Genomic DNA, 45,635 nt, shown 5'->3' with positions numbered 1-45,635 from the left:
AGAAAGAAAAATATTATCTGAGTAAATTGGATAATTTATTTTCTGGAAGTCCCTAGAAAGAGACAAGGAAGACAAGGGAGAGGGGGGAGACAAGGAAGAAACTTGTTAAAGAATTCCCCCTTGTCCTCGTTGTCCCCCTCATCTCCCCTTGCCTCCCCTGCTCCTCTGCTCCCTTTAAGGTTCTACCCAGCGTTCATCTGCCTTAATGAGGTTAATTAATTCCTCTACACCTTTATCTTCTGGGACTTTTTTAATTTCTTCTCGACCACGATACAAAGAAATGTAACCGGGTGTTTTGCCGACATAACCATAGTCGGCATCGGCCATTTCTCCGGGGCCATTGACAATACAACCCATAACTGCAATGTCTAGTCCAGTTAAGTGTTTAGTAGCTTCCCGGACTTTGTGCAGTACTTCCTCTAGATTAAACAAAGTGCGTCCACAAGAAGGACAAGCGACGTATTCCACCATCGTTTTTCGCAATCCCAAAGCTTGGAGAATGCTGTAGCAGACGGGGATTTCTTTTTCTGGTGCTTCTGTCAGTGAAACGCGGATTGTATCGCCAATGCCATCGGCAAGTAACGTGGCAATACCAGCCGTAGATTTAATTCGCCCGTATTCGCCATCACCAGCTTCCGTAACGCCTAAATGTAGCGGGTAATCCATACCCAGTTCATCCATGCGCTTGGCGATGAGGCGATAGGCGGCTACCATCACCGGGACTCGTGAGGCTTTCATGGAAACTACCAAGTTGCGGAAATCCAAAGATTCACAAATGCGGATGAATTCTATAGCAGATTCCACCATTCCTTCGGGGGTGTCACCATAAGTAAATAGCATTCTCTCTGCGAGAGAACCATGATTTACCCCAATTCGCATCGATTTTCCTTGGTCGCGCAAAGAAACTACTAGAGGTTCTAAGGTTTCCCGGATTTTATCGCCAATTTCGTCAAATTCACTTTTAGTATATTCAGTTCGATTGATGTTTGGCTTTTCAAACACATACAAACCCGGATTAATCCGCACTTTTTCTATGTGCTTGGAGACTTCCACGGCGATTTTTAGTCCGTTGTGATGGACATCAGCCACAATGGGCACATCTTGGTAAGTTTTAATTAATTTTTGTTTAATTTCTGCTAAAGCTTTAGCATGAGCCATACTTGGCACTGTGACGCGGACAATTTCGCAGCCTATTTCGTGCAGACGACGAATACCAGCCACGGAACCATCAATATCAAGAGTGTCTTCGTTAATCATTGACTGCACTACAACGGGGTAGCCGCCGCCAATGGTGACATTTCCCACCTTTACAGGGCGGGTTTTACGCCGCTTGATAGTTGTATCAAAGGTATCTTGAGGTGATGTGATGCTTGAAGTGTTTACTGTGGGCAGAGTTTGCATAACCTGATTAGGTAAATTTGCTGTTGATCAAATATCAGATTTAATAAATCTCTGTTTCCCAGATTGCCACAGCTAGCGCTTTTTTGGACGATTAATATAGAAAAAAATGGAGAATCAGAAAGGCAAAGAAATAAAGAGCAATTGAGAAGTTTTGCTCTTTTGTAAAGATATATTGCTTAAAAATGTTTTTCAGTGAGTAGCTTGAGTGCGATCGCTAAATTTATGTTTCCCTAATACAAATATACTATTGAATAAACAGATTACACATCCCACCAGCTAAATTAGACTTATCACCAAATGCTTTAACTCCCATGCTAGAAAAAACATCTACATTCCAGAAAGCCATAGAAGCAGTAGAAGCATTAGATCCAGAAGCTCAGGCTATTCTTGTAGATATTATCCAAAAGCGCCTTAAGCAACAGCGACGGGATGACTTATTAAAGGCGGTTGCAGAAGCTCGTGAAGCTTATGCTAAAGGGGAAGTACGTAGTGGAACTGTTGCTGATTTAATGGCGGAGTTAGATGATTGATGCAGCTGCTATGGAGTGCAAGATTTATTCGAGATTTTAAGCGTTTAGCCCGTCGAAATCCAGAATTACGCTCTGTAGTTGAGCAAAGATTACAACAACTTGCTGAAGAGCCGTTTTACCCTAGCTTGCGTACTCATAAACTTAAAGGGGATTTATTGGGTATATGGGCTTGTTCCATAGACTACAGCAATCGGATTCTATTTGATTTGAGTTTGTCCCTCATCCCGATTCAGGGGAATTAGTAATTTCTTTGTTGACCTTGGGTTCTCATGATGATGTTTACTAAGGTGACACTAGACTTGAGAAATATTTGGGGATTGAAATCATAGATGTTATTACAGAATAAAAGCGGCTGTAATTATGCACACCCAAATAACACCCCAACTACCAATTCCCCCGCACTTTAACTCAGAGAAAGTCGGCGAAGTCTGGCGCGTACCTTACCAAGAACGTGCCGCCGAAGCTGAAATCTGGACAAAACAACACGATATAAAACCTACATCTTTAGATAAAACCCGTATTTGCTTACTTTTAATTGATGTTCAAAACACCTTCTGCATCCCTGGATTTGAATTATTTGTAGGTGGAAAATCCGGGAATGCGGCGGTGGATGATAACGTCAGATTATGTGAGTTTATCTATCGAAACTTGGGAATAATCACGAAAATTGTACCAACTCTAGATACTCACACAGCAACGCAAATCTTCCATCCGATCTTTTGGGTGAACGCCGCCGGAGAACATCCCACTCCAGCAGCGACTAGCATCACACCAGCAGATGTTGAACAAGGTATTTGGAAAGTTAACCCAGCAGTTGCTAATAGTGTTACTAATGGGGATTATGAATTATTAGAAAAACACGCTTACCATTACCTTGAAAAACTTAGTCAAGATGGGAAATATCCCCTCACTGTTTGGCCTTATCATTCTATGTTGGGTGGTATCGGTCATGCTCTAGTGTCATCGGTAGAAGAAGCGATATTTTTCCACGGCATTGCGCGTCAGAGTCAAACGCAATTTGAAATTAAAGGTGAAAATCCTTTAACAGAAAACTATTCCATCTTACGTCCAGAAGTGTTGGAAGATTTTGAGCAACGTCCACTTGCTCAAAAAAACACGCGCCTAATTAAACAACTTTTAGAATATGATGCAGTAATTATTGGTGGTCAAGCTAAAAGTCACTGCGTCGCTTGGACAATTGACGATTTATTAACAGAAATTAAACAGGTAGATGCCACTCTTGCTCAAAAAATCTATCTGTTAGAAGATTCCACTTCCCCCGTTGTTGTCCCCGGTGTTGTGGACTACACAGAACAGGCAGATGCGGCATTTACAAGGTTTGCAGAGGCAGGAATGCACATTGTAAAATCTAGCGAAAATATAGCATCCTTTATTTAACGCAAAGGATCGTAAAGGTTTCGCAGAGGAACACAGAGATTTCCTTTGCGTTCCTCTGCGCTTTCCTTTGCGTCCCTCTGCGTTTAAAAACAAACCTCATTTCTTCAAATAACCCTTGGGATCTTGCGCTACCCAACCCAGAGATGAGCTAGAACGCACTTCAAAATGGAGATGCGGTTGAGTGGAACTTGGTTTTCCACTAGTGCCTACTGTTCCCAGTAAGTCTTCTTTTTTCACTTGCTGACCGACAGTAACTTTGATACTGTCAAGCTGGGCGTAGCGGCTTTGGAGTCCGCCACTGTGGTTAATAATGACCAATTTGCCATAGGAACCTTGATCGCTGGCAAAGGCTACAGTTCCAGGTGCGATCGCTACCACATTACTACCAACTGGTGCTAATAAGTCAACACCACTATGGAAGAAAACTTCACTTGTCGCAGGATTTATTTGCCAACCGTAAGCTAATCCTACAGTTGCCACTTGTGCTAAGGGATATCCAGACAAAGATGCACGGTTTGGTGTACCTGCATCAGTAGGTAAAGGGGACTTAGTTACAACGCCATTAGGCGACCAATTTACCCCTGGAACAAACACGATTCTGGGGTTTTGTTGGCAGCCATTCACCTCAAACAGGCTATCAGCACGAACTTTGTATTGTGCCGCCACTTGTCGCCAAGTTTGACCGCGAGGCACTTCGACTACAATCCCATTGTAGGGAGGAATCTGAAGCACACTACCAACAGCGGCAGTTGCACCGTTCTGCAAAGCTGGATTCATGCCAATAATAGTTGTCGGAATGAGATTGTAGCGCTGCGCTATACTCTCCAAAGTTTCGCCACGAACAACTTTATGACGTTGGAAGCGAGATAAGGCTGGAGTTGAGCAACCACCCACAGCAGCGTTAGCACTGTTTGAGTTTGAGTATGGCAGTATGCTTACTAGGCCCAAGGCGCTAACTAAGCTACAGAGAAACAGTTGACGAAAGGGTAAAGTCATGTACACAGGTCAAGAGCGCATTAACTTTAGATTTTAGATGGGAAGAATGGGGATTGGGGACTGGGGAGCAGGGGAAAAGGTTAAAGGTTAAAGGGAAAAGGAATGAATTTAATCTTTCCCCTTTCGCCATGCCCAATCCCCAATGCCCAATGCCCCATGCCCAATGACAAATGCCAATCCCTAATTTCTCGTAAATTGATCTGTCCACTTGCCGTTCGCTTGACTACACTTAGAAATTAGCAACTGCATTGCTGTTATTGAGCAAAACAATTATGAAGTTATCCTTAAAGCAACTGGCGGTTTATGTGTTTTTACTGGTAATTGGCGGTGGTGCAGGTTTGTTTGGCAGTCGCTATCTCCTGCCACAAAATCGCTCATTCCAACAGCTAAAAAATGTAACAATGGCTTCGCCTCCAGAATCTATAGTTCCGAATTCTCCTAACGGATCTATTGGGGCTACTGGTGGCGACAACGTGAATTTTATTGCGACGGCAGTGCAAAAAGTTGGCCCGGCTGTAGTGCGAATTAATGCGACTCGCAAAGTAGCCAATCCTATCTCTGACGCTTTGAAAAATCCCATCTTGCGGCGATTTTTTGGAGAGGATGACCAACCAATTCCTCAAGAACGCATTGAGCGCGGTACAGGATCGGGATTTATTTTGAGCGAAGATGGGGAATTACTCACCAACGCTCATGTAGTGGCAGATACAGATACAGTACAAGTTACTCTCAAGGATGGTCGGAGTCTAGAGGGGAAGGTGGTAGGAGTTGATCCTGTGACAGATGTGGCGGTGGTAAAAATAAAAGCGAATGATTTGCCGACAGTAAAACTGGGCAATTCGCAAAACCTGATCCCAGGACAATGGGCGATCGCTATTGGCAATCCTCTGGGTTTAGATAATACTGTCACTATCGGTATCATTAGTGCTACCGATCGCACTAGCACTCAAGTTGGTGTCCCAGATAAACGAGTCAGCTTTATCCAAACTGATGCCGCAATTAATCCTGGTAATTCTGGTGGGCCCTTATTAAACGCCCAAGGCGAAGTCATTGGTATTAACACTGCCATCCGCGCTGATGCTCAAGGACTTGGTTTCGCCATCCCCATTGAAACCGCCGCCCGCATCGCTAATGAACTTTTTACTAAAGGGCGTGTAGAACATCCCTTCTTGGGTGTTGAAATGGCAGACCTTTCTCCCAGCAGAAAACAGCAGATTAATCAAGAAAATCAACTAAATATTCAGCAGGATGCTGGAATTGTGATTAAAGGAGTCACGGATGATTCCCCAGCCAAGCGTGGAGGACTGCTTCCTGGAGACGTGATTCAAAAAGTTAATGGGAAACCAGTCAAAACTTCAGCCCAAGTTCAGAGGCTGGTAGAGTCTAGCAAAGTTGGAGACATAATAGCGATCGAAGTCAACCGCGGCGGTAAAGTTCAAACCTTCAAAGTACAATCAGGAGCTTATCCTGAAAAGAAGTAGTCAAAATAATTCGTAATTCCTAGAGAGCGTCCTTCCGAATTACGAATTAGTAATCAATTATTTGGTCAATAGTTCCAGAATGTTTGACTACTGACTATTAATTATTGGCCATTAGACAAATGCTCTAACTGCATTCTTTGTTCCATCTGGCGCAGAAAATACCCTGTCATCATGGCTGATGCTAGAAGCCCGGCCAAGTTTTCCCTATCTGTTGTGATTTGCACGTTGAAATTTTCCGCAGGGAGCATTCCCACTAGCCCTTGGACATTTTGCGAGATGATTTGTTTAATTTCGGGACTGGCGGACTGAGCAACCCTAGCTAAAACATCAGGAGACTGATGCTGTAGATATTTGAGTAACTGATTAGGGTATTCCTCAGAGTGGTCGGAAAGAAGTTGATTAGGGTGTTCCTCGGAGTTGTCGTTCAAAAAGTCAGGATTAAACACCATTGGCAGTTTTATTTAGCTTAATTGCTAACTCTACTCTAAACCATAGTACAAGGCTAGCGCATTCACCACGGGTATAAGTCTAGAGGAAGGGAGTGTGATTAGGGGAGAGATGACAGATGACAGGTTATAGGGAATAATCTGCACGCTGTAACCTGTACTCTATTCTCTTCTTTACTCTCCACTCGCCACTGCCTTTAGTTCTAGTTCTAGTTCTAGTTGTTCTTCCTTCTGGCTAGTGGAAAGTATTTGCGGGAGTTGTTCAATTTGGAAATACTGATGGAATTTTGAGGTTACTTGGAGTGAGTAGGAGCGAGAATCGCTGTCTCGGCGCTTGCGGATGAAACCAAGTTCGACGAGTTCTGGAACGTGTTGATATACTCCCGAACCGCGCAGGTTAATCAGGTCACTCTGAAGTATGGGACTATTAAGAGCGATCGCGGCTAAAGTTCGTAATGCACCTACACCCAATTCCACTGGTATCATCGTTTGCACTAAATCGTGAAAGTCAGACCGGAGTTGCAAACTATAACCATCTGGGGTTTCTATTACCTCTAGGGCGCTATCTCGGTGGGCATAATTGTCCATGAGTTCAATTATGCCTTCTTTGACAGTGCCGCGATCGCACGCGGCATACTCGGCGATTTCGCCGAGCGACAAGGGTTTACCCTTTAAATAGAGAATTGCTTCTATCTTCGTCGCTGTGGCTGTAATCATTTAGTCATTAGTCGTTAGTCACTTGTACTGAGCGAAGCCGTTGGCACAGCCTCTCGTAGAGAAGTATTGGTTATTAGTCATTTGTACTGAGCGTAGTCGTTGGCGTAGCCTCTCGTAGAGAAGTATTGGTCATTAGTACATGACAACTAACAATCAATAAGTGTGTGGCATTATATCCTAAATTGTCAAAATATTTTTTTAAAACTTTCAAATTTGGCATTGGGCAAAACAGTGCTGAGTGCTGTTAGCGGATAACTAAGGTTTAGCCCGTGCTGAGTAAGGAATTATTTTCCTTGTCTCCTGATCCCTCTCATCTCCCCTGCCCCCCTGCTCCTTGGTCACTGAGCGACTTGCCTTGACTTTGCCGAGCGAAGCCGAGGTAGCGAAGTCGAAAGGAGCCGTTCGCGCAGCGTCTCGCAGAGAAGTGCTGCTCCCCTGCCCCTCTGCCTCTTCATAAGCCTCGACTTGTGAGAATAAATTCTGCGATCGCTAAATCTTGTGGAGTGGTCACTTTTAAATTTGTCTCTTCTCCCTCGACAATTCGGACTTCGATGCCGCACTTTTCAAATAAGGCGGCGTCGTCAGTTACTTCCCAACCTTGACGGACTCCTTCAGCATGGCACTGTTTCAACAACTTGACATCAAATCCTTGGGGAGTTTGTGCTGCCCATAGTTGTCGTCTGTCGGGTGTATCTTGAATTATGCCTTGTTCGTTGACAACTTTGATGGTGTCTTTGACGGGTACACCAGCAATTAAACCGGGACAGTGGCGAATGGCCTCGGCACAAGAGTTAAATAAATCTGGTGTGACCAGGCATCTAGCACCATCGTGAATCAACACTTGTTTTGCGGCTATTGGCAGAGATTGCAAGCCATTGTAAACAGATTCTTGGCGGGTGGAGCCACCTTGAATCAATTCCACTGCTTTAGTCAGCTTCAGATCGGCGATGATTGCATTGAACTCTGGCCAATCGCTAGACTGAGAAATAATCCCGATCCAACTGATTGTACTGGCGGCTTCTGCGGCTAATAAAGTCCAAGCAATAATTGGTTGCGATCGCACTCTTAGTAGGAGTTTATTGCGGTTACTCCCCATTCTTTTTCCGATTCCCGCAGCTGGAATTAGTAAATACACAGAATTCCTCAATCTTTAAGCTATATATTTTCCCCTAAAATAGGGAGCGAGTAAGCGTCAATAAATATTATGCGAGTAGTAGCCCTTGTACCTGGCGGAATTGGCGACCAAATTCTCTTCTTTCCGACTCTAGATGACCTGAAGCGCCATTACCCTAACGCTCAGATAGATGTCGTTGTTGAACCCCGGTCAAAGGCTGCCTACCGAGTGAGCAAGTCGGTTCACGAGGTACTGAACTTTGATTTTAATGACCGTAACAGTCTGGCAGATTGGGGTAATTTAGTAGGGACAATTCGCGATCGCGAATACGATGTTGTCATTACTGTTAAGCAAAATTGGTTGCTTGGTCTTTTACTCTGGTTGACGGGAATTCCTATACGTATTGGCTACCAAGGCAAAGGATCGGGTTTTCTTACCCATGCTGTGCCGTTCAAAGTATCCCAGTATACGGCAGCAGTGTATCATGACTTGCTGCAACCGTTGGAAATAAATAGCCCTGTCCCAGAGTTAGCAGTAAATGTGCCAAAACCAGATATTGAATGGGCACAAAAGGAACAAAAACGTTTAGGGGTTCATGAAACAGGCTATATCTTGATTCATGGCGGTTCTGGCCAGTTATCCCAGGCTAAAGAACCGGATAAAATCTACCCTGTCGAAAGTTGGCATCAAATTATTCAAGGCTTCCAAGACAAGCAGCCGGATCTGCCTGTGGTGGTAATTAAGGGAGTTGATGATGAGCAGTTTGTGCGATCGCTTCTGGGGTCTTCCCCAGATATCAAAGTAACTGCCCCAGATGATATTGGCAAGTTAACTGCTATAATCGCCGGGGCAAATTTGATGTTGTCTACTGATAATGCGGCACTACAACTGAGTGTTGCAGTCCAAACCTATACCATCGCCTTATTTGGGCCCACCGATCCAGCTAAATTGTTGCCGAAAAACGATAAATTCCTGGCCATTGCATCCCCCACGGGAAAAACGGCGGATGTTTCACCAAACGCCGTTTTGGAAAAGATTTGGGGTGGCTAAAGGGCAGTTTGTCCCGATTTCTGCAATAAGTCTATTGGATATCCAAATGTAGTTATGCGTTTTTTGAATGACCGCAAAACCTGGTTGTGACAGCTAGATTTTGCGGTTATTTCAGTATTAAAAACCAGGCTAAAAACCAATACGTTGGGTTAAGGGTTATTGGTGTAGATAATTGGTATTTGAAGACGCGATTTATCGCGTCTCTACAAAAAACAGATTTTTCTCTAGCAACGCTTTGTGCTTACTTGCGATCGCGCCTTCCCCGTCCACCTGCCCAAGGAGGTGGGCCTCCCGCATTGCGAATGCGAATCACTTCTCCGTTACTGCGAGTGATGCTAAAGGCATCAAAATCATAGTCGTCGTATTCTCCTACGACAGTCACTTTTTCACCCTGGCGCAAATTTAGCTGATGATGCCAACGTGGCCCGGCATCGACAATAATCTGTCCAGTGCCATCCTCTAAGATAAATTCATTGCCAACAACACTGCGAATTTCACCAGAAACGCTGACTCCTGGATCGCGCTGCAAATCACGGATTGGGATCTGTGCTTGAGCGGTGGGAATAACTACCGCTAACAGTGCAGATGTAAAGGTCATAGCAACAGTGGATTTCATAAGAATTTATTGGTTTGAACTTCACTGCATAAACTGTAAACAGGAAGTATGACCACAAAATGACCAGAATTTATCGAAACAGAATTCAGGAGTCAGGAGCCAGAATGGGCTAAACGCCCCGCTACCGCTAACAGAATTAATTCTGTGCGACTAGTAGATAGCGACGGCGGCAAGCGAGTCTGCGTACTTTTACTGAGAAGCAAGGCTACGCTTTTAGCGTCTGTCTTCGACACGCTGCGCGAACGTAGAGAACGTTTTGATTCTGACTCCTGAATTCTTCTTCAATTGGATTTGTGCGTCAAAAGTGGCAGGGTAATTTGAAAGGTTGAGCCTTGATCAAGAGTACTGGTGACGCTGATTTGTCCCCCGTGAACCTGAACAATTTGCTGGGCGATCGCTAATCCTAGTCCAAATCCACCAGATGCTCTAGAACGTTTGGGATCGGCTCGGTAGAATCTTTCAAATACATGAGGTAACGCATGGCTGGGAATGCCAATCCCAGTATCTTTAACCTGAATTAAGGCTTGTTCTGGCTGTCTAATCAGGTGCAGTTCAATGGTTCCGCCAGGGGTTGTATAGCGACAAGCATTGCTGATGAGATTAGCGATCGCTTGTTGTAACAAGTTTGCATCACCCTGAACTACAACAGCCGTATCGGGTAACTGACTGGTAAGTTCTAAAGAATGAATTTTTGCCTGTGACAACCATTCAGTAGACATACTCCCTAAAAGCTCTGTTAGATTCACCGATTCCATCGAGTCAGGAGCCAATAATCCTTCGTGTCGCGCCAGGAATAACAAATCACCCACCAACGTACTCATCTGTTTGGTAAGGCTGATAATCTTCTCAATGCGCTTTCGCAGTTTCATTGGTGAGTCATCTAACTCATCTAAATCCATTAGCCCAACTTGGGCATTGCTCATGATTGCTGCTAAGGGGGCCCGGAGTTCATGAGAAGCATTGGCAGTAAATCGCTGGAGTTGATCGCAGACTATTTCTAAGCGCTGATTGGTTTCTCGCAGATTGATTTCTCGGTTCGCTAACTCTCGCTCCAGTTGATAGAAAAGATGAACTGCAAACAAAGCTGCGATCGTCCCGAATACAACAGAAATACACAACACAATCCAGGTAATTTGCCGATAAAAATCTTGATGTTGTATGCGTTGTACTAATAATTCTTCCTCGGTTTGAGCGAAGCGATCTATTTGTTGACGCGCCTGATCCATCGTTAATTTCCCTTCCTCCAACCACTCATAAAGGGACGCTACGGGAACCAAGGTATCAGTTTGTCCACGAATTCGTTTCAGTTCTCGCTGTAAGGTTAATTTCTGCTGAAAGATTTCTAAATTATCATCAACCAGTGTGCGAATTTTTTGAATTTGCTGGGTTTGTTGGGCATTGTCTTGTACCAATTTTTCTAATCGATTCAAGGATGGAGGAATAATTGTCTGGGCTTGCTTATAAGGAGCCAAAAATTCCTCCCGTTGAGTTAGCCCATAACCTCGAACTCCAGTTTCAGCATCAATCAAGGCGTTGAGAAGCTGTTTTGTTTCTAGGCGTACCGTTTGAGTATGCTGCACCCAGGTTTCATCTTCTACCAGACTGGCTTTTAGCCAAGCAAAGGCTGATAGAGCCATAAACAAGCAGGTTATGGGAATGGCAACGATCGCTGTTCCCCGTACTCGAATTGGCAAAGTTTGCCAGCTTTGATAGAGCCGTTGAACCCGATAAGCCATAGATTACTACCCCGCAGGAGGTTCTAAACGATAGCCAGTGCCATAAACGGTTTCAATCCAAGTTTCTACACCAATCTCGCGCAGTCGTTGACGCAAGCGTTTAATACGAGCAACTACGGCATTACTCTCAGGTTCTTGTCCCCATTCCCAGAGTGCCTGTTCGATTTGATCGTGGGTGAGAATTTGGCGAGGATGGCGCATCATGTACTCTAGTAATTGAAAATCGCGGCTTTTCAATTTCAAGCTACTGCTTCCCCATTCCAGGCGCATGGTGTCGAGATGGAGGGATAGCCCGTTGACTTGCAAAGCATCACCACACCACAGGGGCGATCGCCGCCGCAATGCCCGCACCCGTGCCAGTAATTCTTCAATATCTACAGGTTTGACAAGGTAATCATCGGCTCCGGCATCTAGCCCCATCACTTTATCGACAGTGGTATCTTTTGCCGTCAACATCAAGATAGGAGCCGCTTTTCCTGCTTGACGATACTGTTTGCATAGGAAGATACCATCTTCATCAGGCAACATCCAGTCAAAAATCAGCAGATCGTAATCTTTTTCACCCATCAACCATTGGGCTGTTGCCCCATCTTCGACGGCATCCACAATATGCCCTGAACGAGCCAAGGCGTCATGGAGCGGTTCTATTTGCTCTAGATCGTCTTCTACTAGCAAAATCCGCATTGTTCAATTGCAGCTAGTTGGGAATGGGGAATTGGGTTTTAGCCTAGTTTGATTTTATCGAAACAGAATTCAGAAGTCAGGAGCCAGAATTCAGCAATGTTTTTTGTGCGACTGGTGAATGAATCCAGGGGTTTAAGACCCCACTAAATCTTTGGTTTAGTGGTCAACAAGACAGTGGTGGGTCTGAATCCCCCACTGCTCATTCTGACCGGAGGCGGAGCGTCTCCGGCTCCGCTCCTGAATTCTGACTTCTGAATTCTTCTTCATTGTGCCAACTTAATTTTCACGCAGCTAAAATATCTCAAAAAAAGCATCATCTAATTCATAACCCAGCATTTGGGCCATAGATTTCAGCCGCGAGAGGCTGGGGATATCTTGCTGTTTGAGCCAATCACCTAAGACAAAGATTTTGTGCATCAAAAATATTTCTAAGGCTTCAGGATTGTACTGAATGCCTTCTTTGGAACTGAATTGGTGTGGTACGAGCATGGCAGCATAACGAGCAAATTCTCCAGCTTTCCAATCTAGGAAAAATGCTAACCAGGGATATTTGGCATCTAGGCGCACAAACCACAGCCGCACCTCTGGAATTTCTGAGAGTTCCCGTGGATCGTCAGGTTCGAGATCGTAATTGATATCAAAGCGTAGCTGCTGTTCATGGGATGCGGCCCCATCTTGCAGCAGTTGTTCAATCACCGTTGACGCAGGAGATATATCCAGATTGTTAATCAGGTCATTATTGAGTGCGATCGCAATTGTCTTTGACTCAGCAGCCACTTTTTTTTGCTCAACTGTAGGATCGACAATATACAGTAGCAGCTTTCAGGGATTGACGCTAGATTGACCTTTAGTAGCACAAAGTCTTGTTCACAAATCAATTAGTATTTACTGATACTTTTTTGCTGATAATTTCGTCAACCTATACAAGGTTTAGACACAAGTCTGAACTGCTTAAATTTATTTGATACTTTTACTTAATTTTCGCTAGTTTTAACAAATATACATCCAGTTACTACCCCTGATATGAGCCGCTGGCTATCGCCACTCACTTCACCGATTTTTACTCAAGTTAAATGTTACTTTGATCGTTGCTATAATTACTCGCCTTTAACTAAATAATTACTACACGATTAATATCGTATGCCATTAGAATTAGCCTATTTGGGTAAGGCAATACCTGCCCCAAGGTGGACATTTACAGCGATTTTAAGTTAAAGTTGTAATGAGTTTGTTTTAGATTAAGGTCTGACAAAGTAGCCGTCAACAAGCAAAAAAAATCATTATCGCCACCTGTCACTTCCACAGGATCAAAAGCCAAAACATAAGTACAGGTAAAACAGCAGCGTGCAATATCATTGCATATATTAAATAACCAATAAACATTTAGATGGGAAAATTCCCTCAACAGTTAACAAGCTGTAATATGCAAAAACAAACAATTACTACAAGACCAATTCGTTCCTTAGAAGATGCACTTGAGCGCTGTCAAATCCTGGGTATGCGCGTCAGTCGTCAGCGTCGCTTTATTCTGGAATTACTTTGGCAAGCAAATGAACATCTTGCTGCCAGAGAGATTTACGATCGCTTGAACCAACAAGGCAAAGAGATCGGTCATACCTCTGTTTATCAAAATTTAGAAGCATTATCCAGTCAAGGCATCATTGAGTGTATTGAACGCTGTGATGGGCGTTTGTACGGCAATATCAGTGACTCTCACAGTCATATAAACTGTGTGGATACAAATCAAATTCTTGATGTTCATGTGGAACTACCAGAAGATTTGATCCGCAAAATTGAAGAAGAAACAGGAGTGCAGATTACTGACTACAGTATTAACTTTTTTGGCTACCGCAATCCGCAAGAGGGATAGGGGGTTGGGGAGCAGAGGGGCAGGGGAGCAGGGGAGAAGGGGACAAGGGGGACAAGGGGGACAAGGGGACAAGGAAAATAATTCCTCACTCCTCACTCCTCACTCCTCACTCCTCACTCAGCACTCAGAACTGTTTTGCCCCATGCCCCAATCGAATTAATTTCCAAAAACTGTCTCATCATCGACATCATCATCTAAATCTGCTGACAAAATTGCACCTTCACAGCTCTCAATTAGTCCGATCGCAGGGGTATTTTTCCAATTAACGTTTGTGTTTGGCGTGATTTTCACGGTGTTTAAGAAGGGTTGCTGCGATCGCAAATGTTTTAGTTTTTGAAACGACTCTTTGGAGAACAAGGCACCATTATTAGCGGCCAATTTTTTGTCAGTCGTAGCAAGTACGGCATCACATAAGCAGGCGTTGGTGAGATCGGCAGAATTAAGATTTGTCCCCATCAGGTTTGCCTGTTGCAGGTTTGCGCCTGTGAGGTTTGCCTGTTGTAGGTTTGCGCCTGTGAGGTTGGCGTTTTGTAAGTTCGCACCTGCGAGGTTAGCCTGTTGCAAATTGGCTCCAGCCAAATTCGCCCCCATTAACTCCGCATTAGATAAGTTTGTTTGCTCAAGACTCACCCCAGTTAACATCACTTGCGATAAAGAGGCTCCCGATAAATTGAGTCCAGACAGAGACTTGATTCGGGTTACGAAGGCACTTTTATGCAAAACCGTTGTCCGAGCAATTAGCACACTCAGCACCTCTGGGTTGAATTCTGTTAAATTGACTGGATTCCCACAAGGCCAAAAAGGAACTTTTGTTTCTCGGTAGCAAGCGCAAAGCAATAAAAACACATTTAGTCCCACAGCAGCATTCACCTGTTCAACATTCACAGGGTTTTCCAGTTCGTGAAAATTAGTCAAAGCGTTGTGGGCTATCCCCTCATCTAACCAACGTCCTTGACAGTAAGCACGCCAGAAAGATAAAAGACGTTGAAATAAAACTTCAAACGAAAATTTGTGTTTTTGCTGGCGACGCAATCCGGCGATCGCTAGTTCTTCAATTTCTTGGCTAAGTATCCCGTAACCTAGTAAATTATAAATATTCTGGGCTGCACTACTGAGTTCGAGTACAAAAGTAGGCGTGCCATAAGCCTTTTCTTCGTACTGAGTCAGAAGTTTAAGTTGGGCAACAATCGCATCTGCACAAAGAGATTCTCCTAACTTGAGATGCGAAAATTCAATGAAACTACTTTTTGCTGTGCTTTCGCTTGAGCTTTTTACATCCCAAATTTTAAAATAAAACGCTGGTAAAGTATTAAATTCACCAGCTAGATTAATTTGATGACGTTGCGAGTGTAAAATTTTGAGAGCGATCGCTTGCATCTGCTCAAGTAAATCTTGGGGATGACGATTAGCGAGTAAATTAGCGATCGCTTCTGGAGTCCGGTGAATATGAGCCGATCCTGAACGCAGTAGCATCGTCTTGATCCCACCAATTAGCGGATAACCCAACAACCATCGACTCAGGCGATGATGAATTTCCCATAAGAGAAAAGACTTTTGGGTATTAGCAGCTAACTGCAATAGTTCATCATCTAGCAATCCCTCGCGGTGCAAAATGCCCAACAAATGCAGCATTAGGGGTTGACGGATAAGGGGAGATAATTCTCTTAACTTTGATTGGCTGGCAAATAACCCTGCCTGTTTTAATAATGTAAAGAAATTTTGAGCAATGGGTAATGATTGCACTTTTGCCCACTGTTGAAACCATTGCTTGAATTCGTCCACATCCAATGGCTGAATAATGATTCGTCTCAATAATAGCGGTAGTTCCGAGACGATTTCTGGTAAAGTCGTTGAACGACTTGTCAACACAATTTTGTGGCGGTGCTGAGATTGAAAGTTCAGTAATTGCTGAATAAAAATTGCTTGTGCCCTGATACCCACAGCAGAATGGGGCAATTCATCCAAACCATCCAGCAGCAACAGACAAGGGAGATTTTCTTGCTCTAACCAAGTTGAAAGATTAACACCAAAGGCAGAATTTAGAGTTTCGATTAAAGTTTTACCGTATTTTACATCTCGCAACCTAATTACTATCGGCATCCAAGTAGGGTACAATTCTTGTGCTATCTCCGTTGCCCAAAGTTGGCAAAAACTAGTTTTTCCATAACCCGGTTCTGACTCAATTACAGCGATCGTTTCTAAATCAGTTAACTGTTGCTGTGCCCATGTTTTTAAATCAACTGGTTTAAGAGCTTTTTTATCCTGCTCAGAAATATTTTCTTCTATTGGTAAGCCTTTTTGTGGCACATAGATATCCTTAAGAGCAAAGGATTCCATCAGCAAAGGGATACTGAGGTTTTTAATCAAACTTGCACGGTAATGTTCTCGGTGCAAATCAATTTTTTCACTGACTGTAGAACCAACTTCTGGGGTGATGAAACTGGGAGATAATGAAATCCCCAAACGGAAAAATTTTTGCAGTTGGGCTAAAGGTGCAGCATTCTCGGTGACGACTACCAATATCTCACCAGGAAGTGAGTTAACTAAACGCTGTGTTAGAAGTTTCCCTTCCAGTTCCTCTGCACCATTGGCAACTAACCAAGCGATAGCAGCGTTATTTATTTGTTGCACCAGTAATGAATCTGCAACCGAAGACAGCGCTTGTTCAGCTTGAGTATCAGTCAATTTACCTGGGCTGAGAGTTTTCAGCAATCCTTGTAGTTGCGGATCTTGGAGGATGAGTTTACCCACGTCCTCTTTAAGTATGTGTGCTTGTATCGGTATAATTGCCCGGTCTAACCACGGTTTTTGTAAGCTTGCTTCCTGCTCTAGAATTGCTTGCAAAGCTTGGAGATAGGCAATTTGAAACGCTAGCCATGTGCCTTCGTTACGTTTTAACGGTTTTTTTTGGCTGAGGCTACGCAACAGTTTTTCTGTCAACAGGGAAATGACACTGATTTCTTCCCAAACAATACTTAAGGGCAGTTCTAAAACCTCTGCCAAGGTACAGATATCAAAAGGCATGAGGCTTTTGAGTTCCATATCCTGAACAATGCGGTAGGCAATACCTGCCAATTGCCCCCCAGAAAACCCTCTGATTTGATTGATTGCGATATGGCGTTCTGCCAACCAGTGCCGAATACTCAAGTTCATTTAATCACACAGTGAAGGCTGCATAAGGCAATTATGATCGATTTATCAGTTGACGAAAACAGGTGACAATGGGGAAGACAAAGTTTTGTATCAAAGTTGTTTTCTGATTGGTAAAAAACAGTGCTGATCTAATTGAGTGGACTATGAGCGATCGCCCTTTAAAATTATTGTTAATCGACCAAGACCCGATTTTTCGTCTGGGATTACGGATAGCTTTAGAAGCGATTCCTAATCTCGAAGCGATCGCAGTTGTAGAAACTGACACTGTTGCCTTGCAGATTTTAGCAGAAATTGCCGAAAAAGACCCTAACCAGGTAAATTTAGTAGTTTTAGAATTCGGTAATGGTCGCTCCACAACCAGTCAACAGCTAGGTTTACAATTCTGTCGGCAACTCAGAGCCTTATATCCCAACCTACCAATCCTGCTCCTCAGTTCTATTCAAGAACAAGGACTGCTATTAGCTGCAAAATCTGTTGGTGTAAATGGCTACTGCCCCAAGGGTACGCCACTTCCTGAGTTAGTCGCCGCCATGCAAGAAGTTGCAAATGGTGGTTCCTATTGGTTCCAGGACACAGAAGCAATAATAACTCCTAACTCCTCACTCCTAACTCCTCACTCCCCACTCCCCTTCTCTAAACTGCGAAATAATTTACATTTGTCAGGAATCACTAACATTGATGCTACCCTAGCCGCAGTAACAGCACAATTACAAATTCCTGGTCTACCAGTACTAGATCGAGCCATTCTAGCTGGACAGCGGCGAGAACTGCTAGCGGCTCGTTGGTTGTTAAATCGGTTGTTGCTTTCACCACAAGAAAGGCAAAAAGAACAGATTCCGGCTGCTGATGAGCCACTTTTGACTCCTTTATTCAGTAGTGCCATTCAGCAAAGGCAAACTGTATCACCTTTACTGAGTCCGGGAACCCTACAATCTGCCTTGTTTATATCTTGTGTGACTAAACTTCAATTGCCTTTACGAAATGTCACAGATATTCCTTTAGAAATTGATATCTTTCGTGAAGATAAAAAACGGGAATTACTTTATCTGATCCTACAAAAGTTGAGTGAACAGTTGGATGAATTGCGTACTTCTCAAATAGAGATAAATCAATTAAATGAACTAAAAAATACTTTAATACGTGATTTATGGCAAGCAGCAATTATAGATTTTTTTGGGAAGTTTTCTCAGATCAAAATAGTTAATCAAAACATAGAGATAGTTAATTTATTGCTGCAAAATACAGAGGTTGTACAAAGAGATATTCTCAATAAGATCCCGCTAATTGGTGATTTGTATTCTTATCTCTTATTTCAAACAGAGTTGAACATTGATAATACCTCCTATCCAGTAGTGAGTGCTGAAGCTAAATCTCAAGCATTAATGATTTTAGAGAACTTATTGATTCAGGTAGCGAATGGAGTAGTGCAACCACTATTAAATTATTTAGCAGATGTAGAAGAGATTAAGCAAAACTTTTATGGACGGCAATTGATTTCTACAAGAGAAATTGAGCGGTTTAGAAATGAGTTGTCTTGGAAATATAGATTAAAAAATTATATAGATGAGCCAAAAGCCGTTTTTGAAAGTCGCTATGAGCTATTTGTGATTGCACCTCGTGGCATTGCCAATATTTCAGTTTATGCTCCTCGGAATCAGGAATTAGTAAAACTTTCTAATATTCCCTTAGTAGTGACATTGCTCCTAGAATTTAGTGATGCGATCGCACCGCGTTTAAAATCACTAGTAGCTGTTTTCGGTAGCGGTATAGTTTTTATCCTTACCCAAATAGTTGGTCGAGGTTTAGGTTTAATCGGTCGTGGTATTCTTCAAGGTATTGGTAGCGTTTCGTCAGTAGAAAAGAACTTGAGACGAAATAGCGATCGACCTAAGTGAACCAGCAACACAGAGGGGCAGCTTTCTGTAGTTCTTTTTCCAATGACAAATGACAAATGACAAATGATTTTATCGGGCTAGCAATTTCTTATGTTTACGCTATCAGTCTGCTTGTGATTGGCGAGGGACTACGTAGGCTATTTGGTGTAAAGCCGGATTTGACCCGCAAGGTAATCCATATTGGTGCAGGGATGTGGGCTTTCGGAGTCCTGCTACTATTTAGCCACTGGGAAATCGGGATTATACCTTTTGCTACCTTTATCGGACTAAACTACTTGTTTTACCGCTACCGAATCATCGGCTCAATGGATACCCAAGATAGCTCACCCGGCACAGTTTATTTCGCTATCTCAGTGACATTGCTGTTCGGGCTATTGTGGCGACCAGATGGGCCAGTAGATAGCGCCCCAATTGCTGTAGCTGGGATCATGGCAATGACCTGGGGTGACGCACTAGCAGCATTAATCGGTAAACGTTTTGGGCAACATAAATACCAAGTGGGAAGTTCTATACGTTCCTGGGAAGGTTCAGCAGCAATGTTTATAGCGAGTACAGTAGTAATTTTCTTGGTGCTGTTACTGCTACCTGGTTCGTCGCTGAGTCCTTTTGCAACGCCTTTAAGTTTAGGATGGGCCTTTTTGACGGCAGTAGTAACTGCTACTTTCGCAACTCTAGCAGAGGCAGTCTCACCCCACGGCACAGATAACCTCAGCGTACCTCTAACAGCGGCGGGAGGAGTTTGGATTTTCATGCAGAGTTTGTAGGGCACTCCCAATTACCTCGTTCCCAGTCTAAGGGACTTCCAACTAAAAAAATATCCCATCGCTGTCTAGGCAGGGGAGCAGGGGGCAGGGGGAGAAAGAAAAATATTATCTGAGTAAATTGGATAATTTATTTTCTGGAAGTCCCTAAGACTAGAATTTCAGCTACTCATAATATAGATTCTTAATAAAAACAGCTATTTAACTGCGATGTCTGCGGCAGTCGGTTACGCTCGACGGCTCACTCTAAGCGTTGGCGCAGCCTCTCGTAGAGAAGCCATGCCGTTCGCGTTAGCGTCTCTGAAAGAGAAGGCTTTACGCTGCGCTATCCGTATCGCACTATTAATTCGGCGATTTATACCCCTAATTTTTAGCACCTAATTTTGGAGTACTGCTACTTCACACTACAATACTACTATTTTTAAATTGGCAGTGTTCGGAAACACAATATGTGTGTGATCAAGAACACATATTTTTTAATTGAGACAACTATATGATCTTCCCCACATGGACATACAGCAAGAATACATTTTGCAACATGATGTCCATCTTCTTTCTGTTAACTCCAGTGATACACAGTTATGCTTCATTTTCTGATTGAGCAGAAATTGTCAAAGCATACTTGAAAGGATTTCCCACAATTGAAGAAGGCAGAAGCCTGTAAGTAACAATCAAAACTCTAGTTGCGGGTGATTGCCCACTACTAGAACAAAATTGTGTCGAGATATGTAACACCAGACACAAAGCATCCTTGCTTCAATCTCATGCTTTTAAGCGTGGGATTAAAGCAAAGATGCCTTCATATCTCGTACCTTCTGCCTTCTGAATACATTTTTCATCAAAAAACAACTCTAGCAACATAGGTACAATCAATATGAACTTTAAACAATTTGGTGTATTACTCTCTATATCTACAATTCTTGGACTCAACGTGATTGGGACCAAGGTTTTGGCTCAAGAGTCGCCTAGTATTACTTTTGGAGATGCAATCGGGTCTGGTGGATGTATTGTTGACGATCAGCTTGCTGGAGAGGATGGTAGAACCTTATCGATCGTCTTGGATAACTTTAGTGCATTCAATGGTCAGCGTCAAAGGTGTATTTTACGCGTTCAAACTTTTATTCCAAGTGGTTTCATCATCCAAGATGTACAAGTACTGTACCAAGGCACTACTGATATTGATAGCAAGAGTAGAGGTACCAGTTTAAACAGAACTTATAGCTTTAGTGGTGGTGCTTTTGGTCAAGCTGTAGCTCCCCCTAAGACTACCAAGTTTACATCTAGTAAGGCATTTGCGGAGCAAGATGAGATTACTGTTCTAGCTGCTTCAGGTTTATGTAGTGGTGGTGGGCAAGGACTATTAGGTATTAATCTGATTGCACAATCCTCAGCAGGAAGTTCTATTTTCGTTGATACAGCCGATATCAATGCTGGGGATGTGAGACTGTTTTTTGACCTAAAGCGTTGCGACTAGTTGCTTTTAGCGATTCTGGGGATAGATGGTGATACACCAAACCAAATTCCCAATTTAGTGGTCTTCAATGAGTGGGGGATTTAGACACACCACTCATTGAATCTACTGAAGGTATTCTTCTTTAAGATTACAAATATTCTATTGATGGAGAATAAGATGATGTTGAAATTAAGTGATGCACGTAATTTTTTCATATTAATGTGCTTGTTTTTTTTCTCTTGTTATGACGCCAAGTCATCTAGCGCTGCTGCTCCAGTAAACAACCAGCCACGATTTTCGGTTAATAGGGGATGTAATATAACTTTCAATCCGCAAATAAATCAGTTTACACTTCGCTCTCCTATAACTGTAAAGGCACAATCACCAAGAGCTAGATGTATCATTAGAATTGATACCTCTAATACTCAAAAGCAATTTAGGCTCGTGCCTTTAGCTGTCAAAGGTGTAGTAAAGAAAGCATCAGCACGAGTAGCTATCACATCATTTTTACTTGGTGATAAAGCAACACCATATGAAATAACATATGGAAATGCTAGGAATTTTGATTTGACCAAGCAAATACTTCCAACCAACTATACAACTAAAGGAAAAAGTGTTTTAGGCGTTAATTTAGTATTAACAACAACCGGAGGAGAATTAGTATTGACAGATTTCAAGTTTGCAGTTCAACAAAAATAATAAGCTCAATTTTGAGGGATGCTCCCCAATTCTGATGACGTTGCGTTTGCAATCAAGGTGCTGTCAATATTGGCAAAGGCAGCGAGAACCGCAAAGTCAGTATCCTTGTGGAAGTCAGTAATGATATAGGACTCATATCTGATTTTTGAACTACATTTTAGATAAAACCCTGATAAAAGGGGCTTTTCAGTCTCAAGATGTTTTCAGAAATCAAATCGGAGTCCTATATCAGTACCTTGTTTAAGTTATTATTATAGTGACGACTCCGTGCGTAAGTGCTAATTCCAATTGCGGCGGAAATGGAAGAAGCCTTCTAAAAACTCTTGCAAAGGAATGTTGGTATTTAACTTTTGCTTACTCCACTCTCTTGCAGTTCGTTCCAGAATTTCTGAGAAACTGGGATAGGCAGGAGATAAATTTGCTAGATGTTTGACTTTAATTTTTTGTGATATTGCCAAGGCAATCAAATTAATTAATTCGCCAGCTTCTGCCCCCAATATCGAAGCTCCCAAAATTTCCCCATTGCGTAGCACAATTAATTTACACATACCAGTGGTTTCATCCCGAAGTTGGGCTGCTGCCACTGTTTTAAAATATTGTCGCAAAACTAAAACTTCATTTCGACGAAATTGGCGTTTTGCCTGTGCCTCTGTCAAACCAACTTGTGCCAGCATCGGCACAGAAAATATCGCCCAAGGAATTGAGGGATAATTTACTCGTAACCTGGGAAAAAATAATGCATTGTTCAGGGCAATTTTTGCTTCATAATTAGCGATATTGGCAAAGTCGTAACCACCAATTACATCACCACAAGCATAAATACGGTGGTTAGTGGTTTGCAGTTTATCATTTACCACTAAGCTACGACGATGCCATTTCACACCTACTGCTGCCAGATTTAGAGGTTCAAGATTCGGTTGTTGTCCAGTCGCCACTAAAATTTCATCAGTTTCAATGGCCTTATCTCCTGCTTGAATCCACTTTTTATTTTCAATTAGCCTCACCTGAGTTACTGGTTTTTCGGTGAGGACACGCACACCTTCTACTTCCAACTGCGCCTGAAGCAATATGGCTATCTCAGGGTCTAGATAGGGAAGAACATAAGGATGCTTGACTACTAGCGTCACACTGCAACCAAACCTTGCTAAAGTTTGAGCAATTTCAATGCTTTGGGGAATTCCACCGATAATTACCCAATTTTTGGGTAATGTCGTTCCCTGGAAAGATTGCCAAATATTAGAAAGGGTTAGATAGCCAGTGGCTTGTAATCCTTCAATCTCAGGAATTTCTGGACGCGAACCACTAGCCAGCAAATAAGTACGGGCGCGTAGTAGGCGATTGTTAACGGCAAAAGCCAGTTGGGGTGAAGATTGAAATTGACCACTGCCAACGATGATATCGACCCCCTGCGCCGCTAGGATGGCTAGGGAATGCTGTTCTTGGAGATTTGAGGCGACGCATTGAGCATACAGCATCGCTTCTTGCCATGCCATAGATATATGGCATTCTTCTGAGGTATCAGTGTGTGTGGCATAAATACCAAAACCAGCCGCATCCTTCAACTTCTGCGCTAGTTTACCAATTTCGGTAAGAGCATGGTGATGAGTAAACCCGTAGTCTACTTTGGGTTGTACCAGGGCAACTGTAGCACGCAGTTGGGTTGCAGCAAGTGCAGCATAGTATCCAGCAAGACTGCCGCCAATAATTACAACATCGTAGTCAACGGTCACGTGAATTTAGATTAGAGTTAGGAGTTAAGAGTTAGGAATTGCAGTTAGGAGTTAGGAATTGCAGTTAGGAGTTAGGAATTAAGAATTAAGAGTTAGGAATTAGCAGTTAAGAATTAAAACCCTTTTTTAACTTATAACTCCTAACTCCTAACTTATAACTCCTAACTCTCTTTTAGCGCTGTTAGTAAGCGTTGGTTATCGGACTCTTCACGTACAGCAACCCGGAAAAAGCGATCGCCTAGTTCTTTAAAACTAAGGCAATCGCGGATTAAAATCTGGTGATACTTGAGTAATTGTTGCTGTAACTGGGAAGTAGATTCTTGGGACTCAACCAGTAAAAAGTTCGCAGCACTTGCTTGGGGTTGCAATCCTGGGATTTCAGCTAAACCCTGAAACAGTTGGTTTCGTGCAGGTGATAGCCATGCCCAGGTTTGCTGCTGAAACTCCGTATCTTGGAGTGCTGCAATTGCCGCCGCCGCCGCTAGTGTGTTTACAGGCCAAGGATCTCGCCATAGCTGCCATTTAGCTAGGCAGTCAGGATGTGCGATCGCATATCCTAATCGTAATCCTGGGAGACTGTAAAATTTGGTCAGCGATCGCAATACTACTAAATTCGGATATTCTTGCACCACCGGAATCAGGCTTTGTTCCTCATTGGGCGGCACAAAATCCATAAATGCTTCATCCACCACAACCAAAGCAAATTGCTCCAGATAGGGCAAAATAGACTCCCGTGAAAATAGTTTTCCAGTTGGGTTGTGGGGGTTATTTAGCAATAGTCCTTTGTCCTTTGTCCCCTGTCCTTTGTCAAGGAATAATGACCAATGACCAGTGACTAATACTTCTCTACGAGAGGCTGCGCCAACGACTTCGCTCAGTACAAGTGACAAAGGACACTCCAGCACATTAGCGTTGTACCCTGCCAAGGTTCGGTAGTAATCGCCAAAGGCTGGAGTGATTAAAATTGTCGCGGCTAATTGAGCTAATTCCCTACCGATTAAAGTGAGTAATTCTGCGGAGCCGTTACCCGGCAGAATCCACTCAGACGGCACTTGATGGAAGTGACTGAGAGCTAGTCTCAGTTCACTATAGTTTGGGTCTGGATAGTGCTTAAGATTACCAATGTGGGACTTAATAGCAGCGATCGCGCTATTTGGAGGCCCCAATGGGCTGATGCTAGCAGAAAAATCCAGAATAGCATCAGGGGGACAGCCAGCCAGTGCTGCTGCCCAGGCTAAATTTCCCCCGTGTGCAGGTTGCCGCATTAAAAAAGGGTTCCCGAAGACAGAACCTATGCTTTTGGGGGTGCTACCTTTTCTCTAAACAGTTTTCCTGCGGAGAAGGCAGGAACCCTCGTCGCTGGAATTTCCATTTTTTCATTTGTTTTCGGGTTGCGACCTTCACGGGCTTTACGTTCCCGTGATTCAAATGAGCCAAATCCCACCAATGTCACCTTATCACCAGAGGAAACCGCTTCAATAATCGTTTCCAAAGCGGCAGTTAAGACTGCATCCGCTTGTTTCTTGGTAACACTAGCCTTTTCAGCTACGGCATCAACTAATTCACCTTTGTTCATGTCAAACTCCTGAAGGTTTACTTGAGATTTCAGTACGGATGCACATTAATACATCCGTACTGAAATCTTTGTTTGCGGAAATACAAAAATCATCCTTTGGGAGTATTTTTTCTCAAAACGGCTGTACATCCCATCGGCTCGACTTTTCAATGAATCATTCTAAGGTGTTGTAGCCTGATGTGGATAGATGAAACCATTAATTTATATAGATTTCAGGATTTTTTGTAATTTTAGGGTACTTGTTTCACTAAAAACCACCCCAAAAGTAGGAAAAAATACCTAGTAAATCCCGCAATTGCAAAGAAAACAGGGGAGTGGGGAGGTGGGAGATGGTCAATGTTTGTTGGCATTCATTACCGATGTTGAAGAGTTATTGCTGAGATTAAGCAATTTTTATGAAAATCGAAGGCTCAGGTTCCCGATTTATCTAAAAAGTCGGGGATTTTGCTGACTTTTCATGTCTTCTGAAAAATCCAACGCAAAATTTAACCTCCTAACAAGCTTCTTTAGTCAAGAAGGGGTAAAAATTAAAGCTTTTTCCCTAGAAAGCTATCCATTAGTCACATCTTTCTTAACATTTGTGTAGCGATGCCTACGGCGGTAAACTACGCTGCGATAACTTCTCCTCTGCAAGACGTTACGCGTAGCTTGCTTCGACCTAGTATTTATGACGAACGCAGGCACTCAACAAACCCTTGTAAGAATAAATGCTGAAAGCCCCTGAGTATGTGGCTGTTGAATATCCGCACATTCATGGCGAGTGAGTCAATCCCCAGCAGAAATTTTGTGTTGCACCCAAGCCCGAAAAGCACGGGTAGTAGCAATTTCCCCATTCTTTTTAGCTTCTTGAATAAACCGAGGAATCTCCTTCACCGACACAGATGCAAAAGTAGGGCTGGTTTGAACTTCTGAATATTGTCCACCTGCAAGCGTGTAAACTCGCAACACACTGTCGTTATAACGCCAAAATTCGGTAACTCCCATTGCAGCATAAAGCCTCAGCTTGTCTATTGCAGACCTGGAATATTCCACTTCCAGCACCAGGTCAGGGGGCGGGTCGATAGCTATATCAATATTTTCTTTATCTCGAACTAGGGCTTCATTTTGAATGTAGTAGCTACTATCTGGCTCGGCTCCCCGCTGCAAATCATCCCGCATTAAAGTTAATGAACCAGCGCGTCTAATTTCCCAGCCCAACTCTTCACACAGGACAACAACAAAACCTTCAATTACACGGTTTGAGTTCTCGTGCGGCATTTGTGGGGTCATAATTTCTAAGGTTCCATTGTCATAAGCCAGTCGGGAGTTACGATTTGAACCCATTTCAGCCAACATGGTTTTAAATGTTTGCCAGCTAATGTTTTGGAGTAAAACCCGATTTTCTGCGGGTGTTGTTATTGCCACCATAGTTTAGTTCTTTGCAACAAACCTTTTTCCAGTACTGTATCCCTACACCGAACCTTTTACCAAATTCGTTGTATATTGAGTACAAAATCAGGTAAAACATTTTCGCCGGAAATAGTTTGAGGACATTTTAAAACTTCCACATCTTGTCCTGGACGATAAATTTCTACTTCCTGTTTTTTTCGGTTGATCAACCAACCTAGACGACAACCATTTTCGATATACTCTTGCATCTTATTCTGAGTTTTTTTCAAGCTGTCATTAGGTGAAAGGATCTCGATGACAAAATCAGGACATAGAGGAATAAATTTTTCTTTTTGTTCTTTATTTAAAGCATCCCAACGAGATTTTTCTACCCACGAAACATCTGGAGAACGGTCAGCCCCGGATGGTAAAGTAAATCCAGTTGATGAATCAAAAACTTCGCCCAATTGATTTTGGTCGTTCCACAACCATATTTGAGCGTTAATAGTAGAATTAGTTTTTCCTGTTTCTCCTCCCGTAGGTGGCATTATAATCAACTCTCCTTGGGCATTGCGTTCTAATTTTAAATCGGGGTTTTCTTCACACAATTGATAAAACTGCTCTATTGTCAGTTTAATTACAGAATTGAGGTTTAATGTAAGTGCTGTCATAAGAGTATTTCCCTTTTTATTAGATGAGTGTGCTACAAATCTATATCCATATATTTCAAGGGCTTTCTCGGCAATTATACTAACACCATCTGTTGCGCTGAGTAACACCCCAGAATTAATATAATGCGATGTGCAACTTATTCTTAAAACCCCACTTCCATTCCTCTTCCCGAAAGGTCGATAGGCTTTGATTCTTGCTCCCCTTCCCTGGTAGGGAAGGGGTTGTAGGTTAGGTTTGAGAGTATAGTTGCACATGGCATAATATAAGTCATTTTCATTCTTCTCTACCCTGTAGCCCACCTCTACGACTGGCGAGTTTTTTTCGATTTCATCTTCATCCAATAAATGTTTACCATAAGCAACAATCCTAGTGTAAATTTGGTGCAAACGTTTGGCCAATGGGACTTTATTTGTAGAGTTTTTCAAACCAAGAAATTCAACAAAATCTAAAACTTCCTCTTGTTTTTCTTGTGGAAGAGAACGCCACTTTGTTAATAGCTCTTGTTCTGAAATCATTAGTATTTACTCACTACTGCTACTTCTATTGTGATTGGGTATTTTTATTGTAGAATGACATTTAAACTTAAACCTACTCGTAAAAAAGAAGATCCCCAACTTCTTTAAGAAGTTGGGGATCTGAGCCTTTAGCAGAGGTGATTCACCTACTAATTATCTTTAATTACCTGCCAGGACTCTTCAACCCACGACGCTCAAGGATTTGCCGCACTTCAGGGCTAGGGGCGTAGTTATAGCCGTAAGAGGAGTTCTCTGAGTCATCCATAATCTGAGGTGTAAGCAACACAATTACCTCTTGACGCTGGTTCTGTCGGTTTGTACTTCTAAATAGCGAACCAATCAGTGGAAGATCACCTAAGATAGGAATTTTGGAGACAGCTGTTCGGTCTTGGTCTTGAATTATACCACTCAGGATTAGTGTTTGACCATCTCGTAAGCGAATTAAGCCAGAAGTAAGAGAGCGCTCAGACACTAAAATAATTTGTCCATTTCCTGTATTTTCTGAGCCTGAAGGAGCGCTGACAGTAGGGGCAACCGATAAAGAAACGAACCCATTATCATCAATCCGCTCAATTTTTACACTCAAGGTTAAGCCAACTTTTTGTTTCTCAATTGTTCTTTCTGTCCTAGAACCACCGGAAGTATCCGTTGTTTCGAGGGTTATATTTCCCACTACTTCTTGAGTCAGATTGACCAGAGCCTGCTGACCTTCTTGGACAATTAAGGTTGGATCGGTCAAAATCTTAGCATTGCCATTTGTAACCTGAGCCTTCAAACTAGCGAGAAGACTTTTGGTAAACCGATATGGTGATGTAATAGTGCTAGTGACATTATTGATGATCGGTGTACTACTCAAGCTATTTCTCGCTTCATCACTGGTAGCTGGTCTGGCACCCCCAAAATTCAGAGAGGCGACACCACCATCATTGCTAAAGTAGTTGTTACCAACCCCAAAAGAAAAGCTAGTGTTGTAGTCCTGAATATTCGAGAGGTTGACATCAATAATCTTGACGTTGACTACCACTTGACGACGGCGGATATCAAGCTGAGTTAGTTGAGCCATCGCAATCTCAATCAGTCTAGGAGGGCCAATTAAGGTCAGGGAATTGGTGCGCTCGTCTCCTAATGCCTGTAAACCTCTTAATAATGGACTAGAGTCTTGAAAACTAGCACGTTGGGTTTCCAGTTTGGTTTCTGTGGTCGTCTGAGTTTGGGTGATGGGAGCAGCGGCAGTACCCACGGCTACGGCACTAACACTGGTAACTAGTCGTTCGCGGCTGACGGCACTTTCTGCTCCTAAGCCAACCAAAAAATTTAGTGCGGTTCCCACTGTCACCTGATTGAGTCGCAGGTTACGCATAACCATGTCACGTGTTGCATTAGGTAGTTTAGCCCCAACAAAAACTGTACGACCACTACGGTTAGCTTCTAAACCGCTGAGGCGCAAAACGTAGTTAAATACATCTTGCACTGGCTCATTTTCTATATCTAAAGAAATAGTTTGAGAAACTGCTGGTGCATTAGCACCGCCACCTGGCTGACCTCCACCAGCTTGCTCTCCTCCCACGTAAGCTAAGTTCAAACCAGCAGCACGGGCAAGCAATGATAAAACCTCACGTACTGGGGCATCTCGCAGTACTAGCCGAGGTACACGTTCCTGAGTTGCTAAGTCAACAGTGCTAGGAGAAGCATCGGTAGCGGAAATAGCAATATCTCCCACTGGTGGGGCGACGGCTCTAGGTAAGAAAGGTGGAGCCTGACTCAGAGGTTGACCTGGCCCAGCAGCTTGTGCAGGTTGTCCGTCAATGGTGACTTGCGGGTTAGGAACGAGAACACCTGGATTTTGACCAGGTTGGGCTGGAGTCGTAACAGGTGGTGCTGTGGATGTTGGGGCTGTTGGCGTTGGCGCTGATGCTGTAGTGCCTGTTGAAGGGCTAAAGCTGAGTGTAATCCCATTTTGCGATCGCATCACAGGTTGACTGCCAGGTGCATCGTTGCTGCCAGTTACCGTCACCCGAATACTATTAGCATCAAGCTGACTAACCTCAACAGAGGCAATTCCTGGTGCTGGGTTATCTTGACGAAAACTATTACCTTGTGGTAATCGTAATTGAGTGTTGATAACATCCGCGACTAAAGCCTTGCCTCTTTTTGTAGTGAAAACTTGGGGGCGCGACCCAGAAGAAGTTTTCAAAGCAACGCTAATTCCACCATTAACTGGAGTTAACTGGACATTAGTAACTTGACTAATTTGTGCCCAAACTGGTTGAGCCGCCAAAAATACAAAAGCGGCAGTACCTAAAATAAAACTATTACCGTGAAGCTGTTTCACAGTTCATTCCTCACCTTATAAAACCCTGTTTACATACAATTTTGAGTAGGCAGTTAGAAACCGCACGCCAATTGCTTATGGGGAAACCCCATTGGTGCTAGCCTCTTCCTGCGGGAGAAGACCACGCTTTGACTACACGAGACTTTACCCACCTACCCTGCGGGAACGTCAACGGCGAACGTGAGTTTCAAAACCCTCAATTTTTCCTTAGTCTGCGGAAAGGGTTTGTCTACGCTTGTGTAGCCGCGAATTCTATATTCGTCCTAGCTCTAATTTGACTACTTTTTCGGAGCAGCTTTAGCTGCTGCGGCTATTGCTTCTGGACTAAGTGGCATCAATACCTGTAACTGGAATGATGTATTAATCGCTGCTGGACCAACCTGCATCGGCGTTTTGTCTAATGGGGATCTTGACTCTACTGGAGCCAAAGTTGCTTGATAATCTTTAACTATTAACAAAGGCTGTAACCGCTCAATGTTACGAATTATCGATTGTGTTTGTTCATAAGTTGCTGTAATCTCGGCATTAATACTACTGCGTTGCAGCTTGCCGTCAACCAGTAGTCCTAGACTTCCATCGGTAATCGGTTCTGGTTTTTGGGAAATTGGCACAAATTTCTTCAGTTTGGCTCTTACTGCATTCATAGAAGTTGGAGTATTGCCAGACTCAACTAAGCGGTTCAAATCCAATAGCAATGTATCTAAGGTTTTTTCGTTAGCAAATAAACTTAAAACCTGAACTTTTTGCTGCTTTGCTTGTGCTAGTTCGTCTTTAACTTTGTCAATCTGTTTGATATTGGCTTTTTTTTGCTCAATTTGCCCTTGCAGTTCAGTGCTTTTGGCTTGCTGCTGCTGATAGCTTTCCCAAGCTGGCATCAGCAGGTTTAACACTATATAACCTGCTCCCGCTAAACCAGCTACCCCCACCAAGATTCCAATAATTTTTGGTGTGAAAGCAATACCAAATACTACAGGTGAGGCTGGCGCTGCCTGATCGAATTCCCCACCTTGTTCGGCAAAATTTAAATCATCACTCAGCGTCATTTTGAAATGACTCCTGTTTGTTGCATATTACGAATTCGAGTTACTAACCCCACTGTGCCTTTTTTTTCTAACTCTCGAATTAATTCCGACGCTGGAACGTCGTTCATGCTCGATTGAATAGTGTATTTAACTACTTGAGGTGGCTTAATAATTACATCAGTAGAAGATTGACTCGCACTTGCTGTTAAGGGAGCCTCTACTAAGGTTGCTGTCAGAATTCTGGTTTCTGTGGACTTCAAAAACTGAGACTGTTGTAAACTTAATAAAAAATCATTGACATCATTAAAAGAACGAGCCAATCCGTTAATTTCTAATCCCCCTGCGGGATTATTTGGTGGCTGACCTGCTGCTGCTGCAATGGGTGGGATTTGCTTGATATTCTCGATTTGCACTGCGCTTGGGATGCGATCGCGCAAATCTTGCAGCATGGCTGACCAAGGACGAATCTGGTCAAATACAGTTACTAAAGCTTGGGTTTCACCTTTAATTGCATTTGTCTCGGCTTTGATTTTGTTCAGATTTCCTATCTCTGTATCTAACCTCTTGCTTTCTTGGTCTAGTTGTGCAATCTGACCATCTAATTCAACAATCTTCCCTTGCAGCAACCACCAACTAACTCCTAATAAAGCCGGAAGACCTATACCTACTGCAACTCCCACATACAGTAGTGTCAAATCCCCTGTAGGAAATTTTAGAGCTATTCCTCCCTTTCTCTCTGGCTTTTTCTGGAATGCTGGGCGGTCTTTAAGAAAGTTAACATCTAGGCTGTACATTTTGTTACACCTCCCGCATTCCTAGACCGAGTACAATCGCCAAGCCAGAGCGTTGTACCTGTGGATATTTATCAGTGTCAACTTCCAAAGATAAAGACCCGATTGGATCTATTTGGGTAGTTGGCAAACTCAATCGTTGAGTAAAAAATTCATCTAGCTGTTGAAGTCCACCTCCTGGCCCAGCTAATAAAATCTGCGCTACCTCCAAATTTTCACTTTGGTTCAGGTAAAAATCGATGGAACGGCGCAGTTCATCCGTTAGTTCTCCCAAGACTCTCAATATGGCAGCCATGCCAGGATCGAGTTCGGTAACGCCAGTTTTACCGCCGTCTATGGGAGTTGCAGGAATAACCATTCCGTGTAACAATTCCATATCTCGTGATGTAGGTAAGCTCATTGCCCTTGCTAAGGCAGTTTGCATTTGATAAGTCCCGATGGGGACTGTGCGTGAAAATTGCGGCACTCCGTTAACGATGATGGCGATTTCTGTACTGTCGAACTCGATATCAACTAGTACTGCTGCTTCTTGCGGGCCAAATTGTCGCAGTTGTTCGCGAATAGTCCGAATCAGAGCAAAACTGTTAATTTCTAAAACATCAATTTGTAATCCTGCCTGCTCGAAGGTACTTATATAGGTATCCGTGATCTCCTTGCGGGTCGCCACTAAGAGTACGTGTACTTTTTCAATGCCATCTTCATCTACAAAATACCCAAGTTTCTGATAATCTACATCAGCCTCTTCACGAGGATAGGGTAAATACAAACCTGCTTCATGGTTCAGCACCATTTCTCGCAGTTCTTTGTCGTCTAACTCTGCTGGCACTGGTATAATCCGAACGATAGAATCTCGTCCTGGTACACCGGTAGCAACGTGAGAAGTTTTGATTTTGCTCTCAGCTAGCGCTTGCTGGATTAATTGCGCCATTGCTGGAGGGTCGCTGATTTGACCATCGATAACTATCCCTTCTGGAACTGCTACCGATGTATAGATTTCTAGTTTCAAGCCTTGACCCTGCTTGCGTAGCTGAACAACATTTACCCGTTCGGGAGCAAGTTCAATGCCTACCCCTTTTTTCGATTTGCCAAACAGACTATTGAAGCTTTTTACCACAGTTGTGCCCGCTGGACTGCTAAATTGAAAATTTAAATTTGTTGCAGTAAAGGCGTTATATATTACGTCTTTACGGGTAATTTATTTAGCCTATAATCTCAACAATTCTGTCTAAGCTTTTCACACCGATCAAGCGTAAAAATACTGGGAAAATGATTCAATTGCGAAAATTTAAACAACTTGTTGCTTTTGTACTGCTTGGCTTATTAACCAGTTGGGTTGTAAGTTGCAGCACAGGTAATGTTAATACAAGTACAAAACAAGCTACTTCAGGAGCGGGAACTGTTGAGTTTTGGACAATGCAACTCCAACCTCAATTTACCGACTACTTCAAAAGCCTAATTGCGAATTTTGAATCGCAAAATCCAGGTATAAAGATTAACTGGGTTGATGTACCTTGGGCAGCAATGGAGAACAAAATATTAACAGCTGTCTCCGCAAAAACGCCACCTGATGTAGTCAACTTAAATCCGGGTTTTGCTTCCCAACTTGCCGGACGAAATGCCTGGTTAGATTTAGATGTGAAAGTCCCAAATGATGTACGTTCCTCCTATCTGCCGAATATCTGGAAAGCAAGTACGCTTAATGGCAAGAGTTTTGGGATTCCCTGGTATCTCACCACACGGTTAACCATTTATAACACTGATTTATTAAAACAGGCAGGTATCAATAAAGTCCCCGCAACCTACGCAGAATTGGCACAAGCCGCGCAACAAATTAAAGACAAGACGGGTAAGTATGCCTTTTTTGTGACTTTCGTACCGCAAGATTCCGGTGAAGTGCTGGAATCTTTCGTGCAAATGGGAGTGACCTTAATAGATGCTGAGGGTAAAGCGGCGTTTAATTCGGCACAAGGAAAAGCCGCGTTTCAGTATTGGGTAGACTTGTATAAAAAAGGTTTGCTTCCTAAAGAGGCTTTAACCCAAGGACATCGCCATGCGATCGATTTATACCAATCTGGAGAGACTGCATTTTTAGCTTCTGGGCCAGAGTTCCTGAAAACGATCGCTAATAATGCCCCAAAAATTGCTCAAGCTTCAGAAATAGCACCTCAACTCACTGGTGACACAGGTAAGAAAAATGTCGCAGTAATGAACATAGTTATTCCCCGCGATAGTAAACAACCAGATGGCGCAGTGAAGTTTGCTTTATTTGTCACCAATGACGAAAATCAGTTAGCCTTTGCTAAAGCTGCAAATGTCCTACCTTCTACAATCAAAGCATTGTCTGATACTTACTTTAAAGATGTTCCAGCTAATGCTTCAACAGTAGAAAAAGCGCGAGTTATCACTGCTAAACAATTACAACAAGCAGAAATATTAACCCCTACTTTGAAGGATTTTAATAAACTGCAAAAGGCAGTTTATGAGAACTTGCAAGCAGCAATGTTAGATCAGAAGACAGTAGATAAAGCTGTAGAGGATGCGGCGCAAGAGTGGAACAACAGATAAATTCGTAATTCGTACCTCGACTTCTCTACGAGACGCTACGCGAACGCTCGGCAACCTAATTCGTAATTATGATTTACGAATTATATTGGTGGTTGATAAAAAATCGCCTACTAAATAAAGGGAACCACACAAAACGATTAAATCGTCTGTGGTAGCGGCTTCTAGTGCTGTGAATAAATCTGGATGGATTTGGCGATCGCTTAATTCGGGACAGAGGCTGTAAGCTAGGTTTGATAAGTAGTCTAGATCAGCGGAAGTTCTGCCGGCCCAAGGTTCTACTGGTATTGGCACTAAATAAAGGCGATCGCCTGGTCGCAGTAATGCGGTAAAAATATCAGTATGATCCTTATCGGCAAACATTCCCATCACCCAATTTATGGGTTTGGGGTTAATTGCGTCTAAGCTATCAACATATTGGCGGAGAACTTGGGCGGCGGCGGTATTATGAGCGCCATCAAGTAATAATTTATGGTTTTTCCAAGTAGTCCATTGCATCCGCCCCGGCCATTTAGTTTTGGCCATGCCGTTAATTATGGCTTCTTCGGAAATCTGCCAACCCTGTTGTTGGAGAATTTCTAAAGCAGCTATTGCCAAAGCTGAATTAGTTAACTGAATTTGTCCCGCTAACGGCAAAGGGTATTTAATAGAGTGATGGGCTGATTCTTTGATTTCCCCCTCTGCCCCTCGGTCACTGAGCGTAGTCGAAGTGCCCCTCTGCTCCTCTGCTTCACATATATACTCTGCCCATCCTGTAGCGATTTCACGGGCGGGTTGAGGGGTAAAAATTGGACATTGTAATTCTAAAGCACGCGATCGCACCACTTTCTCTGCCTCTGATGGTAATGGCCCAACCACAACAGGGCATCCAGGTTTGAGAATACCAGCTTTTTCTCTAGCAATATCAGCAAGGGTAGGGCCAAGTTGTTGCCAGTGTTCCCGGCTAATGGAAGTGATGAGCGTAACCAGAGGTTCCAAGCATACATTGGTGGCATCTAAGCGCCCTCCTAGCCCGACTTCTACCACAGCTACATCAACTTGTTGCTGGGCAAAATATAACCAAGCGGCCGCCGTAATTACTTCAAACTGAGTTGGTGATTCGTCATCAGGGCGAATAACCGCTTGGACTTTTTTTAATAATTGGCTTAATTCCTCAGAGGAAATTGGCTGTTCATTCAGACAAATACGTTCTGTCCAATCAACTAAATGGGGGGAAGTGTAGCGTCCTGTACGATAACCAGCCTCAGTGAGTACCGAGGAAAGATAGGCACACACTGAACCTTTGCCATTAGTGCCAGCAACATGAATTACCGGGACTTGGTGATGGGGATTGCCGAGATTTGCCAATAGATTGACAATGTGATCGAGTCCTAAATGGACACCAAAGCGTTGCAGGGGTTGTATTACAGAATCGATATCCAAGGTAGAGAAATGGGGGATGAGGGAGCAGGGGAGCAGCACTTCGGCTACGCTCAGTGACCAAGGAGCAGAGGAGCAAGGGAGAAGTTGCAGTCAGTTTTTCTCCTCTGCCTCTTGTACCCCATGTCCCATTAATCGATATGAACAAAACCGACTGCCTCTGTGAAGATAAACAGTCGGTTAAAAATGATGATATTGAGCCTAATTTAAGCTTCTCTATCCAAAAAGCCTTGAATTTGTCTTAAAGCCGCAGCGCCAATATTAAACACTGCCCAGCTAGCGGCAATAACAACTGGTGCTAAAACGATCGCTATACGAAAATCGATATCCATATCTAGAACCCCTCTCTTAAGTAGAAATTAAAGTTTTGTCAACAGCTCTCATTTTTATTTTTAGCTGAAGTGGGCAATTTTTCCAAATACAAATGTAAAGAATGTTTAATTTATGGGGTATTGGGGATTGGGAATTGGGGAAAGGGAAAAGGGAAAAGGGTAAGGGGAAAGGGGAAAGATTAAATTCATTCCTTTTCCCTTTAACCTTTAACCTTTTCCCCTGCCCGCCTGCCCGCCTGCCCCTCTGCTCCTTGGTCACTGAGCGTAGCCGAAGTGCTGCTCCCCTGCCTCCCCACTCCCTACTATTAAGCCTTGCTAAAACCAATATCAGTACCCTTACCGGCATGAACTAAAGCTAACTTTTGGTAACGTTTAGCGTGTTCAATCAGTTCTGCGGCTTCAACATCTGTTACTTGCCGTAACACTTTACCTGGAATACCGACAACTAGGGACAAAGGCGGTACATTTTTAGTTACCACTGCGCCAGCACCAATAATGCTACCAGCGCCCACTCGTACCCCGTCTAAAATCACTGCGCCAATGCCAATCAAACTTCCACGCTCAATGTAAGCAGAATGTACTACAGCACGATGCCCTACGGTAACATGATCTTCTAAAATTGTTGGAAAACCAGCATCACCATGTAAAATTGCACCATCCTGAATATTTGTGCATTCGCCAATTTCAATCCGTTCTACATCTCCCCTCACCACTGCTCCATACCAAATGCTCACTCCTGTTGCTATATTTACCGAACCCATAACAACAGCATTGCTCGCAATGAAGGCAGCTTGAGAAAAATCAGGAGATGTCCAGTAAGAAGCGGTAGACACGATAGAATATGAATATGGTACCCAGGAACACTGGAGAAACTCCAACCTTTGAGGCTGGTTGCACAACCAGGATATCACAGCGTCAAGCCTCTACGCTGAGGAAAACACTAGTGAACAATGTTCCTGCCGCAACACCGTGTTTGTGCAGCAGTGAGCAAGTAACCCAAAGTGGTTGAGCCGAAGTGTATAATCCGACCCACTAGTGCTGGTGAAGACAAAATTATGTTTGTACGCACTTCATGATGAATCCAGGTTTGCAGTACCCGATGTTTGGGCCGGAAATACAGTGTCCCCATTGTCGCCAGACTATTCCGGCGCTGACACTAACAGATACCTATTTGTGCCCTCGTCATGGCGCGTTTGAAGCTAATCCTAAAAATGGAGAGTTAATCCATTTGCAATCGGGGCGTCATTGGCGGAGGTGGAATAATGAATGGTATAGACAACATACTCATCCTGATGGTATTCGCTTTGAAATTCACGAAGCATTAGATAAGCTCTATACCCAAGGCTTTCGAGCAACACGAGTAATTATTGCTCGACGCTATCAGGAATTGATGAGTGGCTACTTAGAACGCAGCACGCCTTGGCGTTCTGGACAACCAGAAGCTACTGCTGCGCGTTTGTACGGTTTACCCGTGGAGTTTAGCCCCGATACTTCAGAAGATGACTGTTGGGAAGTGATTAATTTTGACTTGGAAAAAGAGCCTGGTGTCCCTGTACGCTACCCTTATTTCAGGTTGTTTGAGTAAAGTTAGGAGTTAGGAGTGAGGAGTTAGGAGTTAAATTCAATTTAGAACTCATAACTTACAACTCCTAACTTTTGTTATGCACCACGCTTCTATTCGGACTGCGAATATTCATCGAGCGATCGCTTTCTACGAACTTTTAGGGTTTACAATCTCAGAACGCTTTACCACAGGCTACACCCTAGCTTGCTGGATGGAAGGATTGGGCGGCAGAATTGAACTGATCCAAATTCCCGAACCAAAACCAGCCCCAGATGCCTTTGCTGACGAACATTATGTGGGATATTATCATCTCTCGTTCGATCTAACTGAGATGACACCAGATTTACCTAGCTGGTTGACAAATTTGCAAGAACGTGTATTGGTAGCTACTGAGAGTCAAACCGAAGGATTAGAACCGTTGAAGGTGCTTTTAGAACCGACACAACAGCAAATAGGCGATCGCATTTACGAAGTAGCTTTCATCGCCGATACCGATGGTTTACCTCTGGAATTCATTCGGGTTTTAGCAAAACTCCCGTAATTTAGCTTTTTTATGACCTTTGTTGCTAATATATTGTTTTTCTGTATTGTTACTGAAGTAACAGATTTTTTTGCCAGATTAAAGTGTAGTCACTCTCCAAAATAACTATGTAACTTAATTTACAGATAAATCTGCTAAATACATGTATGGATTTTCCAAATTTTATTCTAAATTTTATAAATATCCCTTGCCGTTATTACTTTTAAGTTTATGGCTAGTAGCTGTTTTTTTGTTGAGCGATCGACCCGCTCATAGTCAACATCCTGTTATATCTACTAACAAAGAAAAATATCAGTCAACCTTGCTAGCAAAAAGAATAATGCCCTCAACACTGACAGAAAATGTCCGCAAGACAGTGCTGGAGAATGGTCTAACTGTCCTGACAAAGGAAGTGCATACTGCGCCAGTGGTGACGGTGCAGGTGTGGTACAAGGTTGGCTCACGCAACGAAGAACCGGGGGTGAATGGCATTGCCCACCAATTGGAACACATGATGTTTAAAGGCACAAAAAACCGTCCAATTCAATTTGGACGTTTGTTTAGTGCTTTAGGTAGTGATTCCAATGCTTTCACCAGCTACGATCAAACTGCATATTACGGTACTGTGGAGCGAAACAAGCTGAAAGCGCTCTTGGTGCTGGAAGCAGACAGAATGCGAAATTCCCAGATTGAGCCAGAGCAATTAGCCAGTGAAAAGCGGGTAGTAATTTCTGAGTTGCAGGGTTACGAAAATAGTCCAGAATATCGCCTCAACCGCGCTGTCATGCAAGCGGTGTTTCCCAATCATGCTTATGGGTTGCCTGTAGGTGGCACCAAAGCTGATGTCGAGAAATTTGAAGTTGAGCAGGTAGAAAAATATTACCGCAATTTTTACAGTCCCGATAATGCTGTCTTGGTGATTGTGGGAGATTTTCAAACTGCAAATACTCTGGAAACAATTAAAGAGGTGTTTGGTAAATTACCCAGGCAGGAGGCAGGAAGCAGGAGGCAGGGGGCAGGGGGCAGGGGGCAGGAGGCAGGGAGCAGGGGGCAGGGAGCAGGGGGCAGGGAGCAGGGGGCAGGAGTTATTTCTCCCTCATCTCTATCACTCAGCACTCCCATAATATTGCGAGAACCGGGAGCAGGGAGGCTGTTACAGGCGGTGTATCCGTTACCGGATGCAAATCAACCTGATGTCCCGGCGCTGGATGTGATGGATTACATCTTGACAGAGGGACGGAATTCTAGACTTTATCAGGCATTGGTGGAATCAGGTTTAGCTAGTGAAGTTACAGCATCCGTCACCAGTTTGCGAGAATCTGGCTGGTATGAAGTATTGGTGACGGCTGGAGCTAAACAAGATTTGAAAAAAATTGACTCAATGTTGAGTAGTGCGATCGCCAATGTAGCAGAAAAAGGTGTGACATCTGAGGAAGTAGAACGAGCTAAAACTCAACTAATAGCAGATGTAATTTTGAGTAACCGTGATATCACTTCTCAAGCAATGCGATTGGGCACTGATGAGACAACCGTTGGTGATTATCGCTACACAGACCGCTATTTGGCAGCTGTTCGTCTGGTGGAGCCGACGGATGTTGTTGCTGTGATTAACAAATACCTGACGAAAGAAGCGCGGACAGTAGGATTTTTTGAACCAACCCAGAAGCGGCTAACAGAAGTTACTGACAAACCACACTCAGCCCAAACTACAGAAAATTTTTCTCCTGGCGCACCTGTGCTTTTTTCTGAGGTAATAAAATACTTACCACCCGTGGATTTGGCTACAGATACGATTGCCCAAGTCTTACCCCAGGAATTTAAATTGACTAACGGATTGCGGATATTACTGTTACCCGATCGCAGTACTCCCACCGTTACCTTGAGCGGTTATATTCAAGCTGGGACGGAATTTGATCCAGAGAATAAAGCTGGATTAGCTGCTTTTGTGGCAGATAATTTGCTAAATGGGACTAAGAGCAAGGATGTTTTAACTATTGCTAAAGTCTTAGGAGAACGAGGGGCAAGTCTAGACTTTCAAACCTACCGCGAAGGCGTACATATCGAAGGTGATAGTCTAGCAGATGATTTGCCGATACTCCTGGAGATATTGGCAGATGTTGCTAAAAATAGTACCTTTCCAAGCCAAGAGTTGGAACTGCATCGCCAACAAACTTTAACTGATTTGCAACAGGAATTAGATGAGCCATCAGAAGTAGCCAGAAGAGTATTTGTTCAGTCAATTTATCCGAAAAAACACCCCTTACATGCTTTTCCCACAGAGGAGAGTTTACAGCAGATTCAGCGCCAGGATGTGATTGATTTTAAAGCTAAACATTATCGTCCAGATACAACAGTGCTAGCGCTGGTGGGAGATTTTGATCTAGACAAAGTGCGATCGCTGATTAAAAATAAGTTTGGAGACTGGGAAGTTAGCGGAAAAGCACCCACATTAAAATATCCTCCGGTGGCAATGCCACAGAAAATAGTTAGTGTCAACCCAGTTTTACCAGATAAAGCCCAAGCTGTAACTTATATGGGTTACACAGGCATTAACCGTTACGATCCTCGATTTCATGCAGCTTTAGTATTGAACCAGATTTTGGGAGGCGATACCTTATCTAGTAGACTAGGTGCAGAAGTGCGCGATCGCCAAGGTTTGAGCTATGGAATTTATAGCTCTTTTCAAGTCGGAAAGAATGTAGGGACATTTTTGATTGAGATGCAGACTAGTCCTGAAGATAGCAGTAAAGCGATCGCTAGTACCCGCCAAATGCTACAGCAAATCCATCAACAAGGCGTCACGGCGCTGGAAGTAGAGACAGCTAAACGCACCCTCATCAGCAACTACAACGTTTCCCTGGCAAACCCAGAGGAATTAACAGATAGAATTCTGATGAATGAGGTGTATGGACTAGATAAAGTAGAATTGCACTCCTTCACTGATAAAATCCAGAAAGTCACCCTTGCCGAAGTTAATCAAGTGGCTCGTGAGTTACTCCACCCAGATCAAATCGTAGTCGTTACTGCTGGGCCATCTGTGTTAGCAGAAAAAAGTATTAGGTAGAGATAAGGCACTGGGCATGGATAATATAAAGAATAGGTAAAGTGGTTTTCCCGCTACCTATTAGTTATTCTTGCTCATCAGCATTGCCTTTTGAGAATTAGTGATGAAAATTTATAACTGTTTTTACGAAATTGCAATTAAATCCCTTCGTTTCACAATTCCTACTTGGGTACAAATATTACGGCGTAACTACGTGATATTAACGTTACTCCTAGCTCTAAATTTCATCGCTGCTACTCCAGCAATGGCAGCGAATAAGTCTTTTGATTTGCTCAAGCAACCAGCTACAGAAATTACAATTAACTTGGGTAATGCGGCTAACGAACTCAAGTTTGAGCCAAATCATTTGGAATTTGAGGTTGGTAAACGCTATCAACTACAGCTTAATAATCCCAGCCAACTGAAGCACTATTTTACTGCTAAAGATTTTGCCGATGGCATCTGGACACAAAAAGTTGAAGCAGGGAAAGTAGAAATCAAAGGAGCCATTCACGAACTAGAACTCAAACCCGATGCTGAAGCCGAATGGGTATTTGTCCCCCTAAAATCTGGTACTTATGGCTTACGTTGTACAATACCGGGACATACAGAAGCAGGTATGACTGGAGAGATTGCCATCAAGAATTAAAAATAATTGAGCTAAATACAACATTTCATTAAGGTGATTAAATTCTCTGCGTACCTCTGCGCTTAACTTTGCGCCCCTACCCTACGGGAAGGCAAAGCGCCTATGCGTTTAAATTTCAACCCTCAATTCATCACAATTTTAGATAAAACTGTACTAACTCCCATAGTGTTAAATTATAGATATTATTTCTCAATTAATCTAGAGAAAGCATTCATACCTCAGCGTCAGAGCCACCAGTAATTATTAATTTCCTATGAACATTTTCAGTAACTTACTTTCTCAAGCCACTCAACCTGCACCTGCGAAAAAACAGCGCCGAGGAATTGAGATCAAATCGCCACGTGAAATTGAAATCATGCGGCAATCATCGGCAATTGTCGCAACTGTCCTAAAAGAAATTGCCGAGCTTGTAAAGCCAGGAATGACCACGGCTGATTTGGATATTTATGCAGAAAAACGTATCCGCGAAATGGGTGCAACACCAAGTTTTAAAGGATATCACGGTTTTCCCGGTTCTATTTGCTCCAGCATTAATAATGAAGCAGTACATGGCATTCCTAGCCCCAAAAAAGTGATTCGCGTTGGGGATGTATTAAAAGTAGATACAGGCGCTTATTACCAAGGTTTTCATGGTGATTCTTGCATTTCAATTGCTGTCGGTGAAGTGACGCAAGAAGCTGCTAAATTAATTCGTGTAGCAGAAGAAGCTTTATATAAAGGCATTGAGCAAGTCAAGGCTGGTGTATACCTACTTGACTTAGCTGGAGCAATTGAAGATCATGTGAAATCTAACGGTTTTAGTATAGTCGAAGAATTTACTGGGCACGGTGTCGGTCGTAACCTGCATGAAGAACCTTCAGTATTCAACTACCGTACTCGTGAGATGCCAAATGTTAAACTCCGGGCGGGGATGACGCTGGCAATTGAACCAATTTTAAATGCAGGTTCTAGACACACGCGGACATTATCTGACCGTTGGACAGCAGTCACTATGGATAATTCTTTGTCGGCTCAGTTTGAGCATACAGTTTTGGTGACAGAGACAGGTTATGAGATTTTGACTGACCGTTCTAAGGTGTAACTGTTAGTTGTAATTATTTGTTTTTGAAAGAGGTAAAGCGTCAAAAAAGGGCGATTTGCCTCTTTATTTTTTTTAATGTAGAGGTTAGCAAAGGTAAGTGAAATTATCCTAGACGATGAAATTTATTACGGATAAGATAAGAAAAACACTCGTATTTACTCAAAAATGGCAAGTTTTTTTGAACCTATACCTCACATTTCTTTTGTTGCATTTTATCTGTGGATTTCGACTCTTAATTTGTTACCAATAGCAAGCGCTGCAACTCCCAAAAATGCTGACAGGCAAGTAATTTGCCAAGCCAAGAAATTAGGACATGATGAAGCGCTTTTCTTATACCTAAGAAAACCGCAAGGAGAATTTGAAGATGGAGGTGCAATTAATTTATATGAAGACGCAAAGTTACAAGTACTAGCTAAAGGTATTCAAAATTGGATTTACGTTAGCGTTATCGATGCAGATAGTCCTAAAGAAAAAGGTTTAGAAGGTTGGATGCGTAGTAGCAGCCTAAAATGTAGTGGTAATGTAGCTCAGGTTCAGCCTGCACTTTGCGAAGTAACTGGGTTGCAATCAGGGCAATTAGCTTTACGTGCTACAGCTGGTGGAAAGTCAACAACAGGTTTAGATAATGGCAACAACATCACATTACTTAAACCAGATATTGTATCACTCCAAGGTCGCCCAACACCTTGGGTTGAAGTGCGTGTTACTAATAGCCCAAACAACAGAATTTTAGGAAGAGAGGGGTGGATTAATTCTGAATACATACTTTGCTATAGCCAAGAAAACAATGATGCAATAAATTATCCGTAAAATAGCTGTAGTTTTTAAGGACATCCCTCATCTGTTCGAGAACTGCTATATACTAATCCTATCTAATTTGCAAAAATTCACGGTGTCCAGATACCCGACTTATTTAAGAAGTCGGGTATCTAATATTTAACGAATGATTTTAGTACTGGTATATTTGACTGATAGCTGCATAATTAGTTTTATAAATAGGAAGCATTTCTTTAGCCTGTACAGAAACAAAAGTACTCTCTGGAATCGCTTGTAATAAATTTATTGCTTGCTGCCATTTATCTTGTGCTTGCTGCCGACTTAGTTGTGAATGAGGTGAATTTCGCACAAATAAATTAGCTTCCATTGCTAGTTTTTGGGCTGACTCTAAGTTTGCTAAAGCTTTCTTTTCAATCAACACTCTTTGACTGATAGATTTATAGTTAATCTGATAGTAAGCCAATTTATTCTTTGCTTGGTCATAAACTGATGTCTTGTGAGGAATGCTATCTAACAAGATGATTGCCTGATGCCATTTGTTTTGTGCTTGTTGCCAGACTTTTAGAGGATGCGGTGGCTTTTGAACCAAAGAAGCAGCCTCCATACCAAGTTTTTGAGCAGATTTAAAGTTGGTGATGGCACTTCCTTCTTGAGTTAAACTTAGACTTTGTTCTCTAATTTTCAAACTACCAAAAGTTAAGATTAATAAACTTGAAGTTATAATCAAAGCTGAACGTAATATTGTTGGTGTTAAAAACTTTGATAATATCCCTATTTTCTGGCTAATAATTGCTTCTTTACTACTTTCCTGTTCAATCTTTTTCAAGGCTTGTTCTGCCTGTAGACTTAAAGTATCACCCTGAATAATTAAAGCAGCAATTTGTTCTTGGAAAGAATCACAATCATTGAGAATATCTGTCAATTCTTGAAATTTTCCCTCACTCGATATAATTAATTCGTGGTCATCGTCTAACCACTCTAAAGCGAAACCAGATTTACCATAAAAAGCTGAGACACCTAATAAAATATTTAATAAGCTGCGACTATTTTTAATAGTATCAAAAATATAATTTAATTTTTGCTGTAACTGTAATAGTTGTTTTTGACAATCGCTAATTTTTTCAATTTGATGTCTTAAAATATTAGCTTTACCCCAGCCTAAGTCAAGTTTAAAAATATTATTAAATATTTTAAATTCTTTGGGAATACTTAAATTAATAATATCAGAATTAAGTTGATTTACTAATTGAATATCACTGAGAATATCAGTAGCTATTGCTTGCAAAAAATAACCCCATTCAATCCAAACATCAATTTTTGATTGTAAATCAGTTAATGAGATTTTAGTTTCTGAGTTACCAAATTTTTCTGCGATCGCTGGATCGACTAATCCCAAATTAGGTATAAATAAAGTAGCTACGCTCAGTCTAGGAAGTGTAGCGATCGCAGAATTATTGATGCGATCAAATTTCAATTCTTGAGCGATTACTTTTTTAATATTCCGTAACCGTTCTTGAGCATTATTGATTAGGATAATTTGTTCCATTATTTGATTAGAATCGCCAATAGTCAGTTTTAAATTCTGAATTAGTGTTGGCAATTCACTAACAAGTATTTCTAGGTTAGCCCAAAAGTGTTGAATGTTAAGAGAAATCCGATAAAAACAGCCCAAAATATGTTAA

Annotated in this window: 40 protein-coding genes; 17 read left to right on the top strand and 23 right to left on the bottom strand. The window is 42.7% G+C overall.

All coding sequences use genetic code 11. The features are described from left to right. Positions 1 to 174: 174 nt before the first annotated feature. Entirely contained in the window at positions 175 to 1,401 is a 1,227-nt protein-coding gene (gene ispG / locus RMX69_RS26460; protein ID WP_289795846.1) for a (E)-4-hydroxy-3-methylbut-2-enyl-diphosphate synthase, read from the bottom strand. 311 nt (positions 1,402 to 1,712) lie between these two features. Here ispG and RMX69_RS26455 point away from each other — a divergent pair, with 311 nt between their 5' ends. The 3 genes from RMX69_RS26455 to RMX69_RS26445 all read left to right on the top strand — a co-directional run bounded on the left by RMX69_RS26455 (position 1,713) and on the right by RMX69_RS26445 (position 3,329). Further along, positions 1,713 to 1,931, top strand: coding sequence for a hypothetical protein (locus RMX69_RS26455; RefSeq protein ID WP_190955524.1), 219 nt, complete (start codon positions 1,713 to 1,715; stop codon positions 1,929 to 1,931). Continuing rightward, the gene (locus RMX69_RS26450; RefSeq protein ID WP_322639204.1) at positions 1,931 to 2,173 is read left to right on the top strand and encodes a type II toxin-antitoxin system mRNA interferase toxin, RelE/StbE family; all 243 of its coding nucleotides are present in this window, start codon (positions 1,931 to 1,933) and stop codon (positions 2,171 to 2,173) included. The genes RMX69_RS26455 and RMX69_RS26450 overlap by 1 nt, the downstream gene beginning before the upstream one ends. 118 nt (positions 2,174 to 2,291) lie before the next feature. Next, the gene (locus tag RMX69_RS26445) at positions 2,292 to 3,329 is read left to right on the top strand and encodes an isochorismatase (protein WP_289795844.1); all 1,038 of its coding nucleotides are present in this window, start codon (positions 2,292 to 2,294) and stop codon (positions 3,327 to 3,329) included. A gap of 96 nt (positions 3,330 to 3,425) precedes the next feature. Here RMX69_RS26445 and RMX69_RS26440 read toward each other — a convergent pair whose 3' ends face one another. Further along, complete coding sequence (locus tag RMX69_RS26440) at positions 3,426 to 4,325, bottom strand: LysM peptidoglycan-binding domain-containing M23 family metallopeptidase (protein ID WP_289795843.1); 900 nt, start codon at positions 4,323 to 4,325, stop codon at positions 3,426 to 3,428. Positions 4,326 to 4,597: 272 nt separating this feature from the next. Between RMX69_RS26440 and RMX69_RS26435 the strand changes: the two genes are divergently transcribed. After that, on the top strand, positions 4,598 to 5,806 hold the full coding sequence (locus RMX69_RS26435) for an HhoA/HhoB/HtrA family serine endopeptidase (RefSeq protein WP_322639203.1): 1,209 nt from the start codon (positions 4,598 to 4,600) through the stop codon (positions 5,804 to 5,806). A gap of 101 nt (positions 5,807 to 5,907) precedes the next feature. Here the strand turns inward: RMX69_RS26435 and RMX69_RS26430 are convergent, their stop codons facing one another. The 3 genes from RMX69_RS26430 to ispD all read right to left on the bottom strand — a co-directional run bounded on the left by RMX69_RS26430 (position 5,908) and on the right by ispD (position 8,104). Continuing rightward, complete coding sequence (locus RMX69_RS26430) at positions 5,908 to 6,255, bottom strand: DUF760 domain-containing protein (RefSeq protein WP_094347414.1); 348 nt, start codon at positions 6,253 to 6,255, stop codon at positions 5,908 to 5,910. 171 nt (positions 6,256 to 6,426) lie between these two features. After that, entirely contained in the window at positions 6,427 to 6,969 is a 543-nt protein-coding gene (scpB, locus tag RMX69_RS26425; protein WP_289795841.1) for an SMC-Scp complex subunit ScpB, read from the bottom strand. Positions 6,970 to 7,420: 451 nt separating this feature from the next. Then, on the bottom strand, positions 7,421 to 8,104 hold the full coding sequence (gene ispD / locus RMX69_RS26420; RefSeq protein ID WP_322639202.1) for a 2-C-methyl-D-erythritol 4-phosphate cytidylyltransferase: 684 nt from the start codon (positions 8,102 to 8,104) through the stop codon (positions 7,421 to 7,423). A 69-nt stretch (positions 8,105 to 8,173) separates the two neighbouring features. On the opposite strand from ispD, the gene RMX69_RS26415 reads away from it, so the two are divergent. Then, positions 8,174 to 9,133, top strand: coding sequence for a glycosyltransferase family 9 protein (locus RMX69_RS26415; protein ID WP_322639201.1), 960 nt, complete (start codon positions 8,174 to 8,176; stop codon positions 9,131 to 9,133). Positions 9,134 to 9,374: 241 nt separating this feature from the next. Here the strand turns inward: RMX69_RS26415 and RMX69_RS26410 are convergent, their stop codons facing one another. From RMX69_RS26410 to RMX69_RS26395, 4 genes are all read right to left on the bottom strand, one after another. Next, the gene (locus tag RMX69_RS26410) at positions 9,375 to 9,749 is read right to left on the bottom strand and encodes a DNA-binding protein (RefSeq protein WP_069072059.1); all 375 of its coding nucleotides are present in this window, start codon (positions 9,747 to 9,749) and stop codon (positions 9,375 to 9,377) included. Between the two features lie 281 nt (positions 9,750 to 10,030). After that, a complete protein-coding gene (locus RMX69_RS26405) occupies positions 10,031 to 11,485 on the bottom strand; it encodes a sensor histidine kinase (protein WP_322639200.1) in 1,455 nt (484 codons plus the stop codon). 6 nt (positions 11,486 to 11,491) lie between these two features. Then, positions 11,492 to 12,169 (bottom strand): two-component system response regulator RppA, encoded by a 678-nt coding sequence (rppA, locus tag RMX69_RS26400; protein ID WP_289795836.1) that lies wholly within the window; start codon positions 12,167 to 12,169, stop codon positions 11,492 to 11,494. A 291-nt stretch (positions 12,170 to 12,460) separates the two neighbouring features. After that, positions 12,461 to 12,946: a CRR6 family NdhI maturation factor gene (locus RMX69_RS26395; protein WP_322639199.1), complete on the bottom strand. Its 486-nt coding sequence runs from the start codon at positions 12,944 to 12,946 to the stop codon at positions 12,461 to 12,463. Positions 12,947 to 13,592: 646 nt separating this feature from the next. Between RMX69_RS26395 and RMX69_RS26390 the strand changes: the two genes are divergently transcribed. Beyond that, complete coding sequence (locus RMX69_RS26390; protein ID WP_289795834.1) at positions 13,593 to 14,039, top strand: Fur family transcriptional regulator; 447 nt, start codon at positions 13,593 to 13,595, stop codon at positions 14,037 to 14,039. 156 nt (positions 14,040 to 14,195) lie between these two features. On the opposite strand, the gene RMX69_RS26385 is transcribed toward RMX69_RS26390, so the two are convergent. Next, on the bottom strand, positions 14,196 to 17,192 hold the full coding sequence (locus tag RMX69_RS26385; RefSeq protein WP_322639198.1) for a pentapeptide repeat-containing protein: 2,997 nt from the start codon (positions 17,190 to 17,192) through the stop codon (positions 14,196 to 14,198). 143 nt (positions 17,193 to 17,335) lie between these two features. Here RMX69_RS26385 and RMX69_RS26380 point away from each other — a divergent pair, with 143 nt between their 5' ends. From RMX69_RS26380 to RMX69_RS26365, 4 genes are all read left to right on the top strand, one after another. Beyond that, complete coding sequence (locus tag RMX69_RS26380; RefSeq protein WP_322639197.1) at positions 17,336 to 19,087, top strand: DUF3685 domain-containing protein; 1,752 nt, start codon at positions 17,336 to 17,338, stop codon at positions 19,085 to 19,087. A gap of 56 nt (positions 19,088 to 19,143) precedes the next feature. Then, on the top strand, positions 19,144 to 19,851 hold the full coding sequence (locus RMX69_RS26375; RefSeq protein WP_322639196.1) for a phosphatidate cytidylyltransferase: 708 nt from the start codon (positions 19,144 to 19,146) through the stop codon (positions 19,849 to 19,851). An 871-nt stretch (positions 19,852 to 20,722) separates the two neighbouring features. Continuing rightward, complete coding sequence (locus tag RMX69_RS26370) at positions 20,723 to 21,322, top strand: DUF4360 domain-containing protein (RefSeq protein ID WP_289795830.1); 600 nt, start codon at positions 20,723 to 20,725, stop codon at positions 21,320 to 21,322. Positions 21,323 to 21,478: 156 nt separating this feature from the next. Beyond that, complete coding sequence (locus RMX69_RS26365; protein ID WP_322639195.1) at positions 21,479 to 22,000, top strand: hypothetical protein; 522 nt, start codon at positions 21,479 to 21,481, stop codon at positions 21,998 to 22,000. 278 nt (positions 22,001 to 22,278) lie between these two features. Here the strand turns inward: RMX69_RS26365 and RMX69_RS26360 are convergent, their stop codons facing one another. The 9 genes from RMX69_RS26360 to pilM form a co-directional block, all read right to left on the bottom strand. Continuing rightward, on the bottom strand, positions 22,279 to 23,730 hold the full coding sequence (locus tag RMX69_RS26360) for a dihydrolipoyl dehydrogenase family protein (protein ID WP_289795828.1): 1,452 nt from the start codon (positions 23,728 to 23,730) through the stop codon (positions 22,279 to 22,281). Between the two features lie 161 nt (positions 23,731 to 23,891). Next, complete coding sequence (cobD, locus tag RMX69_RS26355) at positions 23,892 to 24,995, bottom strand: threonine-phosphate decarboxylase CobD (RefSeq protein ID WP_322639194.1); 1,104 nt, start codon at positions 24,993 to 24,995, stop codon at positions 23,892 to 23,894. 26 nt (positions 24,996 to 25,021) lie between these two features. After that, a complete protein-coding gene (locus RMX69_RS26350; RefSeq protein WP_010998076.1) occupies positions 25,022 to 25,306 on the bottom strand; it encodes an HU family DNA-binding protein in 285 nt (94 codons plus the stop codon). 765 nt (positions 25,307 to 26,071) lie between these two features. Next, entirely contained in the window at positions 26,072 to 26,713 is a 642-nt protein-coding gene (locus tag RMX69_RS26345) for a Uma2 family endonuclease (protein WP_322639193.1), read from the bottom strand. A gap of 56 nt (positions 26,714 to 26,769) precedes the next feature. Then, the gene (locus RMX69_RS26340) at positions 26,770 to 27,345 is read right to left on the bottom strand and encodes a Uma2 family endonuclease (protein WP_289795825.1); all 576 of its coding nucleotides are present in this window, start codon (positions 27,343 to 27,345) and stop codon (positions 26,770 to 26,772) included. A 679-nt stretch (positions 27,346 to 28,024) separates the two neighbouring features. Further along, complete coding sequence (locus RMX69_RS26335) at positions 28,025 to 30,193, bottom strand: AMIN domain-containing protein (RefSeq protein WP_289795823.1); 2,169 nt, start codon at positions 30,191 to 30,193, stop codon at positions 28,025 to 28,027. A 278-nt stretch (positions 30,194 to 30,471) separates the two neighbouring features. Next, complete coding sequence (locus RMX69_RS26330; RefSeq protein ID WP_289795822.1) at positions 30,472 to 31,236, bottom strand: pilus assembly protein PilO; 765 nt, start codon at positions 31,234 to 31,236, stop codon at positions 30,472 to 30,474. Beyond that, positions 31,233 to 32,009, bottom strand: coding sequence for a PilN domain-containing protein (locus tag RMX69_RS26325; protein WP_289795821.1), 777 nt, complete (start codon positions 32,007 to 32,009; stop codon positions 31,233 to 31,235). The genes RMX69_RS26330 and RMX69_RS26325 overlap by 4 nt, the downstream gene beginning before the upstream one ends. Before the next feature lie 4 nt (positions 32,010 to 32,013). Continuing rightward, positions 32,014 to 33,120 (bottom strand): type IV pilus assembly protein PilM, encoded by a 1,107-nt coding sequence (gene pilM / locus RMX69_RS26320; RefSeq protein ID WP_289795820.1) that lies wholly within the window; start codon positions 33,118 to 33,120, stop codon positions 32,014 to 32,016. A gap of 152 nt (positions 33,121 to 33,272) precedes the next feature. Here pilM and RMX69_RS26315 point away from each other — a divergent pair, with 152 nt between their 5' ends. Continuing rightward, on the top strand, positions 33,273 to 34,571 hold the full coding sequence (locus RMX69_RS26315; protein ID WP_322639192.1) for a sugar ABC transporter substrate-binding protein: 1,299 nt from the start codon (positions 33,273 to 33,275) through the stop codon (positions 34,569 to 34,571). A 66-nt stretch (positions 34,572 to 34,637) separates the two neighbouring features. Here RMX69_RS26315 and RMX69_RS26310 read toward each other — a convergent pair whose 3' ends face one another. From RMX69_RS26310 to RMX69_RS26300, 3 genes are all read right to left on the bottom strand, one after another. Beyond that, positions 34,638 to 35,990, bottom strand: a complete 1,353-nt coding sequence (locus RMX69_RS26310; protein WP_322639191.1) for a folylpolyglutamate synthase/dihydrofolate synthase family protein — start codon at positions 35,988 to 35,990, stop codon at positions 34,638 to 34,640. Between the two features lie 203 nt (positions 35,991 to 36,193). Continuing rightward, positions 36,194 to 36,319, bottom strand: a complete 126-nt coding sequence (locus RMX69_RS26305; protein WP_099101230.1) for a photosystem II protein Y — start codon at positions 36,317 to 36,319, stop codon at positions 36,194 to 36,196. A gap of 305 nt (positions 36,320 to 36,624) precedes the next feature. Then, the gene (locus RMX69_RS26300) at positions 36,625 to 37,152 is read right to left on the bottom strand and encodes a gamma carbonic anhydrase family protein (protein WP_289795818.1); all 528 of its coding nucleotides are present in this window, start codon (positions 37,150 to 37,152) and stop codon (positions 36,625 to 36,627) included. A gap of 239 nt (positions 37,153 to 37,391) precedes the next feature. On the opposite strand from RMX69_RS26300, the gene RMX69_RS26295 reads away from it, so the two are divergent. The 6 genes from RMX69_RS26295 (at position 37,392) to RMX69_RS26270 (ending at position 43,986) form a co-directional block, all read left to right on the top strand. Continuing rightward, positions 37,392 to 37,904: a TIGR02652 family protein gene (locus tag RMX69_RS26295; protein ID WP_094347390.1), complete on the top strand. Its 513-nt coding sequence runs from the start codon at positions 37,392 to 37,394 to the stop codon at positions 37,902 to 37,904. A 76-nt stretch (positions 37,905 to 37,980) separates the two neighbouring features. Continuing rightward, positions 37,981 to 38,424 (top strand): VOC family protein, encoded by a 444-nt coding sequence (locus RMX69_RS26290; protein ID WP_289795817.1) that lies wholly within the window; start codon positions 37,981 to 37,983, stop codon positions 38,422 to 38,424. 142 nt (positions 38,425 to 38,566) lie between these two features. After that, positions 38,567 to 41,467, top strand: coding sequence for a pitrilysin family protein (locus RMX69_RS26285; RefSeq protein ID WP_322639190.1), 2,901 nt, complete (start codon positions 38,567 to 38,569; stop codon positions 41,465 to 41,467). A 103-nt stretch (positions 41,468 to 41,570) separates the two neighbouring features. Beyond that, positions 41,571 to 42,095 (top strand): plastocyanin/azurin family copper-binding protein, encoded by a 525-nt coding sequence (locus tag RMX69_RS26280; RefSeq protein WP_289795813.1) that lies wholly within the window; start codon positions 41,571 to 41,573, stop codon positions 42,093 to 42,095. Between the two features lie 253 nt (positions 42,096 to 42,348). Further along, positions 42,349 to 43,176 (top strand): type I methionyl aminopeptidase, encoded by an 828-nt coding sequence (gene map / locus RMX69_RS26275; RefSeq protein ID WP_289795812.1) that lies wholly within the window; start codon positions 42,349 to 42,351, stop codon positions 43,174 to 43,176. 165 nt (positions 43,177 to 43,341) lie between these two features. Beyond that, positions 43,342 to 43,986 carry a hypothetical protein gene (locus RMX69_RS26270; RefSeq protein WP_289795811.1) on the top strand — a complete coding sequence of 215 codons (645 nt, stop codon included), beginning with the start codon at positions 43,342 to 43,344 and terminating at the stop codon, positions 43,984 to 43,986. A gap of 139 nt (positions 43,987 to 44,125) precedes the next feature. Here RMX69_RS26270 and RMX69_RS26265 read toward each other — a convergent pair whose 3' ends face one another. Next, positions 44,126 to 45,499 carry a hypothetical protein gene (locus RMX69_RS26265; RefSeq protein ID WP_322639189.1) on the bottom strand — a complete coding sequence of 458 codons (1,374 nt, stop codon included), beginning with the start codon at positions 45,497 to 45,499 and terminating at the stop codon, positions 44,126 to 44,128. Positions 45,500 to 45,635 lie beyond the last annotated feature (136 nt).

This window comes from Nostoc sp. EspVER01 (genome assembly GCF_034530635.1).
Taxonomy (GTDB): Bacteria; Cyanobacteriota; Cyanobacteriia; order Cyanobacteriales; family Nostocaceae; genus Nostoc.
The sequence above is the reverse complement of the archived record's forward strand: the minus strand, read 5'-3'. Positions and strand labels throughout refer to the sequence as shown.

Excerpts from the sequence above, each read along its gene's own strand:
- ispG (WP_289795846.1), bottom strand. The coding sequence starts at position 1,401 with ATGCAAACTCTGCCCACAGTAAACACTTCAAGCATCACATCACCTCAA.
- RMX69_RS26455 (WP_190955524.1), top strand. The coding sequence starts at position 1,713 with ATGCTAGAAAAAACATCTACATTCCAGAAAGCCATAGAAGCAGTAGAA.
- RMX69_RS26450 (WP_322639204.1), top strand. The coding sequence starts at position 1,931 with ATGCAGCTGCTATGGAGTGCAAGATTTATTCGAGATTTTAAGCGTTTA.
- RMX69_RS26445 (WP_289795844.1), top strand. The coding sequence starts at position 2,292 with ATGCACACCCAAATAACACCCCAACTACCAATTCCCCCGCACTTTAAC.
- RMX69_RS26440 (WP_289795843.1), bottom strand. The coding sequence starts at position 4,325 with ATGACTTTACCCTTTCGTCAACTGTTTCTCTGTAGCTTAGTTAGCGCC.
- RMX69_RS26435 (WP_322639203.1), top strand. The coding sequence starts at position 4,598 with ATGAAGTTATCCTTAAAGCAACTGGCGGTTTATGTGTTTTTACTGGTA.
- RMX69_RS26430 (WP_094347414.1), bottom strand. The coding sequence starts at position 6,255 with ATGGTGTTTAATCCTGACTTTTTGAACGACAACTCCGAGGAACACCCT.
- scpB (WP_289795841.1), bottom strand. The coding sequence starts at position 6,969 with ATGATTACAGCCACAGCGACGAAGATAGAAGCAATTCTCTATTTAAAG.
- RMX69_RS26415 (WP_322639201.1), top strand. The coding sequence starts at position 8,174 with ATGCGAGTAGTAGCCCTTGTACCTGGCGGAATTGGCGACCAAATTCTC.
- RMX69_RS26410 (WP_069072059.1), bottom strand. The coding sequence starts at position 9,749 with ATGAAATCCACTGTTGCTATGACCTTTACATCTGCACTGTTAGCGGTA.
- RMX69_RS26405 (WP_322639200.1), bottom strand. The coding sequence starts at position 11,485 with ATGGCTTATCGGGTTCAACGGCTCTATCAAAGCTGGCAAACTTTGCCA.
- rppA (WP_289795836.1), bottom strand. The coding sequence starts at position 12,169 with ATGCGGATTTTGCTAGTAGAAGACGATCTAGAGCAAATAGAACCGCTC.
- RMX69_RS26390 (WP_289795834.1), top strand. The coding sequence starts at position 13,593 with ATGCAAAAACAAACAATTACTACAAGACCAATTCGTTCCTTAGAAGAT.
- RMX69_RS26385 (WP_322639198.1), bottom strand. The coding sequence starts at position 17,192 with ATGAACTTGAGTATTCGGCACTGGTTGGCAGAACGCCATATCGCAATC.
- RMX69_RS26380 (WP_322639197.1), top strand. The coding sequence starts at position 17,336 with ATGAGCGATCGCCCTTTAAAATTATTGTTAATCGACCAAGACCCGATT.
- RMX69_RS26375 (WP_322639196.1), top strand. The coding sequence starts at position 19,144 with ATGACAAATGATTTTATCGGGCTAGCAATTTCTTATGTTTACGCTATC.
- RMX69_RS26370 (WP_289795830.1), top strand. The coding sequence starts at position 20,723 with ATGAACTTTAAACAATTTGGTGTATTACTCTCTATATCTACAATTCTT.
- RMX69_RS26365 (WP_322639195.1), top strand. The coding sequence starts at position 21,479 with ATGATGTTGAAATTAAGTGATGCACGTAATTTTTTCATATTAATGTGC.
- cobD (WP_322639194.1), bottom strand. The coding sequence starts at position 24,995 with ATGCGGCAACCTGCACACGGGGGAAATTTAGCCTGGGCAGCAGCACTG.
- RMX69_RS26350 (WP_010998076.1), bottom strand. The coding sequence starts at position 25,306 with ATGAACAAAGGTGAATTAGTTGATGCCGTAGCTGAAAAGGCTAGTGTT.
- RMX69_RS26345 (WP_322639193.1), bottom strand. The coding sequence starts at position 26,713 with ATGGTGGCAATAACAACACCCGCAGAAAATCGGGTTTTACTCCAAAAC.
- RMX69_RS26340 (WP_289795825.1), bottom strand. The coding sequence starts at position 27,345 with ATGACAGCACTTACATTAAACCTCAATTCTGTAATTAAACTGACAATA.
- RMX69_RS26330 (WP_289795822.1), bottom strand. The coding sequence starts at position 31,236 with ATGACGCTGAGTGATGATTTAAATTTTGCCGAACAAGGTGGGGAATTC.
- RMX69_RS26325 (WP_289795821.1), bottom strand. The coding sequence starts at position 32,009 with ATGTACAGCCTAGATGTTAACTTTCTTAAAGACCGCCCAGCATTCCAG.
- RMX69_RS26315 (WP_322639192.1), top strand. The coding sequence starts at position 33,273 with ATGATTCAATTGCGAAAATTTAAACAACTTGTTGCTTTTGTACTGCTT.
- RMX69_RS26305 (WP_099101230.1), bottom strand. The coding sequence starts at position 36,319 with ATGGATATCGATTTTCGTATAGCGATCGTTTTAGCACCAGTTGTTATT.
- RMX69_RS26295 (WP_094347390.1), top strand. The coding sequence starts at position 37,392 with ATGATGAATCCAGGTTTGCAGTACCCGATGTTTGGGCCGGAAATACAG.
- RMX69_RS26290 (WP_289795817.1), top strand. The coding sequence starts at position 37,981 with ATGCACCACGCTTCTATTCGGACTGCGAATATTCATCGAGCGATCGCT.
- RMX69_RS26285 (WP_322639190.1), top strand. The coding sequence starts at position 38,567 with ATGTATGGATTTTCCAAATTTTATTCTAAATTTTATAAATATCCCTTG.
- RMX69_RS26280 (WP_289795813.1), top strand. The coding sequence starts at position 41,571 with ATGAAAATTTATAACTGTTTTTACGAAATTGCAATTAAATCCCTTCGT.
- map (WP_289795812.1), top strand. The coding sequence starts at position 42,349 with ATGAACATTTTCAGTAACTTACTTTCTCAAGCCACTCAACCTGCACCT.
- RMX69_RS26270 (WP_289795811.1), top strand. The coding sequence starts at position 43,342 with ATGGCAAGTTTTTTTGAACCTATACCTCACATTTCTTTTGTTGCATTT.
- RMX69_RS26265 (WP_322639189.1), bottom strand. The coding sequence starts at position 45,499 with ATGGAACAAATTATCCTAATCAATAATGCTCAAGAACGGTTACGGAAT.